General features: G+C 70.2%; 54 protein-coding genes and 1 tRNA gene (2 of these 55 cut by a window edge). 19 read left to right on the plus strand and 36 right to left on the minus strand.

What is annotated here, in order from left to right; all coding sequences use genetic code 11:
* A protein-coding gene (locus ACF1CT_RS30940) for an MFS transporter (RefSeq protein ID WP_391787296.1) crosses the window boundary here: on the minus strand, window positions 1–711 show its 5' portion. It extends 420 nt beyond the left edge of the window; 711 of the gene's 1,131 nt are visible here — the first part of the coding sequence; its start codon is at window positions 709–711; the stop codon falls past the left edge of the window.
* 123 nt (window positions 712–834) lie between these two features.
* Here ACF1CT_RS30940 and ACF1CT_RS30945 point away from each other — a divergent pair, with 123 nt between their 5' ends.
* From ACF1CT_RS30945 to ACF1CT_RS30955, 3 genes are all read left to right on the plus strand, one after another.
* On the plus strand, window positions 835–1,995 hold the full coding sequence (locus tag ACF1CT_RS30945) for a low temperature requirement protein A (protein ID WP_391787297.1): 1,161 nt from the start codon (window positions 835–837) through the stop codon (window positions 1,993–1,995).
* A 137-nt stretch (window positions 1,996–2,132) separates the two neighbouring features.
* Window positions 2,133–3,434: a P1 family peptidase gene (locus ACF1CT_RS30950; RefSeq protein ID WP_391787298.1), complete on the plus strand. Its 1,302-nt coding sequence runs from the start codon at window positions 2,133–2,135 to the stop codon at window positions 3,432–3,434.
* 137 nt (window positions 3,435–3,571) lie between these two features.
* Complete coding sequence (locus ACF1CT_RS30955) at window positions 3,572–4,342, plus strand: DUF6227 family protein (protein ID WP_391787299.1); 771 nt, start codon at window positions 3,572–3,574, stop codon at window positions 4,340–4,342.
* Between the two features lie 196 nt (window positions 4,343–4,538).
* Here ACF1CT_RS30955 and ACF1CT_RS30960 read toward each other — a convergent pair whose 3' ends face one another.
* A complete protein-coding gene (locus ACF1CT_RS30960; RefSeq protein WP_391787300.1) occupies window positions 4,539–6,329 on the minus strand; it encodes an MFS transporter in 1,791 nt (596 codons plus the stop codon).
* 258 nt (window positions 6,330–6,587) lie between these two features.
* On the opposite strand from ACF1CT_RS30960, the gene ACF1CT_RS30965 reads away from it, so the two are divergent.
* Window positions 6,588–7,550 (plus strand): helix-turn-helix transcriptional regulator, encoded by a 963-nt coding sequence (locus tag ACF1CT_RS30965; protein WP_391787301.1) that lies wholly within the window; start codon window positions 6,588–6,590, stop codon window positions 7,548–7,550.
* Between the two features lie 146 nt (window positions 7,551–7,696).
* On the opposite strand, the gene ACF1CT_RS30970 is transcribed toward ACF1CT_RS30965, so the two are convergent.
* Window positions 7,697–8,695, minus strand: a complete 999-nt coding sequence (locus ACF1CT_RS30970; RefSeq protein ID WP_391787302.1) for an RNA polymerase sigma factor RpoD/SigA — start codon at window positions 8,693–8,695, stop codon at window positions 7,697–7,699.
* 450 nt (window positions 8,696–9,145) lie between these two features.
* Here ACF1CT_RS30970 and ACF1CT_RS30975 point away from each other — a divergent pair, with 450 nt between their 5' ends.
* Window positions 9,146–10,294, plus strand: coding sequence for a questin oxidase family protein (locus ACF1CT_RS30975; protein WP_391787303.1), 1,149 nt, complete (start codon window positions 9,146–9,148; stop codon window positions 10,292–10,294).
* A gap of 182 nt (window positions 10,295–10,476) precedes the next feature.
* Here ACF1CT_RS30975 and ACF1CT_RS30980 read toward each other — a convergent pair whose 3' ends face one another.
* Window positions 10,477–11,259, minus strand: coding sequence for a dioxygenase (locus ACF1CT_RS30980; protein ID WP_391787304.1), 783 nt, complete (start codon window positions 11,257–11,259; stop codon window positions 10,477–10,479).
* 136 nt (window positions 11,260–11,395) lie between these two features.
* On the opposite strand from ACF1CT_RS30980, the gene ACF1CT_RS30985 reads away from it, so the two are divergent.
* Window positions 11,396–11,911, plus strand: a complete 516-nt coding sequence (locus tag ACF1CT_RS30985) for a MarR family winged helix-turn-helix transcriptional regulator (protein ID WP_391787305.1) — start codon at window positions 11,396–11,398, stop codon at window positions 11,909–11,911.
* Between the two features lie 262 nt (window positions 11,912–12,173).
* Here ACF1CT_RS30985 and ACF1CT_RS30990 read toward each other — a convergent pair whose 3' ends face one another.
* Together ACF1CT_RS30990 and ACF1CT_RS30995 are read right to left on the minus strand one after the other, a co-directional pair.
* A complete protein-coding gene (locus ACF1CT_RS30990) occupies window positions 12,174–13,715 on the minus strand; it encodes an MFS transporter (protein ID WP_391787306.1) in 1,542 nt (513 codons plus the stop codon).
* A 216-nt stretch (window positions 13,716–13,931) separates the two neighbouring features.
* Complete coding sequence (locus tag ACF1CT_RS30995; RefSeq protein ID WP_391787307.1) at window positions 13,932–14,594, minus strand: TetR/AcrR family transcriptional regulator; 663 nt, start codon at window positions 14,592–14,594, stop codon at window positions 13,932–13,934.
* A gap of 332 nt (window positions 14,595–14,926) precedes the next feature.
* Here ACF1CT_RS30995 and ACF1CT_RS31000 point away from each other — a divergent pair, with 332 nt between their 5' ends.
* Entirely contained in the window at window positions 14,927–16,204 is a 1,278-nt protein-coding gene (locus ACF1CT_RS31000) for a M6 family metalloprotease domain-containing protein (protein ID WP_391787308.1), read from the plus strand.
* Between the two features lie 223 nt (window positions 16,205–16,427).
* Here ACF1CT_RS31000 and ACF1CT_RS31005 read toward each other — a convergent pair whose 3' ends face one another.
* Together ACF1CT_RS31005 and ACF1CT_RS31010 are read right to left on the minus strand one after the other, a co-directional pair.
* Window positions 16,428–17,228, minus strand: a complete 801-nt coding sequence (locus ACF1CT_RS31005) for a M23 family metallopeptidase (RefSeq protein WP_391787309.1) — start codon at window positions 17,226–17,228, stop codon at window positions 16,428–16,430.
* Between the two features lie 232 nt (window positions 17,229–17,460).
* Window positions 17,461–18,354, minus strand: coding sequence for a hypothetical protein (locus tag ACF1CT_RS31010; RefSeq protein ID WP_391787310.1), 894 nt, complete (start codon window positions 18,352–18,354; stop codon window positions 17,461–17,463).
* Between the two features lie 233 nt (window positions 18,355–18,587).
* On the opposite strand from ACF1CT_RS31010, the gene ACF1CT_RS31015 reads away from it, so the two are divergent.
* The 3 genes from ACF1CT_RS31015 to ACF1CT_RS31025 all read left to right on the plus strand — a co-directional run bounded on the left by ACF1CT_RS31015 (window position 18,588) and on the right by ACF1CT_RS31025 (window position 20,869).
* Entirely contained in the window at window positions 18,588–19,958 is a 1,371-nt protein-coding gene (locus ACF1CT_RS31015) for a hypothetical protein (RefSeq protein WP_391787311.1), read from the plus strand.
* 57 nt (window positions 19,959–20,015) lie between these two features.
* Entirely contained in the window at window positions 20,016–20,570 is a 555-nt protein-coding gene (locus ACF1CT_RS31020; protein WP_391787312.1) for a Sec-independent protein translocase subunit TatB, read from the plus strand.
* A 62-nt stretch (window positions 20,571–20,632) separates the two neighbouring features.
* Window positions 20,633–20,869, plus strand: coding sequence for a hypothetical protein (locus ACF1CT_RS31025; protein ID WP_391787313.1), 237 nt, complete (start codon window positions 20,633–20,635; stop codon window positions 20,867–20,869).
* A gap of 107 nt (window positions 20,870–20,976) precedes the next feature.
* Here ACF1CT_RS31025 and ACF1CT_RS31030 read toward each other — a convergent pair whose 3' ends face one another.
* The 3 genes from ACF1CT_RS31030 to ACF1CT_RS31040 form a co-directional block, all read right to left on the minus strand.
* A complete protein-coding gene (locus tag ACF1CT_RS31030; protein ID WP_391787314.1) occupies window positions 20,977–21,720 on the minus strand; it encodes a lytic transglycosylase domain-containing protein in 744 nt (247 codons plus the stop codon).
* A 69-nt stretch (window positions 21,721–21,789) separates the two neighbouring features.
* Window positions 21,790–24,609, minus strand: coding sequence for a magnesium-translocating P-type ATPase (mgtA, locus tag ACF1CT_RS31035; protein ID WP_391787315.1), 2,820 nt, complete (start codon window positions 24,607–24,609; stop codon window positions 21,790–21,792).
* Window positions 24,563–24,925 carry an ArsR/SmtB family transcription factor gene (locus ACF1CT_RS31040; protein ID WP_391787316.1) on the minus strand — a complete coding sequence of 121 codons (363 nt, stop codon included), beginning with the start codon at window positions 24,923–24,925 and terminating at the stop codon, window positions 24,563–24,565. The genes mgtA and ACF1CT_RS31040 overlap by 47 nt, the downstream gene beginning before the upstream one ends.
* Before the next feature lie 460 nt (window positions 24,926–25,385).
* Between ACF1CT_RS31040 and ACF1CT_RS31045 the strand changes: the two genes are divergently transcribed.
* Window positions 25,386–25,652 (plus strand): GlsB/YeaQ/YmgE family stress response membrane protein, encoded by a 267-nt coding sequence (locus tag ACF1CT_RS31045; RefSeq protein ID WP_391787317.1) that lies wholly within the window; start codon window positions 25,386–25,388, stop codon window positions 25,650–25,652.
* 170 nt (window positions 25,653–25,822) lie between these two features.
* Here the strand turns inward: ACF1CT_RS31045 and ACF1CT_RS31050 are convergent, their stop codons facing one another.
* The 3 genes from ACF1CT_RS31050 to ACF1CT_RS31060 all read right to left on the minus strand — a co-directional run bounded on the left by ACF1CT_RS31050 (window position 25,823) and on the right by ACF1CT_RS31060 (window position 29,017).
* Window positions 25,823–26,758, minus strand: a complete 936-nt coding sequence (locus ACF1CT_RS31050; RefSeq protein WP_391787318.1) for a M56 family metallopeptidase — start codon at window positions 26,756–26,758, stop codon at window positions 25,823–25,825.
* 3 nt (window positions 26,759–26,761) lie between these two features.
* On the minus strand, window positions 26,762–27,292 hold the full coding sequence (locus ACF1CT_RS31055; RefSeq protein WP_391787319.1) for a BlaI/MecI/CopY family transcriptional regulator: 531 nt from the start codon (window positions 27,290–27,292) through the stop codon (window positions 26,762–26,764).
* A gap of 351 nt (window positions 27,293–27,643) precedes the next feature.
* Window positions 27,644–29,017, minus strand: a complete 1,374-nt coding sequence (locus ACF1CT_RS31060) for an alkaline phosphatase (RefSeq protein ID WP_391787320.1) — start codon at window positions 29,015–29,017, stop codon at window positions 27,644–27,646.
* Window positions 29,018–29,423: 406 nt separating this feature from the next.
* Between ACF1CT_RS31060 and ACF1CT_RS31065 the strand changes: the two genes are divergently transcribed.
* Entirely contained in the window at window positions 29,424–31,247 is a 1,824-nt protein-coding gene (locus ACF1CT_RS31065; protein WP_391787321.1) for a choice-of-anchor A family protein, read from the plus strand.
* Window positions 31,248–31,483: 236 nt separating this feature from the next.
* Window positions 31,484–32,182: a L,D-transpeptidase gene (locus ACF1CT_RS31070; protein WP_391787322.1), complete on the plus strand. Its 699-nt coding sequence runs from the start codon at window positions 31,484–31,486 to the stop codon at window positions 32,180–32,182.
* 45 nt (window positions 32,183–32,227) lie between these two features.
* On the opposite strand, the gene ACF1CT_RS31075 is transcribed toward ACF1CT_RS31070, so the two are convergent.
* The 10 genes from ACF1CT_RS31075 to ACF1CT_RS31120 form a co-directional block, all read right to left on the minus strand.
* Window positions 32,228–33,691, minus strand: coding sequence for an MFS transporter (locus tag ACF1CT_RS31075; RefSeq protein ID WP_391787368.1), 1,464 nt, complete (start codon window positions 33,689–33,691; stop codon window positions 32,228–32,230).
* 487 nt (window positions 33,692–34,178) lie between these two features.
* Entirely contained in the window at window positions 34,179–36,353 is a 2,175-nt protein-coding gene (locus ACF1CT_RS31080; protein WP_391787323.1) for a prolyl oligopeptidase family protein, read from the minus strand.
* Window positions 36,350–37,291 (minus strand): hypothetical protein, encoded by a 942-nt coding sequence (locus ACF1CT_RS31085; RefSeq protein WP_391787324.1) that lies wholly within the window; start codon window positions 37,289–37,291, stop codon window positions 36,350–36,352. The genes ACF1CT_RS31080 and ACF1CT_RS31085 overlap by 4 nt, the downstream gene beginning before the upstream one ends.
* Window positions 37,288–37,917: a flavoprotein gene (locus tag ACF1CT_RS31090; RefSeq protein WP_391787325.1), complete on the minus strand. Its 630-nt coding sequence runs from the start codon at window positions 37,915–37,917 to the stop codon at window positions 37,288–37,290. Before ACF1CT_RS31090 ends, ACF1CT_RS31085 begins: the two co-directional genes overlap by 4 nt.
* The gene (locus ACF1CT_RS31095; RefSeq protein WP_391787326.1) at window positions 37,914–38,852 is read right to left on the minus strand and encodes an LLM class flavin-dependent oxidoreductase; all 939 of its coding nucleotides are present in this window, start codon (window positions 38,850–38,852) and stop codon (window positions 37,914–37,916) included. The genes ACF1CT_RS31090 and ACF1CT_RS31095 overlap by 4 nt, the downstream gene beginning before the upstream one ends.
* A 129-nt stretch (window positions 38,853–38,981) precedes the next feature.
* Window positions 38,982–39,125 (minus strand): hypothetical protein, encoded by a 144-nt coding sequence (locus tag ACF1CT_RS31100; protein WP_391787327.1) that lies wholly within the window; start codon window positions 39,123–39,125, stop codon window positions 38,982–38,984.
* A 174-nt stretch (window positions 39,126–39,299) separates the two neighbouring features.
* Window positions 39,300–40,400 (minus strand): T3SS effector HopA1 family protein, encoded by a 1,101-nt coding sequence (locus tag ACF1CT_RS31105; RefSeq protein WP_391787328.1) that lies wholly within the window; start codon window positions 40,398–40,400, stop codon window positions 39,300–39,302.
* The gene (gene lxmK / locus ACF1CT_RS31110; protein WP_391787329.1) at window positions 40,397–41,488 is read right to left on the minus strand and encodes a class V lanthionine synthetase subunit LxmK; all 1,092 of its coding nucleotides are present in this window, start codon (window positions 41,486–41,488) and stop codon (window positions 40,397–40,399) included. The genes ACF1CT_RS31105 and lxmK overlap by 4 nt, the downstream gene beginning before the upstream one ends.
* Complete coding sequence (locus ACF1CT_RS31115; RefSeq protein ID WP_391787330.1) at window positions 41,485–42,132, minus strand: hypothetical protein; 648 nt, start codon at window positions 42,130–42,132, stop codon at window positions 41,485–41,487. The genes lxmK and ACF1CT_RS31115 overlap by 4 nt, the downstream gene beginning before the upstream one ends.
* Window positions 42,125–42,670 carry a helix-turn-helix domain-containing protein gene (locus ACF1CT_RS31120; protein ID WP_391787369.1) on the minus strand — a complete coding sequence of 182 codons (546 nt, stop codon included), beginning with the start codon at window positions 42,668–42,670 and terminating at the stop codon, window positions 42,125–42,127. The genes ACF1CT_RS31115 and ACF1CT_RS31120 overlap by 8 nt, the downstream gene beginning before the upstream one ends.
* A 1,040-nt stretch (window positions 42,671–43,710) precedes the next feature.
* On the opposite strand from ACF1CT_RS31120, the gene ACF1CT_RS31125 reads away from it, so the two are divergent.
* Complete coding sequence (locus ACF1CT_RS31125) at window positions 43,711–44,181, plus strand: XRE family transcriptional regulator (protein ID WP_391787331.1); 471 nt, start codon at window positions 43,711–43,713, stop codon at window positions 44,179–44,181.
* Window positions 44,182–44,907: 726 nt separating this feature from the next.
* A tRNA-Arg gene (locus ACF1CT_RS31130) sits at window positions 44,908–44,983 on the plus strand.
* Window positions 44,984–45,059: 76 nt separating this feature from the next.
* Here the strand turns inward: ACF1CT_RS31130 and ACF1CT_RS31135 are convergent.
* From ACF1CT_RS31135 to ACF1CT_RS31185, 11 genes are all read right to left on the minus strand, one after another.
* The gene (locus tag ACF1CT_RS31135) at window positions 45,060–46,211 is read right to left on the minus strand and encodes a tyrosine-type recombinase/integrase (protein ID WP_391787332.1); all 1,152 of its coding nucleotides are present in this window, start codon (window positions 46,209–46,211) and stop codon (window positions 45,060–45,062) included.
* On the minus strand, window positions 46,211–46,402 hold the full coding sequence (locus ACF1CT_RS31140; protein ID WP_391787333.1) for a helix-turn-helix domain-containing protein: 192 nt from the start codon (window positions 46,400–46,402) through the stop codon (window positions 46,211–46,213). Before ACF1CT_RS31140 ends, ACF1CT_RS31135 begins: the two co-directional genes overlap by 1 nt.
* A complete protein-coding gene (repSA, locus tag ACF1CT_RS31145; RefSeq protein ID WP_391787370.1) occupies window positions 46,399–47,778 on the minus strand; it encodes a replication initiator protein RepSA in 1,380 nt (459 codons plus the stop codon). The genes ACF1CT_RS31140 and repSA overlap by 4 nt, the downstream gene beginning before the upstream one ends.
* Before the next feature lie 110 nt (window positions 47,779–47,888).
* Window positions 47,889–48,206, minus strand: coding sequence for a SpdD-like protein (locus ACF1CT_RS31150; protein ID WP_391787334.1), 318 nt, complete (start codon window positions 48,204–48,206; stop codon window positions 47,889–47,891).
* Between the two features lie 23 nt (window positions 48,207–48,229).
* Complete coding sequence (locus ACF1CT_RS31155; RefSeq protein WP_266690365.1) at window positions 48,230–48,385, minus strand: hypothetical protein; 156 nt, start codon at window positions 48,383–48,385, stop codon at window positions 48,230–48,232.
* A 13-nt stretch (window positions 48,386–48,398) separates the two neighbouring features.
* On the minus strand, window positions 48,399–48,590 hold the full coding sequence (locus tag ACF1CT_RS31160; protein WP_391787335.1) for a mobile element transfer protein: 192 nt from the start codon (window positions 48,588–48,590) through the stop codon (window positions 48,399–48,401).
* A 1-nt stretch (window position 48,591) separates the two neighbouring features.
* Entirely contained in the window at window positions 48,592–48,786 is a 195-nt protein-coding gene (locus tag ACF1CT_RS31165; protein ID WP_391787336.1) for a hypothetical protein, read from the minus strand.
* A gap of 19 nt (window positions 48,787–48,805) precedes the next feature.
* Window positions 48,806–49,471, minus strand: a complete 666-nt coding sequence (locus ACF1CT_RS31170) for a DUF2637 domain-containing protein (protein ID WP_391787337.1) — start codon at window positions 49,469–49,471, stop codon at window positions 48,806–48,808.
* Window positions 49,472–49,555: 84 nt separating this feature from the next.
* Window positions 49,556–50,911: an FtsK/SpoIIIE domain-containing protein gene (locus ACF1CT_RS31175; protein WP_391787338.1), complete on the minus strand. Its 1,356-nt coding sequence runs from the start codon at window positions 50,909–50,911 to the stop codon at window positions 49,556–49,558.
* 3 nt (window positions 50,912–50,914) lie between these two features.
* Window positions 50,915–51,271, minus strand: a complete 357-nt coding sequence (locus ACF1CT_RS31180) for a hypothetical protein (RefSeq protein WP_384221436.1) — start codon at window positions 51,269–51,271, stop codon at window positions 50,915–50,917.
* Between the two features lie 139 nt (window positions 51,272–51,410).
* Window positions 51,411–52,190: a GntR family transcriptional regulator gene (locus ACF1CT_RS31185; RefSeq protein WP_351837354.1), complete on the minus strand. Its 780-nt coding sequence runs from the start codon at window positions 52,188–52,190 to the stop codon at window positions 51,411–51,413.
* An 18-nt stretch (window positions 52,191–52,208) separates the two neighbouring features.
* Between ACF1CT_RS31185 and ACF1CT_RS31190 the strand changes: the two genes are divergently transcribed.
* The 3 genes from ACF1CT_RS31190 to ACF1CT_RS31200 all read left to right on the plus strand — a co-directional run bounded on the left by ACF1CT_RS31190 (window position 52,209) and on the right by ACF1CT_RS31200 (window position 54,736).
* Window positions 52,209–52,673, plus strand: a complete 465-nt coding sequence (locus ACF1CT_RS31190) for an NUDIX hydrolase (protein ID WP_391787371.1) — start codon at window positions 52,209–52,211, stop codon at window positions 52,671–52,673.
* Between the two features lie 550 nt (window positions 52,674–53,223).
* A complete protein-coding gene (locus ACF1CT_RS31195; RefSeq protein ID WP_391787339.1) occupies window positions 53,224–54,234 on the plus strand; it encodes a hypothetical protein in 1,011 nt (336 codons plus the stop codon).
* Window positions 54,215–54,736 (plus strand): hypothetical protein, encoded by a 522-nt coding sequence (locus ACF1CT_RS31200; RefSeq protein ID WP_391787340.1) that lies wholly within the window; start codon window positions 54,215–54,217, stop codon window positions 54,734–54,736. The genes ACF1CT_RS31195 and ACF1CT_RS31200 overlap by 20 nt, the downstream gene beginning before the upstream one ends.
* 552 nt (window positions 54,737–55,288) lie before the next feature.
* Here ACF1CT_RS31200 and ACF1CT_RS31205 read toward each other — a convergent pair.
* Entirely contained in the window at window positions 55,289–55,528 is a 240-nt protein-coding gene (locus tag ACF1CT_RS31205) for a hypothetical protein (protein WP_391787341.1), read from the minus strand.
* A gap of 188 nt (window positions 55,529–55,716) precedes the next feature.
* On the opposite strand from ACF1CT_RS31205, the gene ACF1CT_RS31210 reads away from it, so the two are divergent.
* On the plus strand, window positions 55,717–55,976 hold the 5' portion of the coding sequence (locus tag ACF1CT_RS31210; RefSeq protein ID WP_391787342.1) for a restriction endonuclease. 679 nt of this gene lie beyond the right edge of the window; 260 of the gene's 939 nt are visible here — the first part of the coding sequence; the start codon lies at window positions 55,717–55,719; its stop codon lies off the right edge, out of view.

Genomic DNA, 55,976 nt, shown 5'->3' on the forward strand with positions numbered 1-55,976 from the left:
GCGCTGGCCGGTGACGGCACCGCGGTCCCGCATCCGGCGCCAGAGGAAGTACGAGGCACCGGGGATCACGAGCACGGCGGCGATGTCCAGGCCGTGGAACATCAGCCAGCCCAGGAAGTCCAGGGAGTCGAACCCGATGATCTTGAAGCCCCAGACGCGCATCTCGTAGCCGGGACCCGAGCCGGTGTTCGAGGTGAAGGTGAACCAGCCCCAGGTCAGCGGAAAGGTGATCAGGGCGGCGAGGACGCAGCCCCAGAAGATCAGTTGGTGGGCCGCCCAGCGGGCGTGGGAACGGGCGCCGAGGAACTTCTGGAATCCCAGGTACGTGGCGATCATCCGGGGCAGGGCGGTGGGCGCCCTGCGGAAGTTGGCCACGGAGAAGAGGCTCCGCCAGCCCTGCTTGAACAGGCGCCTCGCGCCGGGCGCCGAAACCCAGACCGTGTAGCGATGGGCGACGCCGAAGGCGAGGAAGACGGTCGCCACGGCGTACGGAAGGAGGGCGGAGTCGAAGTTCCGCAGAAACCTGCTGCCGAACACGATCGCCAGGACCAGCAGGGCGGAGACGGCGGCACCGGCCGCGGTCGCACGGGCGGTGACGGAACGGGGCCCTGCGCCCCCGGCCGCACCGGTCGGTGCCGAACCGGTGGGTCCCGCGTGTGCGCCGAGGGAGGGCCGGTCGGTGACGGCAGGGGATTCTGACGGTTCGGTCACCTCGTCACCGTAGAGCCATACATCCGGATTACTCCTGTTTTGCGGCTCGGCGGAGTGACCGCGCTCCCCCATACGGGGCGCGCCCGTACGGCGCGGCTCACCCCGTCTGATGTGCTGGCTCCCATGCCCGTGATGACGGCTCGCAGCCGTATGGAGAAGCACCGCGCGTCAACCCCGCTGGAACTCTTCTTCGACCTGTGCTTCGTCGTCGCGGTGGCCCAGGCGGGCACGCGTCTGGTGCACGCCGTCGCCGAGGGGCACCCCTTCACCGGAGTCGGCGGTTACGCGGCCGTCTTCTTCGCGATCTGGTGGGCGTGGGTCAACTTCAGCTGGTTCGCCTCGGCCTACGACACCGACGACCCGCTGTACCGCGTGGTCACGCTCGTCCAGATCACCGGTGTGCTCATCCTCGCCGCCGGGGTCCCACGTGCCTTCGACGCGGGTGACTGGACGGTCGTCGTCATCGGCTACGTGGTGATGCGGATCGCGCTGACCAGTCAGTGGCTGCGCGCCGCGCACTGCACCCGGGGGGCCGAGCGGCGCGTAGCACTGCGCTACACCGTCGGTATCGCGGTGGTGCAGCTGGGCTGGGTCGCCATGCTTCTGCTGCCCGATGGCACGTCGGGCGCAGCCCGCGCCGCCGTCTTCGTCGTGCTGGCGCTCGCGGAGATGTCCGTTCCGGCGATCGCCGAACGCGACCGCCCGACGAGCTGGCATCCGCACCACATCGGCGAGCGGTACGGGCTGTTCACGATCATCGTGCTGGGCGAGACCATCGCCTCGGCCACGGTCGCGGTCCAGGAGGCGCTGGACGAGCACGAGGCGCTCGGCGAGCTGCTGCCGATCGCCGCGGGCGGGCTGCTGATCGTCTTCTCCGCCTGGTGGATCTACTTCGCCGTGCCGATCCACGACTATCTGCGCGGCAGCAGGGAAGCGTTCATCTGGGGATACGGGCATTACCTGGTCTTCGGTTCCGCGGCCGCGATCGGTGCGGGCATCGAGGTCGCGGTGGAGGAGGCCGTGGGCAAGGCGCACGTCTCGACCGGGGCGGCCGCCGCCGCGGTGACCGTGCCCTCCGCTCTCTTCCTGCTGACGGTGTGGGCGCTGCACGCACGGCACTTCAAGCGCGATCTCGCGGAACAACTGCCCCTGCCCATGGCCGCTCTGGCGATCCTGGGCTGCACGTCCGCCGGGGCCTGGGCGGTCTTCGTGGCCGGCCTGGTGGCGGCGGCTGCCGTGGCCGCGGGGGTACTGCTCTCCCGACGGCCGGTCCCGGTGGGATGAGGGGGCGCACGGGCGGCACGGGTGACGGCGACGGGCGAACGGGGATCCCGGGCGGACGCTGGACGACGGGTGCGGTCGGGGCGTCTGATGGGCGATGGGGCCGCCGAGTACGGGCGGGTCGAGGAACAGGAGTCGCGATGGCGAAAAGAGCGACGGGCGAAGCGGTGAACGAACCGGCGGAAGAAGCAACGGGCGAAGCAACGGAAGAAACGTCGGGGGCGGCGGACGAACCGGCAGAGGAAGCAGCCGCCGAACCTGCGGCAGGGGCGGCGGACGAACCGGTGGCGGCGCTTCGGCAACGGCAGGGGGCCTCGTACCTCTCCGGCGGAACCGCCGGGCCGCTCGACGCGCTGACCGACGTCGCCGGGCTCCGCGTGGGGCACGCGCGAGTGGCGGGGGCGGGTGCGCTGAGCGGCACCACCGTCGTCCTCGCCCCCGAGGGCGGCGCGGTCGCGGCCGTCGACGTGCGCGGCGGCGGCCCCGGAACGCGGGAGACGGACGCGCTCGATCCACGCAATCTGGTCCAGCGCATCGACGCCGTCGTCCTGACGGGCGGCAGTGCGTACGGGCTGGACGCGGCGTCCGGCGTGATGGCCTGGCTGGAGGAGCGCGGGCGCGGGGTGCGGGTCGGCCCCGACCCTGCGCAGGTGGTGCCGGTGGTCCCGGCGGCCTGCGTCTTCGACCTGGGGCGGGGCGGCGACTGGCGGGCCCGCCCGAACGCCGCGACCGGCCGGGCCGCGGCGGAGGACGCGGCGGGCACGGCTCCGGGGGCACCGGTCGCCGAGGGGAACGTCGGCGCGGGCACGGGCGCGGTCGCCGGTGGGCTGAAGGGCGGGGTGGGCACGGCGAGTGTGCTGCTCCCGTCCGGAATCACGGTGGGCGCACTGGTCGTGGTGAACGCGGCGGGCTCGGTGATCGACCCGTACACGGGGGTGCTGTACGGGGAGTACGGCACCGCCGAACCACCCACTGTCCCAACGCCCGAAGTCCACCGCGCCGCACGACGCCGACTGGCCGAGGCGCGGGAGGCCGGTCCGGGCCATCCGCTCAACACCACGCTCGCGGTCGTCGCCACGGACGCCGACCTCACCCGGGCCCAGGCGCAGAAGCTCGCGGGCACGGCGCACGACGGCCTGGCACGCGCCGTCCGTCCCGTGCACCTGCTGACCGACGGGGACACCGTCTTCGCGCTGGCCACCGGTGCCCGGCCACTCGATCCACGGAACCCGATCGCGCTCAACGACGTACTGGCGGCCGTTGCGGACTGTCTGACCCGTGCCGTCGTGAAGGCCATCCGGGCGGCCCGGGAGGTCGAGGCCCGGCACGGCGGCACCCACCTGCTCTCGTACAGCGATCTCTACGGCACGACTCCGCCCCCGACACGGCCGGCCGGGACCACGTCGGCGCGCCCCCGCCCCGCCCCCGACTCGCCTGTGTGACAGGGAAGTTCGGACGAAACGTCAGGAACCATCCGTGCGCGCCAATCGTTTTTCTGAACCCCGGTCACGATGTCGGACCCAGGGACTACGTTAAGCACGCAGCAAGTAACACGCGGCAACGGCCTGGAGACAGCACCTTGAGCGATCCGTACGAGACAACCGAGCAACACCTCGAGCGACTCCTGCGACGGGCACTCAATTCTTTCGACCTGCCCGACAGCACGGTCGAAAGACTCGGTACCGCGCTCGCCCACAGCAGTTCCCTGCACTCCTCGCACCACAGTTCCGTTCTCCACCGCGAGACCTACCGTCACACGTACCTGCTGTCCGACGGCGCCGCCCTGACGCTGTGGGAGCTGGTGCACAGCGGTCCGCGGGAGGCGACGGACCCGAGGGCCCGGACGGAACCCGAATTCCGGCACCACGAGGTGTACGACGACGAGACCGACGCCCAGGTCGCCGCCGCGCGGCTGGACGGCAGGCTCGGGGAGGTCCCGGTGTTCGGGGACGACGGGCCACAGGCCGACCTGGAGACGCTCACGCTCCTGATGGCGGCGCCGTCGGCCCCGCTGCCCCGGACGTACGCCCCGGACAACTCGGCCGACCACGCCCGCCGCGTGCTGCGCCGCGCGGAGAACGGCGACGGTCCCGGCGAGGAGACGGCCCGGCTGCTGCGCGCCGCCTTCGCCCATCACATCACCCAGGTCTTCGGCCGCCAGTGCCAGGTGGACGGGCGGGACGCCGGATTCACGTTGTACGAACACGCCTTCCTGCTCCTGGACGGCAGTGAGACGAGCCTGTGGGAGGTCGAGCACACGGCCACGCCCGACGGCCGTCACATGTGCGAGGTGTACGCCGACGAGAACGCCGCACGCGGCGCGATGGAGAGCCGTACCCGCATCTGCTGATCCGGGGGCCGTGAACGGGCCCGGTCCGGCCCACGCGTGCGTCGGTGCCCGTACCCCGAAGGGCGCGGGCACCGACCCGTGAACGGCCCGCGTGAGGAGCGAGCGACCTCCCGGGGCCCCTGGAAGTCGTCCCGGGCTCGGGAGAACCCCCTGGAAGACCTACGGGAAGGCTTCCGGAAAGATCTCCGGAGAGACCTCACGGCGTCGGCACGGGCGCCCTGTCCGACGCGGCATCGGCATCGGCATCGGCATCGGCGACCGAGCGGGGCCGGATTCCGGTTCCGGATGCGTTTCCCGTTCCCGATGCGCTTTTCGGTCCGGATGTGGTTCCGGTTCCCGGTGCGGATTCGGTTCCCGCTGCGGATTCGGTGCCGATCGCGCCGCCGTGACCAGTGGGACGGCTCCGCACCGGACCGCTGCTGTCGGGGCCGTCGGCCACGGCATCGCCGCCGCTCTCCAGGTGCTGCCGCGACCGCGCGGGCAGCGCGAACATCACCAGGAAGATCACCGCGAGCACCCCGGCCACCCACCACAGCGAGTGCCGGAACGCCTCGGCGAAGGCCGGGCCCGCCTGCTGCGGCGCCAACCGGTCATCGATCGACCCGAAGAAGACCACCGCGACCAGCCCGAGACCGAGCGCGTTGCCCATCTGCTGCACGGTGTTGATGAGGCCCGAGGCCGACCCCGCGTGTTCCTTCGGCACCTCGGACAGCACCGCGTCCGTCAGCGGGGCGACGATCAGGCCCATGCCCAGCCCCATGACCACCAGCGGGGGCGCCATCTGCCAGGAGGTGATGGCCATGCCGTACCGATCTGCCTCCACCGTGTAGAGCAGCAGACCGGCGATCATCAGCAGCGCGCCCGTCTGGAGAACCTTGCGCCCGAACCGGGGCACCAGCTTCTGCACGGAGATCCCGGCGGCGGCCGAGACGGCGATCGAGAACGGGACACCCGTCAGGCCCGCCCGCAGCGCACTCCAGCCGAGCCCCATCTGCATGTAGAGCGTCCAGACCAGAAAGAAGATGCCGAGCCCGATACCGAAGGTCAGCTGCACCGCGATACCCGCCGCGAAGCTCTTGACCTGGAACAGCGACAGCTCGACCAACGGCGAACCGTCCTTGCGCGCCTTCGCCCGCTCGAACAGCACAAGCACCAGGAACACCAGCAGACTGCCGGCCATCGACAGATGGCCCCAGAGCGGCCAGCCCAGCTCGCGCCCGCGGGTCAGCGGGTAGATCAGCATCAGCAGGCCCAGCGTCACCAGGACGACGCCGACCAGATCGAGCCGCAGCGCCCTCGGTGCCTTGGACTCGGTGATGAACCTGCTGCCCAGGATCAGCCCCGCGATACCGACCGGCAGGTTGATCAGGAAGATCGGGCGCCATTCGAGACCGGCGATGTTCCACTCGGTGAGCAGCGCGCCCAGCAGCGGCCCCATGACCGCGCCGAGACCGACGATCGCGCCGAAGAGACCGAAGACCTTGCCCCGCTCATGCGCCGGGAAGGTGGCATGCACGATCGACAGGACCTGCGGAACCATGAGCGCGGCAGTACCGCCCTGAAGGATGCGGGACGCGACCAGCATCTCCGGGTTCACGGCGAAACCGCAGAGCGCGGAGGCCAGCGTGAATCCGCCGATGCCGATGAGGAACAGCCGCTTGCGGCCGTGGATGTCTCCGAGCCGCCCCCCGGTGATCAGTCCGGCCGCGAAGGCAAGGGCGTACCCGGCGGTGATCCACTGGATCGAGGTGAACGAAGCGCCGGTGTCCTTCTGGATGCTCGGAATGGCGACGTTGACGATCGTGACGTCGACGAGATCCATGAAGGCCGCGGTCATCACGATGGCGAGCGCGAACCAGCGTCGCCGGTCCGAAACGGGTGGAGCAGGTGGGGCGACCGGGGCGGTGGAGGCCGCCGGGACGGCTTGGGCAGTCTCGGTGGCCGAGGACCCGGCCGCCGGAGGCTGCGGAGTTGCGGAAGAAAGCATGGGAGGACATTAGATATTCATTAGGTCAGTTCATGACCCAATGAGCGCGCATCCTTGGTGCGGTGACCGACCGCACAGAAGCACCCCGCACAAGCACCCCGTGCACCACCGCACGGGCCTCGGAGGCTGTCGGCACCGCACGAGCCGGCTGTCACGCCGTCGGCACGGCACGGGAGGCCGTTGCTCCGGTACGGCCTCCCGTACGGCCTCACGCGCGACCTCCGAGTACGACGTCCGCTCCGACACGAGGGTGAGCCCATGGCCGACACTCCGGCACGACTGCTGAATCTGCTGTCGCTCCTCCAGACACCGCGCGAGTGGCCGGGCAGCGAACTCGCCGAGCGGCTGGACGTCAGCCCGCGCACCATCCGCCGGGACATCGACCGGCTCCGCGATCTCGGCTATCCGGTCGAGGCCACGCGGGGTTCGGTCGGCGGTTACCGCCTGGTCGCGGGCACCGCCATGCCGCCGCTGCTGCTGGACGACGAGGAGGCCGTGGCCATCGCGGTGGGCCTGCGCGCGGGTGCGGGGCACGCCATCGAGGGGGTCGACGAGGCATCCGTACGAGCGCTGGCGAAGCTGGAGCAGGTACTGCCGTCACGGCTGCGGCACCGGGTCTCGACCCTGCAGAACGCAACGATTCCGCTGACTCGGGGCGACGGCTCGACGATCGACCCGCACACGCTGACGGTGATGGCTTCGGCGGTCACCGGGCGGGAGCGGCTGCGATTCACCTACCGGGCGGGGGACGGCGCCGAGACGAAGCGCGAGGGCGAACCGTATCGGCTGGTGAGCGCGGGGTGGCGCTGGTACCTGGTCGCATACGACCTGGGGCGCGAGGACTGGCGCACGTTCCGGGTGGACCGGGTGAGTGAGCCGTTCGCGACCGGGGCCCGGTTCACCCCGCGCGCGCTTCCCACGGGGGACGCGGCGAAGTTCCTCAGCAGCTCCATCGCCCGGCGGCGGCCGGAGCTGCTGGTCGAGGTCTCCTTCGCCGCCCCGGCCGACTTCGTGTCCGCCCGGCTGCCCGCCTCGTTCGGCCCGCTGGAACCGGTTGCCGCGAACAGGTGCCGGATGCGGGCGGAGCTGTCGGACTCACTGGAATGGGTGGCCCTCCGGCTGGCTCTGGTGGACTGCGAGTTCACCGTCCACGGGCCCGCACAGCTGGTGGAGTACCTGAGAGATCTGGGCGCCCGGCTGAACCGCGCCACGGAGCACTGACGGAAAAGGATGAGCCCCGGCGCCAGGGGGGGTGGGCGCCGGGACTCAGCTCGGGGCGCCGCACGGAGCGGCGCTCAAGGCATCGCACCAGGCGATGCTCGGGGGTCACGCGAGGCGACCCATTTCGGAGGTTACTGGACAACAGCTCACGCCGCGGCGTCAAAACCCGTGTCGTGGGCCATTCGCTTCAGTTCGAGCAGTGCGTGCTTCTCTATCTGGCGAATCCGCTCACGGGTCAGGCCGTGCTGCTTGCCCACCTCGGTGAGGGTCCGTTCGCGGCCGTCCTCGATGCCGTACCGCATGCGGATGATGGACGCGGTGCGGTTGTCGAGCTTGCCGATCAGGTCCTCCAGCTCCTCGCTGCGCAGCAGCGTCATCACCGACTGCTCGGGCGACACCGCGGAGGTGTCCTCCAGCAGATCGCCGAACTGGGTCTCGCCCTCGTCGTCCACGGACATGTTGAGACTGACCGGGTCACGGGCCCAGTCCAGGACATCGCCCACGCGTTCCGGCGTGGAGTCCAGCTCGGCGGCTATCTCCGTGTGCTCCGGCTCGCGGCCGTGCTCACGGTTGAACTCGCGCTGGACCCGACGAATCCGGCCGAGCTCCTCCACCAGGTGAACGGGGAGCCGGATCGTACGGGACTGGTCGGCTATGGAACGGGTGATGGCCTGGCGAATCCACCACGTCGCGTACGTGGAGAACTTGAAGCCCTTGGCGTAGTCGAACTTCTCGACCGCGCGCACCAGGCCCGCGTTCCCCTCCTGGATCAGGTCGAGCAGGGGCAGCCCGGCCCGCGGATAGCGGCGGGCGACGGCAACGACGAGCCGAAGGTTGGAACGGATGAATATGTCCTTGGCGCGCTCGCCCTCGGCGACCAGCGCCTCCAGCTCCTCGCGCGTCGCTCCGCCGGCTTCGCTGTCCACCGCGCCGTCGAGTATCTGCCGGGCGTAGACACCGGCTTCAACGGTCTGCGACAGCTCGACCTCCCTGGCGGCGTCGAGCAGCGGCGTACGCGCGATCTCGTCCAGGTACATGCCGACCAGGTCGCGATCGGCGATCTCTCCGCCCGCTGCGCGAACACTGCTTGCCCGGTTGGTCCCGCCGGTGGCGGACGAACGACGGGCGACGGCACGGGTTGCCATGCGAGCTCCCTTGCTGAGTAGGTCGCGACACCCTCTCGGGTGCCCTGCATCCGATGGAAACAACGACTGGAATCCGGACAGAATTCCCATGCCCGGCACTCAATTTCGCGATCATGCAGTACCCTGTCGGGCCGCATCGCGGCGCACAGGCCGGACGGTCGGGCAGAAGCGCAGGTCAGGCGGGGCGTCGGGAGCTGCTCGGGACCACGCTCGAACCCCTGCGGAACCGCCTCGCGTGAGACCGCCGTCACGTTCGACGCCCTCTCTCAGACTCGAACGGCGGCGGGCCCGGCTTCGTTCCCGTCCCGGCGGAGAAGGCGGAGAAGGCGGACGGTGGGGAGGAGGCGGAGACGAGGGCGGAGGGGAACAAAGTCCTAGGTGCATTGCCCCGCGGAATCTACGTCCCCGGCCCGTTACGCGGCCCGGTCCGCTTCCCTACCGTGCTTTCGCATGAATGAAGTCACAAGGGATGACGCCACAAGGAATGACATCACGCACGGCGACCTCGCGAGGGACGATGTCGCGCACGACGACCGCACGGGCACGCTCGACGAGGCGCTGGAACGGCTCCATGCGACGGGCCCCGAACGGGACGGCTGGCTGAGCAACCACGCCCCGATGGCCGTCGAGGCGCTGGTACGGCACGGCCAGGCACCGACCGTCCACCGATGGCTCGACCACTACCGGAACAATCTGGAGGACATGCCCGGCACCTCGTCGGCCGTGACGGCGGAGAACTGGCACGAGGCCCTGGGCGATCCGCGCCGCATCGCGGACTGGACGGTGTACTTCGAGCGCGAGACGGCCGAGCGCCCCTGGCGGGACGTCCTCGCCGAGTGGTGGCCCCGGTTGCTGCCCGGCATCGCCGCGGGCGCCACCCATCCGGCGATCCGGGTAGGGCATGCGGTACGCACCCTGCTCACGGGCACGGCGAGCGCGCCCCGGATCACCGAACTGGCGCACGGCCTCGGCTACTGGGCCGCCCGCCACCAGCCGCTGCCGCCGCTGATCCCGCTGCCGCCCGCGTCCAGCGCCGCGGCGGCCCTGGACGCCGTGCCCCGGGTGTCCGAACAGAGCGGCGGCGCCCGGGACCGCCTGGCTCGACTCACCGGTTTCCCGGTGTGGCCGCAGCACTCCCCCGTCGACCCGGACGAGGCACGGACCCGCCTGGCGGAACTGGTGCGGGCCGCGACCCACCGCTACCTCACGCACGGGTACGGCGAACCAATCATGCTGGTGCACGCGGCGACCGCGCCCAATGCCGTCCTGCGCGTGCTGCCCGCGCTTCCCCGCGCACTGTGGGCGCCGAGTCTGGACGCCGCCTGGGCGGCGAGTGCCGCGGTCACCGCCGCGTACGCCCCGGCCGAACCGGCCCCGTACCCGCACGCGTCCCCGTTCACATCCGCGTCCGTGTCTCCGTCCGCATCTGCGTCCGAGTCCGTGACCGTCTCCATGACCGCCGAGGAGGTCTTCGCGCGGGCGGCGGCGCACGGCGACGATCACACCATCAAGTTCACCGACACCGCGTGGGACGTCGGCGACGCCACGGCCCTCGCCGCCGCGCTCCGCGCGATCGAGCTGAACCCGCCCGTGCGCTGAGGCGCGCCCGCGCCCCTCAGAGCCTGTCGGGTGACCTCTGACCGGGCGGCAACGTCGCGGCACGCACGCTTCCGGCGTTGCCGGCACGACTGAGCAGCTCCGCCACCGGGCCCTCCCGGCGCCTTGGAATCGCACGCACCATGCCCTGCTCGCTTTCCGGTCAGAGGTCGCCCGACAGACTCTCAGCCGAACTGCACCGAGCGCTTCGCGAGCCCCATCCAGAAGCCGTCGATGACGCTGCGGCCCCGGTCCAGCTCGCCCTCCGCGGCGCCGAGCGTCACGAAGAGAGGGGCGAAGTGCTCGGTGCGCGGATGGGCCAGTCGACCGGCCGGGGACTTGTGCTCGAAGTCCAGCAGCGTGTCGATGTCCTGCGCGAGAAGCGCCCGGTTCCCCCAGTCGTCGAACTCCGCCGACCATCCGGGGACACCGCCGCCCGTGTGCCGCAGCGCCGCGAGGTTGTGGGTGAAGAAGCCGCTGCCGACGATCAGGACGCCCTCGTCGCGCAGCGGCGCGAGCTTGCGTCCGATGTCCATCAGCTTCCGCGGGTCCAGCGTCGGCATGGAGATCTGGAGCACGGGGATGTCGGCGTCCGGGAACATCTCCACCAGCGGAACGTACGCCCCGTGGTCGAGCCCGCGGTCCGGGATGTCCTGCACCGGCGTACCGGCGCCGCGCAGCAGCTTCCGTACGTTCTCCGCCAGCTCCGGAGCGCCCGGGGCGGCGTACCGCACCCGGTAGTAGTGCTCGGGGAATCCCCAGAAGTCGTACACGAGCGGCACGGTGTCCGTCGCGCCGAGGGCGAGCGGCGCCTCCTCCCAGTGCGCGGAGACCATCAGGATCGCGCGGGGGCGGGCCAGACCTGCGGACCAGGCGGCCAGTTCGCCGGGCCAGACCGGGTCGTCGGCCAGCGGCGGCGCGCCGTGGGAGAGGTAGAGGGCGGGCATGCGCTCCGCGGTGACAGTCATGGCACTCCCCATCCGCTGCTGCTCACGGTATGTCTTCTACTGGTCTCTTTTGAGAAGGGAGGATTCTTTAATATTCAAGTTCCCACCTCCGGAGACCTTAGCTCTATCTAGTTAAACTTTCAAGAAAAGGTCTACAGTGGAGTACATGACCACGGCAGCCCCCTCCGGCGAACCGCGCTGGCTATCCGACGACGAGCAGAGAGCCTGGAGCGCGTATCTCCACGCCACCACGCTCCTGGAGGACCATCTCGATCGCCAGTTGCAACGCGACGCGGGCATGCCGCACATCTATTACGGACTGCTGGTGCAGCTCTCCCGGGCGCCACGCCGCCGGAAGCGGATGACCGAACTGGCCAAGGACGCCAAGATCACCCGCTCCCGCCTCTCGCACGCCGTCGCACGGCTGGAGAAGAGCGGCTGGGTACGCCGCGAGAACTGCCCGTCGGACAAGCGCGGCCAGAACGCGGTCCTCACCGACGAGGGCTTCGAGATGCTGCGCCGTTCCGCGCCGGGCCATGTCAGGGCCGTGCGCCAGGCGATGTTCGACCGGCTCACACCCGAGCAGATGCGTTCGCTCGGCGAGATCATGCAGGTCATCGCCACCGGGTTGCAGCCGGAGGGCACGGACGCGGATCTTCCCTGGCTGCGGTGACCGTCGGCCCCGTCGCGAGGGGCGCCGACCCGGGATGCGACAGGTGCGGGTCGCTCCGGGCCCGCCGACGGGCGCGGGCCCGGAGCGGTTCCGCCCCGGTTCCGTCGTGCGGAACCGGGGCGGAACCGTGTGCACCCCACAAACAGCGCGCCACCGAACAGCACGCCGCTGGACAGCACCCCACCGGACGACGTGCTGCCGGACAGCACCCCACCGGACGACGCTGCCGGACGGCGCGCCACCGTGCGCCGTCCGGCCCGTGTCAGTGGGCGACGACCGGAATCCTGACCTCGTCCTCGGTGCCCTCGGCACCCTCGGCACCGCCCGGTCCGGACGTCCGGGCCGTCGTGCTCGCCATGGGGCGACCGGCGTTGACGAAGGTCACCGCGATCGCGGAGGCGAGCACCAGGATGCCGACGGCCCACCAGATGGCGGCGGTGAAGCCGTGGACCATCGACTGGAGCTTCAGCACTTCCGGATCGGCGGCGCCGAGCGCGGCGTGCGAGGTCGCGTAGGCCGTCGCGGCCGACGCGGCGACGGTGTTCAGCAGCGCCGTACCGATCGCACCACCCACCTGCTGCGAGGTGTTGACCATCGCGGACGCGACGCCCGAGTCCCTCGGCTCGACCCCGTGCGTGGCCAGCGACATGGCGGGCATGAACGCCGTGCCCATGCCCAGTCCGAGCAGGAGCTGCGCCGGCAGGACGACCCCGGTATAGGAGGAACCGACCTCCAGACGCGTCAACAGCAGCATGCCGACGGCCGCCACCAGGAAGCCGGGGCCCATGAGCGCCCGCGCCGGAACCCTGGTCATCAGCCGGGCGCCGATCTGTGTGGAACCGGTGATCATGCCCGCGATCATCGGGAGGAAGGCGAAGCCCGTCCTGATCGGCGAATAGCCCTTCACGATCTGCAGGTAGTAGGTCAGGAAGAGGAACAGCCCGAACATCGCGATGACGGCCATCCCCAGCGAGAGGTAGACACCGCCGCGGTTTCGGTCCAGCAGGACACGGAGTGGCAGCAGCGGCGCCCCGGTCCGGGCCTCGGTCACGACGAACGCCAGGAGCAGTACCGCGGACGCGACGAACGAGCCGATGGTCAGCCCGTCCGACCAGCCGGCGGACTCGGCACGGGTGAACCCGTACACCAGCGAGACCAGCCCCAGCGCGGACAGGACGACACCCGGTATGTCGAGCGACGAGCGGTTGCGGCTGCCGGCCGGTTCGCGGATCACGAAGTACGCGCCGGCGGCGGCGAGCACCGCGAACGGAATGTTGACGAAGAAGGTCCAGCGCCAGTTCAGCGCCTGGGTGAGGAAGCCACCGAGGATCAGGCCGACGGCCCCGCCGCCACCGGCGATCGCGCCGTAGATGCCGAACGCCTTGGCGCGTTCCCTGGTGTCGGTGAACATCACGGCGAGCAGCGAGAGCGCGGCCGGGGCGAGCAGTGCGCCGAAGACGCCCTGCAGCGCGCGGGAACCGAAGAGCATCCCCTGGTTCTGCGCCGCGCCACCGAGCGCGGAGGCCAGTGCGAAGCCGATCAGGCCGACGACGAAGGTCCGCTTGCGGCCCCAGAGGTCGGCGATCCTGCCGCCGAAGAGCAGCAGCCCGCCGAACGCGAGGGCATAAGCGGTGATGACCCACTGCTTGTTGGCGTCGGAAATACCCAGGGCCGGCTGGGCGTGCGGAAGAGCGATGTTCACGATCGTGGCATCGAGCACCACCATCAGTTGCGCGAGGGAGATGAACGCCAGCGCTTTCCAGCGGCTGGGGTCCGGGAGTCGGAGGTCGCCTGTTTTCGGCATGGAGGTATCCACCTGGGGACATGTGAGGGCGCGCGGGCGCGCGAGAGCGTGAACCGGGATTCCGGCGTGAGGACGGGTGTCGGAGGAAGGACAGGTGTCGAAGGAGGGACGGGCGTCGGAAGAAAGAAAGAAAGGACGGGCGTCGGAAGAAGGAGGGGAAGAAGCAAGAAGGACGGGTGTCGGGAGAAGGACGGGCTCAGCGCCCGGGCACGGGCGTCAGCCCCGGTGTCGCAGGCCCTCCAGGGTCGCCGCCGTTCCGGGGAGCCGGGACCGGGCCGGGGCCTCCAGGCCGTCCAGGAACAGCTGCAGATGGCGATGGGCGAAGCGGTCGATGGCCGGACATCCGGTGCCGGGCAGCGGCCGGGTGAGCTGGGAGAGGGCGACCATGACGTCACCGACCTCGATGTCGGTGCGCAGGCGCCCCGCGGACATGGCCCGCGCCACGAGCCCCCCGACGGCCTCTTCGAGGCGTCGGCGCTCGGCGAGCAGTTCCGGGTGGTCCTTGTCGAAGCCGCCGGAGAGCATCGGGCACAGCGCCCCGATGCGTTCATCGGCCGCGGCGTGTACGAAGCGGCTGAGCGCGGCGAAGGGATCGGCCTCCTCGGCCGCCGCCTCCTCCGCCCGGTCGGTGGTACGGGAGGTGACCGCGAGCACGACCTCGTGGATCAGCGCGGCCCGATCGGGGAAGTTCCGGTAGAGCGTGGCGTTGCCGACCCCGGCACGCCGGGCGACCTCGTCGAGCGGCGCGTCCGACCCGAACTCCACGAACATCTCGCGCGCGGCCATCACGATCCGTTCCCGGTTGCGCAGCGCGTCGGCCCGCGGGCGGGTGGCCCGGGGCCGCGCCCCTCCGGTCGCGTTACGGGGAACGCTCTCCATGACGTCCGCTCCTTCTCTCCCTGCGGCCTTCCGGCTTCCCGCCCCGCGGGCCCGCCGACTCCGGTCGCACCGATCACCGACACCGGACTTGCCGGTATCTCGTGGCAGCCCCCGTCACAACCGGGGAAAGCCTCCCCGTTTCACGAGGACACCGGTGCAAACGGGGAAACCGTCCCCGGTTATTTCTCAGCACGCTGTGACCCGAAACACACCTCGGGAAGAGGAAACCAACCGATCGGCGCACCCAACGAGCGGTGCCGCACCACCCGTCACAGGCTGATCGGCAGAGAGCAGTCGGGGTCGGCCGGCTGCGCGGACCCCGAGGCACCTCCATGCGAACGTCCCGCCGCCGAATACGCAAGCACCGCAGTCCGATCGCACTCGCCTCGGCAACGGCCCTGGTCATCGCCACCATGGCCTCGGCCAGCAGCACGCTTCCGATATCCAGCCGGGCCACGGCCGGGCCGGTGGCCACGTCCCGTTCGGCGGGCACGGCCTCGTGCCGGATACCGGCGACCATGGGCGTGCAGATGTCGGAGGGCATACCGACACCGGCGGGCTACGCCCGCTCCACGGGCCGAATCCACGCCCTCAACCTGATGATCGATTTTCCCGACGCCCCGGGCACCGAGTCGGCGACGGAGCGGTACGCCGAATTCTTCCCGCAGACCTCCGACTGGTTCCGGACCGGTTCGTACGGGCGACTCGTCTACATCCCCGACGCACCGGTGAAATCCTGGCTGCGGATGCCGTTGCCGTTCTCGGAGTACGGAATAGACCGGGGTTCACCGTACGAGCCGGGCTACCGCCACCTCGTCCAGGACGTCGTCGCAGCCGCCGACCCGAAGGTCGACTTCAGCGTGTACGACCTGGTCAACATCCTGGTCACACCGAACGCCGGTCCCCCCGCCCTGGACACCGTGCTGTCCGTGACCTTCTCCGGCAACGACGAGGCCCCGCACGCGGACGGTGTCCCGCTCGCCAACACGTCCTTCATCTACAGCCGCCAGGACGACGGCTCGGGAGCGTTCGAGCAGACCGGATACCGCGTCCTGCCGCACGAGAACGGCCACATCTTCGGCCTCCCCGACCTGTACACCATGGAGGGCGGCGGGGCGGTCGGGCACTGGGACATCATGTCCGAGGACTGGGGGGCCAACAACGATCTACTGGGCTGGCACAAGTGGAAGCTCGGCTGGCTGGACAACAGCCAGATCAGCTGTGCCGCCGACAGCGGCACCAGTGACCACGTCCTCGAACCGCTGGCCACCCGGGGCGGCACGAAGCTGGCGTTCGTACCGCTGAGCGCGGAGTCCGGCTACGCGGTGGAGGTGCGGACCCGGGCGGGCAACGACCAGGAGGTCTGCCGGCCCGGCGTGCTGATCTACAAGGTGAGCTCGAACATCGACACCGGCCAGGGGCCCGTCTCCGTCATGGACAGCACCAAGAACAGCGGCGGCTGCACCCACCTGCCCAATGTGCACGCCGAACTCTCCGACGCCACCTTCCGGCCCGGGCAGACCTTCACCGACCGTGTCGCCGGGATACGCATATCCGTGGTCGACAAAAACGACGACGGGAACTACCGGGTCCGGATAACTCGGCCCTGACCGATCGCACCCGAGTCCGCACCCCGATGCCCCGCACCGGCACCGGCACCGGTACCGGCACCCCAATGCTCCACACCTCACACCTCACACCTCACACCCGGCACCCGACACCCGGCACCCGGCACCCGGCAAACCGCACCTGATGCCCACTGTCCGCCCTCTGCCACCCGCCACCTGCCCGCCGCCCGCCGCCCGCCGCCCGCCGCCCGCCGCCCGCGGAGGATCAGCCCCCGGCCGCAGCGCCGCACGGCGCTCCCCGGTCGGTGACGACGTGCGCGAAGTCCTCGGGCACCCCGGTCCGCCGCACCCCGTCGTCGTCGAGGTAGTCCCATGCGAACGGCAGACCACGCGCGGTCATGACATCGGGTCCGTCCATCAGCTGGAAGTGCAGGTGCGGCTCGGAGGAATTGCCGGAGTTCCCGCATTCGGCGATCTCCTGACCGGCCGTCACCCGGTCTCCCACCGCCACCCGGAGGGAGCCGCGACGCAGATGGGCGCAGACCGCGTACACGCCGTTGCCGAGGTCCAGCACGATGTAGTTCCCGAGGAGATGACGGGTCAGGCCCAGACTGCGGACGAATCCCTCCAGGTAGAGGTAGGCCAGGCCGGGCAGGGACGTCCGGGACAGGTGGTCGCGCTGCCCGCTCGCGGTCGCGACGACCACCCCGTCGGCCACCGCCCGCAGAGGCACCCCGAAAGAGGGGTAGCGCCGCGGACTCCGGCCGAACGGCAGGAACCAGCCGAACGGCGGCGCCCCAGCCGCGTCCGCACCGGCCGCCGAGGGCGACGGGTCGAGCTTCAGGTCGACGGCATAGGTCTGCGCGAGGCTGTGCACATGACTGGGAACCTTCGTGGCGGGCCCGTTGAGCACCATCCAGCGGCCGGCCACCGGCATCCCGACCGGCACCGGGGACCGCTCACGGGGCGGGCGCTGCCGCCGCACCAGGGTCCAGCGCATGAGCCCGCCGACAGCGAGCAGCGCGACACCGGAGTACCAGAGAGGGCCCAGCCCCTTCCCGTTCACGAGGACGCACAACGCCCCCACTCCGAAGACCGGACCGTGCAACTTCCACAAGCACTCCGGAAAACTCGACAACGCTCCCCCGTCCGCACGTCGCCCACCGGGCGGTCCGGTCGGGAGTCGGCACGGAACGACAGACCGACGCAACCGGCCCCCGCACGGCGGCTCCTGTCACACCCTCACGTCTTTACCTTCTATTGACCATCACTTTACACATCGAGGGGTGAAGGGGGAATCAGTCCGTTCCGGGAAGCGCGGGCCCCCGGTAGTCGGGGCCCGAGAAGTCCGGTCCGGAGAAATCGGGAGCGGAGAAATCGGGGCTGGAGAAGTCGGGGGCGCTGAAGCCAGGCCCCTTCCTCGACCGCGGAACACCGGCCGCGCCGGTCACCCCCGCCGTCGCGCCACCGGCCGTCGCGCCGTCTGCGGTCGCGTCACCCGCCGCCGGGCCGACCGCACCCGCCCCGGCCGTCGCCGCCGCCCCGGCCGTCACATCCGGGCGGGCGGCAGCACCGGATTCCGTCGCCCCGATCGCGTCGACCAGGAAGGGCAGCATCCCGCGTTCGAGCAGCGCCCCCCGCCATGCCTCTCGCGCACGGTCCACCTCGGCATCCGCATCGTTCGGCGCCGAGCGATTGCGTGCCGCCGTCACGAGCAGCCCGACGAGACCGGCAAGCAGTGTCACCACCGCCACCCCGACCGCGACCGCTCCGGCGCCGAGCATGACCTCCGCGAGTTCCGAGTGCCGGTCGACGGCCCGGAAGCCGAAACCGATCAGCCCGAAGACGACGGCGGCCGTGCCGGACAGGCCGGGCACCAGCACCGCCACCGCGTACAGCGCGCTGCCCCGGACCGCCGCACCGGTGCCGGACTCGCGCCGGACGCCGCCTCGCCCCGCGCCCGGCCGGGCCGGGGCGTCGAGCAGTTGACGGTAAGTGCGGTACTCGGGCGCGGCCGAGGCCGAAATGGCGGCACGCGCCTCCAGCGCCCGGGTGCGCAACTGCTCGCCGTTGAGGGCCCCCGGGGTGCGGCGCCGCACCTCCTGGACCGCCGGCGCGTTCAACGCCCGGTCCAGGAGGTGCTCGAAAGCGGGCAGATCCTCTGCCCGCAGGAGATCCGAATGGTCGTCCACGCGTCTTCCTCGATCGATGAAATCCACACAGCCGCACAGCCGTACGGCCGGGCCCGGCGCTCTCGCGCCACTTCCCTGATACTTCCCGGCTTGCGCAACCCCTAAAGCATGAATCGGCGCCCGTCGGGACGGGCCGAGCGCCCTTCCTCACGATACTTGCTACATTACGCAACTGAGCAATCGTTGGCTACGGAACGACCGCGGCTGCGCCCGCCGCACGAGGAGGACCTCCCATGCCTGCCGCCCGTCGGGTTCTGCCACGGCCCGTCCCGTTCGCTCGCATCGCCCTGGCCGTCCTGGCCCTCGCGATGTGCACGGTGTTCGCCACCGCCCCCGCGCATGCGGCGGACACCGGACTCGACAGCGTGGCCGAGGCTCTCCGAAAGAGCCCCGTGTACGTCGATCCACGCGCTCGGGACAAGCTCTCCGAGGCCGACGCCGACCAGCTCGCGAAGAAGATCGAGGACGCGGACAGGCCGGTGTTCGTCGCGGTGCTTCCCGAAGGCTCCGAGTTCCCGCCCAGAACCCTGATGCGGGACCTGCGCACCCTGGTCGGCGTCAGCGGCGTGTACGCCGTGCGCCTGGGCGACGGATTCGACGCCAAGGCGGACTCCCCGGTGATGTCCCGTGCCGCGGTCGGCAACCTCACCGGAGCCGTCAAGCGCTCCCACTCCGGCGATACCGCGGGGATGTTGACCGCGTTCGTGGACCGGGCCATCGCACAGGCCCAGGGGCGGGCCCCGGACACCTGGGGCGACTCCGGGAGCGAGGAGGGCGGCGGCGGGGCCGGGGCGCTGCTCGCCGTCGGCGCGGTGGCGGTGGCCGGCGGCGGGGCCTACGCCCTCTACCGGAGGTCCCGGAAGAAGCGTGAGGCCGCCGAACTGGACGCGCTGCGCGTCGTCGTCGACGAGGACATCACCGCGTTCGGCGAGGAACTGGACCGGCTGGACTTCCGTCCCTCCGCGCCCGGCACCGACGACGCCATGCGACAGGACTACGCCCGCGCCCTGGACGCTTACGACAGGGCCAAGGAACTGATGGCCGCCGCCTCCGCGCCGCAGGACGTCCGGCCGGTGACCGAGACCCTGGCGGACGGCCGGTTCGCACTCGCCACCCTGGCCGCGCGCCGCGCCGGCGCCCCGTTGCCCGAGCACCGCGCTCCCTGCTTCTTCGACCCCCGTCACGGCCCCTCGGTCAGGGACCTGCCGTGGGCCCCGCCCGGCGGCACGCCGCGCGATGTGCCCGCGTGCCAGGTGGACGCCGAACTTCTGGCATCGGGGCAGGAGCCGGCAGCCCGTCAGGTGCACACCGCGGACGGCCCCCAGCCCTACTGGAATGCCGGTCCCGCCTACGCGCCCTGGGCGGGCGGCTACTTCGGCGGCGCCGGAGGCGTCCTCGGCGGACTGCTCGTGGGCACGATGCTGGGCTCGGCGCTCAGCGCCCCCGCCGCCTTCGCCGACGCCCCGTCCGCCGACGGTGTTTCCGGCAGCGCTCCAGACGGCGGTGAGTTCACCGGCGCGGACTTCGCCCCGGGGGACTTCGGCGGATTCGACGGCGGCAGCCTCGACGGCGGCGGCGGTGACTTCGGCGGCGGTGACTGGTGATCCGGCGGGTGAGGGTGACGGCCGGGGCGACGGCGAGGGCGATTCAAGGGGCGAGCGGTGTTCTCTGACGTGGGTCCGCTGGAACTGATCACCATCGCCGTTCTCGGCATGCTCCTCTTCGGCCCGGACAAATTGCCGGAGCTCATCCGGAACGCGGCGGACCTCGCCGCCCGCTTCCGGCAGTTCTCGGAGCACGCGAAGCAGGAGATCAGGTCCGAACTCGGCCCGGATTTCCAGGACTTCGAGTTCGAGGACCTGCACCCCAAGACGCTTGTGCGCAAGCACGTGCTGAGCGGCGACGGACTCGGACTGGACGAGATCCGCGATGCCCTCGACCCCCGGAAGGAACTTGCCGAGGCCGCCGAGGCCGTACGCGGCACGACCGGGAGCGAGAGCGGGAGCGGGAGTGACGCGACGGGAAGCGGCTCGGCGGGAAGGGGGAACGGCGCGGCGGACGAACTTCCGGACGGCCCCGCCCCGACGGGCGGAACACCGAGCCGGGTCCCGCTCGGAAAGGACCGGGTCTCGTTCGCGAAGGACCGGGTCTCGTTCGAGAAGGGCGGAGACGAGTCGACGCACCTCCGCGTGCCGTTCGACACCGAGGCGACCTGAAACCGCGACCGACCTCACTCCGACGCATCACCAAAATTCAAAGATTGCGCAATAATTGAACTATGAAGACGGATACGAACGGCATGGAGGGGTGGGAGAACGCGGTCCTCGACGGCGGCCCCGCCGACGGACTGCGCATGCGGGTCACCGACCGTCCGGGGGTGCTCCAGGTGACGTACCCCTGCCAGGTCGAGACCGCACCGGGTGGCATACAGGTGGAGGCGCTCTACGTCTACCGCCGGGATCCGCGCGTACGGAGCGAACCGCTGCGGTACGGCTTCGACGGAGCCAGCCCCTGAGAGGCTGTCGGGGGACCTCCGACCGCCCGGTCAGAGGCCGCCCGACAGGCTCTGGGGCCACCGCCGCCCGGGAGGCTGCTCCTTCGGGCCGCCGGCGACGCCCGTCTCTACGGCCGGCCGGAGACCGCCTTCCCGGCCGCGACCCAGTTGGCGCGCAGCCGGTCCAGGTAGGACTGTGCCTGGCTGCCCGGGTGCGCGCCGCGGGCGAACGCCAGCATGTTGCCCGAGCCCGTGTTGTAGCCCAGCGCCAGCAGTTCGTCCTTCGTGTACGTCGCCGACCGCTGGGCGGGTAGCCGCGCGGCCAGGTCGTGCAGGTGCCAGGCCGCGGCCTCGACTGCCAGGTCGCGGTCGTCGGGCAGCTCCTCCCACCGGCGGTCCGCGAAACCGTGCCGCCGTTTCGTCTCGTCGAAGGCGGCACGGTGCATGTTCGCGACGCCGAAGGAGGCATCCGGCTTGTACCGCTGCCAGGCCCGCTCCCAGTCCGGATCGTGCGGCTTGTACGCCTCGTTGTAGAGGATCGCCATCAGCAGTCGCGGATCGACTCCGGCCCGGACCGCGTGGGTACGCACCTGTGGCGCGAGATCCGCGGGATCGTAGGCCCCGGCCGACGGCGTGTGCGGGCCGCCGCTCCCGCCGGACGCCGGAGCACTCGGCGGGGCGCCCGAGGCATCGGGGCCGGTCGGCCCGTCCGACGCGGACGCGGACTCGGACGCCGCCGACGGGACGCCGGACGGAGCGGCCCGTGGCCCGTCCGGCGGATCGGCCCCCTGCCCGCCACGCACCAGCAGCCATACCGCCAGTATGAGCACCGGCACCACGTACCACCGTCGTCGTACCCCGGAGTCCGCCATCGTCCCGCCTCCTCCGCCGCGCCTGCCGCGTGCCCCCACCCTACGGAGTCCGGCGCCGCACACGAGGTGTCACATCACGGCGCGCACGTCACGGTCGGGGGCTCGGGTCTCGTGGCGGTTGCGGGCGATCACGAGGGCCGTCGCGTACAGCGCGAGCACGACCACGAGCAGCAGGTAGAAGAGACCGGGCAGGGTCATCATGCCCAGCGGCGGGCCGAGCGGGGAGAGCGGCAGCAGCAGGCCGGTGACGGCGAGCGCGGCGGCGGCCCTGCCGACCGGACTGGTCCCGCGGTTCTCGGCGGTGCGCCGGCCGGTACGCAGGAGCACCATCACCAGGGCCTGGGTGAGCAGGTTCTCGGTGAACCAGCCGGCGTGGAACACCGCCTCGTAGTTCGTGCCCCCGGGGCCGCGCAGGGCGAGTGCGAGCACCGCGAAGGTCGCCAGGTCGGCGGCGGCGTTGATCGCCCCGAAGGCGGTGATGAAGCGGAGGAAGTCGCGCGGTCTCAGCATGGTGGGCCGCTTGAGCGCGGCCGGGGCGGGCCGGTCGTAGGAGAAGGTGAGCTGGGCGGCGTCGAAGCACAGGTTCTGGACGAGGGCCTGGGCCGGGAGCATCGGCAGGAACGGCAGCAGGAGACCGGCGGCGAGCATGGCGATGACGTTGCCGAGGTTCGAGGACAGGGTGATGCGCAGGTACGTCGCGATGGTGACGCTGCTGTGCCGGCCCGCAGTGATCGCGTGGTCGATCGCGGTCAGGTCCTTCCCGTGGTCGGCGAGCACCACTCCGGCGCTCTCCCGGGCCACGTCGACGGCGTCGCGCGGGCAGATCCCGACATCGGCGGCGTGCAGTGCGGGCAGATCGTTGACGCCGTCCCCGAGGAAGCCGGTGGTGTGGCCCGCGGCGCGCAGCGTGGTGACGATGCGCGCCTTGTGCTCGGGGGTGCAGCGGGCGAACACGGTGGTCCGGTCCGCGAGTGCGGCGAGCTCCGGCTCGGTGAGCCCGTCGATGGCGTCAGCGGTGCGCACCTCGCCCGGGTCCAGGCCCAGATCGCGGCAGGCGCGGGCCACCGTGCCCGGGTGGTCGCCGGTGAGCACCTTCACCGTGATGCCGCGGTCGGCGAGGACGCGCAGGGCACCGGACGCGGACGGGACCAGTTCCTCGCGCAGGGCGACGAAGCCGACGAAGTCCAGGCCGCGTTCGTCGGCGGGCGTGTACGCGCGCCGACGCGCTGCGCGCTCGGCGGTGGCGACCGCCAGGAGGCGCAGTCCGTCGTCCGCCCGGGCCGCCGCGAGTGCGAGCAGCCGCCGCCGTTCGGCGTCGTCGAGCGCACACCGTTCCAGCACGTTCTCGACGGCCCCCTTGACGACGAGGGTGTCGACGCCGAGGCGACCGGGAACACGCACGACGGCGGTCGACAGGCGCCGCGCCGGGTCGAAGGGCACTGCCGCGACCCCGTCGTGGCGCAGCGCGTCGTCCTCGTCGGCCGCGTCGAGGATCGCCTCGTCCAGTGTGTCGGGGACGGGCAGGTCGGCGAGCTGAAGCGTCCACCACGCGTTCACGGCCGCCCAGCGCAGCGCCTCGGGGTCGTCCCTGCCGTCGGCGTCCATCGCCCGCACCACGACCGGCCGGTCCTGCGTGAGCGTCCCCGTCTTGTCCAGGCACAGCACGTCGACCGCGCCCAGGTCGTGCAGCGCGGGCAGCCTCCGGACGATCACACCGTGGGCGCGGGCGAGGAGCGAGGCGCCGCGCGCCAGACTCGTCGTGACGATGACCGGCAGCATCTCGGGAGTGAGCCCCACCGCCACCGCCACGGCGAACGGCAGCGTCTCCAGGCCCCGGCCGCGCAGAGCCGCGTTCGCCATCAGCACCAGCGGCGGCGTCAGCAGCATGAACCGGATCAGGATCCAGGAGATCCCGTGCACCGAGCGGTCGAAGGCGCTCCGGCCGCGCGGCGGCACGGAGTCGTGCCCGGCGGCGAACCGGGTGTGCGCCCCGGTCGCGACGACCACCGCGGTGCCGCTGCCCGACATGACGCTGCTGCCCTGGAAGCACAGTTGCGGCTCCCCGAAGGGACCGTCCCCCGCGGCCCCGGCCCCCGTGGTTCCGGTCCCCGGCGCCTCCTTGGTGATCTCCGTCCCCGTAATCCCCGTCGCCGCGGTCCCCGTCCTCGCGGTTCCGCTCCCCGTCACCCCTTCCACCGGTCGGCCCGGGGCGTCGACGGGGTGCTTGGGAACCGGGGCCGACTCCCCGGTGAGCGCCGCCTGGTTCACGCTCAGGCTGTTCGCACGCAGCAGCCGTACGTCTGCCGGTACCAGGTCCCCGGGCCCGAGACGGACCACATCGCCCGGCACCAGTTCGTCGACCGGGATCTCGCGGGCCTCCGGCAACGCTTCGCCGTCGGTGCGACGCAGCACCGTCGCGGTGGTCGCCACCAGGTCCCGCAGCCCGGCCATCGACCGGTCCGCGCGATGTTCCCCGGCCGACCGCAGCACGCAGCTCACCACCACGAGCACGGTGATCACGCAGGCGGTGCCCCAGGCCGCGACGGCCGCGGACACCACGCCGAGGCAGAGCAGCACGGCGGTGAACGGGTCACGGAGGCTGCGCAGGAAGCGCCCGGGCCACGACACGGCGCGGCGGGCGGGCAGCGTGTTCTCGCCGAACCTGGTGAGGCGCTCCGCGGCGTCCTCGTCCGTCAGCCCGCGGGGGCCGCTCTCCAGGGTGCGCAGCACCTGGAGCGAGGTGAGTTGCCGCAGGGCCCCACCCCCCGTGACGGCTCCGCCCGGCGCCGGAGGGGCCGGCGGGCCGGGTGACACGAGACCTGACTCCTCGGTCTCGGAGGTCTCAGCCACCGGTCCCGCGAAGCGCGCGCACCGGCGCGGACACGACATCGGCACGCGCGGTCAGCTGACCGACCATCAGCCGCACCACGGTCACGACATCGGAATCGTCCACGAAATACACCATGCGCCGGCCCTCGCGACGGGAACGCACGAGGCCCGCGAGCTTCAGCTTCGTCAGGTGCTGACTGACGGCGGGCAGCGCACCGCCCACCCGCTCCGCGAGTCCGGTGACATCGCTCTCGCCCTGGGCCAGTGCCCATACGATGTGCAGCCGCGCCGAGGACGCCAGCAGTCCGAAGGCCGCAGCGGCCTCCGCGAGCACCTCGGCAGGCGGGTCCTCGAAGCCGTCGACGCCTGTCGCCACCGTCGTCCCTCCGTTTCCGCGGGGTCGCTTGCGAACCTCCCCAGTCTAACGAGCCGGGGAGCAGGAGAGGGGTGGAGCGGTGAGCGGCGCCCCGCGGCCCCGGATCCGTGGCGCAGAGGGGGAGGGCGCATGGGGCCTTCGCTGTTCGAGCGGGGCCGGGAACGTGGGGGACCTCGCGACCGACGACAACGCGGGAGGCGGGGTCGCAGGGCGTCGCGAGCCCGCTCCTCTCCTGCTCCCCGGCTCGTGAGGGCCGCCCCGTCAAGGTCCCCGGCCGTGTGCGTTCCGTACGGGTCCGGCCCGTACGGAACGGCCCGGTGTCACCGGCCCTCACCGCGCAACCAGCACCGTCCCGGCTGCGTCCTCATCATCGTCTGTACAGTTGCGCAACCACGCAACGCACTGCCGTCGACCGGGTCCTGCCTCCGCCCCGGTGCGGCCCGACGAGGGGAACAAGAACGTGGGCATCGTCAGCTGGATCATTCTCGGGCTTGTCGCCGGGGTCATCGCCAAGGTGCTGCTTCCGGGCCGTGATCCGGGCGGCCTGATCGGCACCACTCTCATAGGCATCGCGGGCGCCTTCGTCGGCGGCTGGCTCTCGGCACAGTTCCTCGACCGGCCGGTGGCGAAGGACTTCTTCGACCTGACGACGTGGGGCGCGGCGATCGGCGGCTCCCTCGTCCTGCTCATCGTCTACCGCCTGCTCTTCGGCAACTCGCGGGACTGACGGAGCGAACCGGCCCGGACGGACGGGGGCCGCACGCGTCGGCCGGCCCGTGGGGCACCCGGTGGGGCCGGCCCCGGCCCCTACGGAACGTCCTCGCACACGGAACGTCCTCGCACACGGAACACCCGGAGCACGCGGAACACCCGGAGCCGGCCGGGGTTCCGCCGGGTCTACAGCGGTGTGGCCGTGCGCAGTATCACGATCATCGTGACCGCGGAGTTCGCCGACGACATGGCGGACAGGGCCGTGCCGGCCACGGCGGACCAGGCGGCGGCACCGACCGCGGTGAACGTGGGCGGCCAGGTGCGGGCGACCGGGGCCGGCCCCAGCAGCGCCGCGACCCGGCGCGGTACCGGTCCCGGAGCGGCGAAGGCCGCCAGGGTCGACGCGGGCGGACCGGGCGAGATCAGCGCGGCCTTGCCCACCGCACGAGCGGTCACCCGCCGGTCGCCGACCGCACGGGCCGCTTCCTCGTCCGCCCAGCGCTCGACGGTGTACGCCACGGACGTACGCAACGGTCGCAGAAACGGATTGGCCCGCGCCGCCAGCCCCGCCACCACGAGGAAGCGGTGGTGGCGGCCGTCGAGGTGCGCGCGCTCATGGGCGAACAGGGCGCGGCGCTCCCGGGAGCCCAGACCGGCCAGCATCCCGGTGGAGACCAGGATCCGGCCCGCGCCCCTGCCACCGGGCAGCGCGTGGGCGAAGGGGGTCGGGTCCCGCAGCACGGCGACCCGGGTGGCGGGCAGCCCCCGCAACGCCCGTTCGGCACGGCGTCGCACCCGTTGGTGGTGGAGCAGAAGCGTCGTACAGGCAACGGCCACGAGCGCGAGCGCACCGATGGCGGCCTTCCCGACGAGTTCATGGTGCGGCACCGCCGCCCGTACCTCGGCGTCGGACCAGCCGTCGGGCAGGGGATTGCCCGGGAGCTGCGCGGTGCCGACGATCGCGAGCAGGGCCAGGCAGAGGGTGCTGCACACTCCGAGCACGGCACTGGCCGCTGACAGGAGCCTGGTGGCGGCCCTCGGGTGGAGGTGGTGTTCGGCCAGGCGGGCGATCGGCCAGGCGGTCAGGGGCAGGACGAGCGGCAGGAAGACGAAGACGCCCATGGTTCAGTTCTCCCGGCCGTCCCGGTCCTCGGCATGGTCGTCCGGTCTCCCACCGCGGTTGCCGAAACCGTAGCCGCGACCGGTACCGCCGCCCCCGGTCCCGCCACCGCTCCCGTCACCATCACTGGTACCGACCCCGTCACCGCCGACGTCGTTGAGGAGCGAGCGGAGCAGTTCCTCGTCCCGCGCGGAGAGCCCCGACACGAAACTCATCAGAACGGCCTCGCGGTCGGTCTCGTTGTCCAGCACCCGCCGCATGCGGTGGGCGGCGAGCCCCGCCTCGTCGGCGGCCGCCGTCCACAGGAACGCGCGGCCGGACCGTTCCCGGGTGACCGCGCTCTTCGCGTGCAACCGGGTCAGGATCGTCATCACCGTCGTGTAGGCGAGTGTGCCGCCCAGGTGCTCCCGGACCCAGGCCGCCGTCTGCGGTCCGGGCGCGGCCCGCAGCGCGGACAGCACCTGCGCCTCCAGTTCGCCCTGTCCGCGGCGGCGGGCACGCGTGCCCCATTCCCCACCGTCGCCGTGGTCCGCCATGCCGTCTCCCCTGCCCGTCCCCCTCCCGGCCGGAGGGGCACCCCATCGTAATGAGGCGGGCGACAAACGGCACCGACGCAGACGGGGGCGAAAGCAGGGACGGAAGAACAGAAGGACACGGAGGACACGGAGGACACGGAACAGGGGCCGGAACGCGGATACCGGGAACGGAAACCGCGAGGGGCCGGCCGGCTCCCCGGTCGGCCCCTCGCGGCACACACGTGTCACACGCGGCGCTTGCAATCACGCACCACACTCACGTCATACACAGTGCACGTATCACGTGTCGCACAGAGCGCATGCACCACTCAACACACACGGCGCACGCGATGCGGTGTCATGTCAGCGCTGTCAGCGCAGTCGGAGTGCCTCGCGCACGGTGGTGAACAGATCAGTCTGGTCGGTGACACCCAGAACCCGGTAGGCCTGCGGCCCCTCCGCGGCGATCCGGACCTGGACGCCGGTGTGCTCCTGCGACTGACCGGGCGTGTTGGTCGAGTAGTTGACCTTCAGCTTCTGGCCCTCGTTGGTGATCAGCGTGGAGGTCAGGCCGGGCGGCTGGGCCTCCAGCGGCACGATCTGGCTGGTGTGACCGTGGTCGGCGGTGGTGACCACCAGGGTGTCGGGGTGCTTGGCGGCGTAGGCGCGGGCCACCTTCACAGCGCGGTCGAACGCGGCAGTCTCGCCGATCTGGCCGCACGGGTCGGCGGAGTGGTCCTGCTTGTCGATCGAGGCGCCCTCGACCTGCAGGAAGAAGCCCTTCTTGTTGCCGTGCTGCCGCTTCTGCTTCGCCTCAAGGAGCTGGATGGCCTTGGTGGTCTGGTCGGCGAGGTTCGGAGTACCGGAGGGGCGGGCCGGGTTGCTGGTGACGCAGCGCTGCGGGTCGGTGCCGCCGAGCGCGGCGGGCTTGCCGGTCCACTCGGTGGGCACGTTGCCCGGCGCGAAGAGGCCCAGCACGGGCTTGTCGCCCTTGGCCGCCTTCAGGGACCGGTCGTCGGTGACGACCTGGTAGCCCAGCTTCTTCGCCTGCTCGGTGACGGTCAGCCCCTTGTACCTGCCGTCGGTCACCTTCTGGTCGAAGCGCTGCTTGCCGCCGCCGAGGAGGACGTCGACCTTGTGGTTGACGCTCTGCTCGGCGATCGAGCCGGGGCCGCCCTTGGCGATGGTGTCGGTCGGGCACTTGGCCATGTCGGCGGGGCCCTGGCAGGAGCGGTCGGTGGTGTGCGAGGCGAGGACCGCCGGGGTGGCGTCGGTCAGCTCGGCGGTGCTCACCGAACCGGTCGCGTACCCGCCCTTCTGGGCCAGCTCCAGAATGGTCGGCACTGCCTTGTCGGTGCCCGGCGTCTTCGAGATCCGCCCGTTGACCGTCTTCACCCCGGTCGCCCAGCCGGTGCCGCTGGCCGCGGAGTCGGTGACGTAGTCCGGAGTGCCGTCGGCGTGCACGGCGTACGTCGTGTAGGCGCCGGTCAGCGGGAACTTGTCCATGTTCAGACGACCGGCCGCGCCCACGGTGTAGTCACGGGCCAGGGTGATCTCCGAGTCCCCCATGCCGTCGCCGATCAGCAGGATGACGTTCTTCGCCTTCCCGTCCTTGATGGCGTGCTGGGCGTGCTGCTTCGGGCCGAACGCACCCGCCGTCGTGCTGACGGCGATGACGGCCGTGCTGGCGACGACGACGGCGCCGACGGCCATCAGACGGCTGCGGGACAGACGCGGTCGAGGCATGGATGTCTCCTTTGAAACAGGTCGGTACAGTCGCGGAGGGGAAGCCGGTCGGTACGGGACGCCGACATCGACGAGTCCATCAGCGCCGCGTTAACGACAGGCGGCATCGAGGTGCCCGCCGTTCTGCCACGACATGACACACCGGCTGCGGTCGGCCCTCCCGGGCACGCGACGGACGACGCACCGTCCGGGCACGCGACGAACGCCGCATCGCCACGGCGCCCCATCCCGCAGTACCCAGCATCGCCCAGTACTGCCCAGTACCGCCCAGTACCGCCCAGTACCGCCCCACGCTGCTCAGCAGTGCCCCACAGTGCTCCGTTCGCATGAGAAAGGTCGCGAGATCCGACCACCGGCACGTGTCATGCGGACGGTTTGCACGAGGGGGACGTCAACCATTCCCCTCATGAGACGCATCTCCCAGCACCTCGGCGCGCTGCGTGCCCGCGCCGCCGCCACCGGAACGGCCTGGGCCGTCGCCGCGGCGACCGTGCCCGCCCTCTCGCTCGGCCTCGGGGCGGCGCCCGCCTACGCGGCACCGCTCCCCGGCGGTCTCGGCCCCTGTATCCCGGGTTCCTGCCCCGACCCGTTCCCCGGCATCAACAACGGGCCGATCGCCGGCCGCGACAACGCGGTCAACATCTTCGTCGGCAACGACTTCCTGGTGCGCGGCCGGGCGGCGGAGGCCGAGGGTCGCGTGGTGGTGCTCGACAACTTCGACCAGCGGAAGTCCGCGGGCGACGGCGGCCTGTACAACCTCGGGATCGTCGGCGTCGGCTCACGCGTGCCTCCGCCGAACGGGGCGGACTTCCTGACCACCGGCGGGAACGTGACGATCGCGAGCGGCCAGCGCCTCGACACCACCGGCGGGCTGATCGGCGAGGAGGGCATCGTACGGTACGCGGGCACGGAATCCGGCACGGTCGCCGGACGACTCGTCCACGACCCGAACGCCGCCCAGCCGTACACGGGGCTGCGGGACCAGTTGACCACGGCAAGCCGCTGCTACGCCCGCGTCGACGGACGCCCCCGGCAGGCCACGGGCACCGCGGTCAACGAGGGCACCCAGACGGTCTTCCGCGGTGACGGAACGTCCTCGCTCCAGGTCTTCAACGTCGATTTCGACCTGACCGCACCGGGCGGCGGCCAGCAGGGAATCGTCTTCCAGAACATCCCGGCCGACGCCACGGTCCTGGTCAACATCCTCGGCGCCGACCGCACCATCAACACCTACTCCGGTGGCATCGACGACAGCACCGACCCGCTCAACGCCTACCGCGAGCGGCTGCTGTGGAACATCCCCGATGCCGCCTCGGTGAACCTGAACGGCACCGGACAGATGCAGGGGAGCTTCCTGATGGGCGAGCAGTCGTCCATGACCACCGTCACCCTGCCCGGCATCAACGGCCGCTTCTTCACCACGGGTTCGCTGACCCACACCAGCAACCAGACGGGGGGCGGCGGCCAGGAGTTCCACGCCTACCCCTTCAACGGCGACCTGCCCGACTGCTCCGGGACGACTCCCGTCACCGGTGAGGTGCGGGTGCACAAGACCGACGCCGACACCGGGCGTCCGCTCCCCGGCGCCGACTTCGAACTCTGGCGCGAGACCAACGACGTCCCCGGCCTCCAGACCACCGGCGCCAACCCCGACACCCGCGTCACCACCTGCACCACCGCCGCCGACGGCCGCTGCGACGTGACCACCACCACCGGCACCTACTACTGGCGCGAAACCGCGGCCCCCGACGGCTACGACCTCCCCGACCCCAACCTCTTCGGCCCCCTCACCCTCACCGACGCCAACGCCGCCGAAGGCGTCGAGGCAGTCGCCCGCGACACCATGACCACGGCACCGCATACGCACGGCGCGCTCCACCTGACCAAGACCGACCGGAAGAACGGCCGTCCCCTGGCGGGAGCCGTGTTCGAGATCTGGCGGGAGACCAACGGCATCCCGGGCCTCCAGACCACGGGCATCAACCCCGACGTCCGGGTCGGCCCCGGCTGTTCGACCGACGCCGCCGGGCGGTGCGACTTCATCAACCTGCCGCTGGGTGACTACTACCTGCGCGAGACCGCCGTGCCCGAGGGCTACGTCCTGTCCGGGAACCCGGTCTCCGGCCCCTACACGCTCACCCCGGCCAACAGTGGTGGCGGCGGCGGGGTGAACATCACGCTCTCCAACAAGCGCGGCGAGCCGTGCAAGGGCAAGCACTGCAAGAAATGACCACGGACGACAACCAACAACCAGGAACGACCAGGAACAACCGCGAACAATCACGGCACGCATGACGGCGCATGACCGCGCATGACCGCCTGGCGCCGCGGCCCCGGCCCCTGGGGTGTCTTCCGGGGGCCGGGGCCGCGGCCGTTCACCGGTTCGGCCGCTCACACCTGGGCGGCCGGACCGGCACGCTGATTCACTGGCAGGGATCTTCTCCCCCCGCACGCCAGGAGGTACCGGTGCGCCCTGCCCTCGTATCCGCCGTCGTGGCCGTTTCCACGGCAGCGGCCCTCGCGTCCGCGACGGTCACCGCCCCGGGCGCCGCGGCCGCCCCGGCCCGTGCCGGCTGCACCGCACCGACCGGCCCCTACCAGCGGCCGATGGAGCAGTACCTCGGCAGGCCCGTGGACGGGGTCCAGTCCGAGGCGGACTGCGAAGCCGTCCGCTCCTTCCAGACGAAGCACGAGGTGTCGCGCACCGACGGCTACGCGGACCTGGCCACCTACCGTTACATGCTCGCGGCGCAGGCCCACGACGACCCGAACGCCGCCGAGCACTGCCCGGTCAAGACCTACCGGGTCACCTGCGTCGACATGGACCGCCAACTGCTGTGGGTGCAGACCGGCAAGCGGATCGACTTCCGCCCGGTACCGATCCGCACCGGCCGCCAGGCCCAGGAGACCCGGCCCGGCTGGCACGCCGTCTACTGGCGCGACAAGGACCATGTCTCCACCATCTACGACAACGCCCCCATGCCGTACTCGCAGTTCTTCGACGGCGGGCAGGCCCTGCACGGGCACCCCGGAGATCTCTACGACGGCGGCGGCTCCGCCGGCTGCGTCAACCTCACCGTCCGCGACGCCGAGACCCTGTGGAACCTGCTCCGCATCGACGACGCCGTCTACGTGTGGGGGACGAAGCCCGGCACGGGGGCCTGATCGTTCGGCCCGGCACGGGCGCCGGGCCCACGGAGGCGGGGGCCCTCAGTCGCTCCGGGCACGGACGGCCAGGAGGGCGACCATGAGGACCGGCACGAGCAGGAGCGCGAAGGCGGTCGCGTAACCGCCGGGCGAACCGGCCCCGGCGGCCAGGCAGGCGTTGAGGACGGCGGTGGTGAGCGCCAGGACGACGACCTGCCCGAGGTTCATGTTGGTCTGCATCGCGCTGGTGGTGTGCCCCTGCCGGTCCGGGGCACTGTGCGAGAGCGAGAGCACCGTGACACAGGGGTCGAGCAGCCCCATCCCGATCGCCGCCAGCGGCATGGCCACCAGCGCGACGAACGGCGGCAGGGCCGAGAAGCTTCCCGCCACCGCGAACACGACGGAGGCCGCCATGATCAGGGCACCGACCACGACGAGACGGTGCCGGGCGACGTGCTGGAGCAGTTTGCCCTGCACCCAGGAGGCACCGGCCCACAGCACCGCGGCGGCGGTGAACGCCACACCGACCGCCACCGCGGCGACCCGTCGCTCGGTGATCAGCATCAGCGGCACCATGGCCTCGACGGTGAAGTACGTGCCGGAGGTCAGCCCGCGCAACAGCACCGCGGTCGGCAGGCCGCGGGCGCTGCGCCACGTCCCCTCCGGCAGCAGCCGGGGCGCGAAGACCACCAGAAGCGCGATCCCGGCGACGACGAACAGGAGGTGGCGCACGTCCCACTCCGACACCCCGTACTGGCCGAGCGCCGCGCCGAGACTGAGCAGCGCCGCGATCAGCAGGGGCGGGCGGGCCGCTCGTTCCTCCGCGGGCGGCACATCGGCCGGCACCGCACCTCCGCCTCCCGCGCCTCCCGCACTGCCCGGGCCTCCCGCTCCCTTCGCGTCGCCCGCGCCCCTCGCGTCGCCCACCGGGGCCCGGCGCAGCACGGCCACCAGGGCGACGGCGGGCAGCGCGGTCAGGGCGGCAAGACCGTAGAAGACCGCACGCCAGGACCACAGTTCGGCGACCACACCCGCCAGTGGCGGACCGACCAGCGACGGGATGACCCAACTCGTGCTCATCATCGCGAGCATCCGGGGCCGCAGATGGTCGGGGTACGACTGCCCGATCGCCGTGGTCACCGACACGGCGGCCATCCCCGCCGCCATGCCGTCCACGAGCCGGCCGAGCGCAAGCTGCCAGATCGACGCACTGGACGCCGACACCAGCAGCGTCACCACCGAGAGGACCATGCCCAGGGCCAGTGGGCGGCGGGCCCCGGACCGGTCGGCCCAGTGCCCGCCCAGCACCCCGCCGAGCAGGCTGGCGGCCACGAAACAGCCCGCCACCATCGGGAACAGGGACACCCCGTCCAGATCCCGGGCCGCCGTCGGCAACGTGGGCACCACCGCCAGCGCGGCGAAACCGGTGAAGAACATCACCACGGTGAACGTCGTGGTGACGGCCGCGTACTGCCGGGAGAAGATGCCCGGCCCCGTGTTCCCCGGCCCTATGACGCCCGGCCCCATGGCACCCGATTGCGGGAGCGTCCGTTGTTCCCCGGTCATGTCTGCTGCCCCTAGGTCATGTGTGTCCCGACGCCGACGCGCGGGACGAATCCGTGTGGCGCGCAACGGAGCGGAAGGCGTCGACGGGAGATGTCGGAAGCCCCGTTCAAATGGTCTAGACCTGCAACAGGGCAGAAACCTATGAGAAGCCCCACCCGGGGTCAAGGATCACCAACCCCGGGGATCTCTTCAATTTCTTTTGCGTCGCCCGGAGTTGGACCGGCCCCGGGCCCGGCCGTCGAGAACAGCCGGTCACCGGGCGACGCGGAGGAACGGACCGGACGACGTGGGGACACGAACCGGACGACGCGGGGACATCGACCGGACGACGAGGGGACGCCGACCGGTCTCCGTCGGGACGCGACGCGTCCACGCGCGGCCGTGACCGGGGCGGGCGCCGAGGCCGCCGTGCGGTCCGACCCGACGCACTCCGGGCGGAGCCCTCCCGTCAGGCCGGGGCCGGACCGTCGGAAGGAGGGGGCCCGTCGACGGTCAGCCCCGACTGCCAGGCCGCGAAGGACAAGTGGTCCACGATGCGCTCGACGCTGTTGCTCATGGCGCTCGCGCCGTGGCCGACACCGGGCTCGACACGCAGAACGGTCAGTCCTCCTCCGTCTGCGGCGGGCGAGGGACCCGCGGCGTGCTGGAGAGCCGCGCACATCTTGCGCGCATGCATCGGGTCCACCACGGCGTCCCCTGCCGAGACCGTCAGGAGCACCGCCGGGTAGTCGGTCCCCGCGTCGACGTGGTGGTAGGGGGAATAGCTGAGGAGCCGGCCCAGTTCCTCCCGCACCGTCGCCGAGCCGTACTCCTTGGTCCACGACGCACCGAGGCCGAAGTGCTCGTAGCGCACCATGTCCAGAACCGGCGCCGCGCTCACGGCCGCCCGGCAGAACTCGGGGCGCTGGGTCAGTGCGGCTCCGACCAGGAGACCACCGTTCGAGTCCCCGGTGATGACGAGCCGGGACGGGGTGGTCCAGCCTTCCCGGCAGAGGGCTTCCCCGGCCGCGTGGAAGTCGTCGACGGACCTCTGCTTGCCCGCTCCGGTGGCCGAACGGTGCCAGTCGGCTCCTCCCTCGCCGCCGCCTCGCACATGAGCCACCGCGAAGACGCCGCCGGCCTCGACCCAGGCGACCGCCTCGGGGTTGTACAGGGGGGCGTAGGACAGGCCGAATCCGCCGTAGCCGTAGAGGAGCGCCGGGCGCGGCCGTCGCTTCCCGCCGTGCGTGTCCTCGTCGTGCGGCGCGAGGACCGTGATCCGTACCGGGGTGCCGTCCGGTGACACACACGTGGTCTGGAGCATCGTGCCGACGGTCCGGTGGTTCCGCGCGCGTCGACGCCCCGGTGGGGCCGTCCCTACCGTCGTCGTACGGTCCGTGGCGTCCCAGCAAAAGACGGTGACGGGAGTGAACGGGTCGGTGTACGTGAACCATGCCTCATGGCCCCTGCCCCGGATCTCCCCGACGAATCCGGGCCCCGGCGTCTGTACGGACCCCAGTCGCGTACCGGTCTCCAGGTCGTGCACGTCGATCTCGCTGACGGTGTGGCTGCTCCGGACGGTCAGCAGCAGCGCCCGGTCCAGTTCCGGGCCGTCCAGGACGGTGAAGTGGTCCAGCCGGGCCCGTGGATCCTCGGGAAGGAGGTCCTTCCACGTGTCGGGCGACGGCACGCCCGGGGCGTCGAGGCCCTCGACGTCGACGACCGCCAGCCTTCCCCGCGGCGCGTCGAGGTCGGTGTGCAGGTACAGGCGTCCGCCCCGGCCCACGACCACGTTCGTGTGGGCGTCGATGCCCGTCTGCACCGGGACGAACACCGACGGCTCGGCACCGTGGGCCGCGAGGTCGGCGATCCAGACGTCGTTGCGGCGCACCGCGCCGACGGCGCGCGTCACGGTGAGCCAGCGTCCGTCCGCGCTGACACTCACCGTGTACGAGGCCGTCCGGGGGCCGTCGTGCCCGAAGACGAGCCGATCATCGGTGTCCGGGTCCGAGCCCACACGGTGCAGGTGGACACGCCGGTGGTAGCGCTCCTCGCCGGGGGGAACCTCGTGGGCGGGCAGGCGCCGTACGTAGTAGAAGCGTTCTCCTCCGGGCAGCCAGGCGACGGAGGACTGCCGGCAGCGGGATATCGGCCCGTCGAGCAAGGCACCCGAGTCGATGTCCAGGACGTACAGCAGACTGCCGTCGTCCCCTCCGGCCGACACCTGGTACACGAGTCGGCGGCCCTCCCGATCGGGCTGCCAGGCGTCCAGCGTGGTGCGTCCGGTCGGGTCGAGGGCGATGGGGTCGAGCAGGACCCGTTCGGCCCCGTCGGGTTCCACGACGTGCAGGACGGCGTGCTCCTGTCCGTGGCGACGCCGCATGAAGAACCGTCGCGCGCCCCGCCACACCGGAGGACCGGTCACCTCCGGGGACAGCAGTGCCTCCACCCGTTCGCGCAGTCGGTCGCGCCCCGGCAGGTGGTCGAGGACGGTATGGCGCAAGGCGTCCTGCGCGGCCAGCCAGTCCCGGGTCTCGGCGCTCTCCGCCTGTTCCAGCCAGCGGTACGGGTCGGCGATCCGGTACTCGAAGAGGTGATCCACCGTGTCCTGGCGGCGCGCGGCCGGGTGCTGCCAACCGGTCATGGGGTGCCCTCCTCCTCGGCCATGAAGTGTGTGATCAGCGTCGCGTACCGGCGGACCTCCGCCGCGTCCCAGGCGACGAAGGCGCAGAAGTCATGAAGGTGCAACAGCGAGCGCAACACGACGCAGCACCGCACCAGAGGGTCTTCGGGCCGCCCGTACCCGTCGACGAAGGCCTGCTCCAGCCGGTCCCACGCGACCCCGGGGGAGTGCAGCCGAGCCGCGAAGAAGCGCAGTTCCCGCAGCTCGGCGAGCACCCAGCCGACGTCCCACTGCCAGGGTGCGACGGCGACGTCCTCGCCGGTGATCAATCCATGAGGGACATCAGGTCCTTCGGCGGGCACCAGCAGCGCGAGTCTGGGAGCGCCGTGGACGAGCACACCGGGCCCGGACGCCGGCAACTCGCGCAGCCATCGCTCGACACGGTGCCAGCAGGAGGTTCCGAGCAGTTCCCGCAGAAGGCGGTGGAGTTGTTGTCCGACACCGTCGGCGGTCGGCGTGCCGATCCATGAACGCAGTGTGTGCCACGCGGCAGGCTGCGCACGCACCCCGTCCTTCCCCGCCGCTGTCGGCGAAGCCGCGTGCAGCGCCCTGAGCAGAAGGCCGAAGTCGTACAGCACGTCCTCCGCACCCGCCAGGTCACGAGACGCCTCCGCGATGCCGTCGGACAACAGCAACTCGGCAAGGGAGCTACGTCCGGGCAGCTCATAACGCAGTTCGGCACCGTGCGCGCCGGGCAGTGCGCAACGGGCTCCGGGACCGCGGCCGGACGGTGACGGGGTGCACGCCTCCAGGGCGAGCCGGAGCGCCCCGCTCGGTGCTTCCAGGGGATCGGACCGAGGCGCCTCGGGGCTGCGGATCCAGGTGAATCCGCCCGCTTGTCCCCCCGTCAGCACCTTGGTGCGCACGAGCCCGCTGACGTACTCGGTCACGACGGTCATCGCGGCTGCGCCTCCTCGCTCTCGCCCCGCTCGGCGGCAAGCCTCGCGTGGCACTCCTCGATGAGCGCGAGGAGCGTCGGCAGAGCGGCGGCCGTTGACCGTTCGACACGTCCCGTGGACACGCTGCGTCCCAGCTCGGGCTCGGCAACGACCACGTGGGGACGGGCACGCAGCGCGGCCAGGTGGGAACGGAAGGCGTGGCTCTGGTACCCACCCGGCGGGAGGGCCGGCGCGAGACCGACCGGGGCGCCGGTGCACTGGAGCGCCAGCATCACGGGGGTGTCCGCGAGCCCGAGCGCCAGTCGGCTGACGAAGTGGAAGGTGGCGGGGAAGACGGCCACCGCGTCCGGCCACTCGGCGAGTTCCACGTGGGGGACGGTGACCTGCGGTTCCGTGGGCCACACATCGTGGAGCAGGGGCTCGCCCCCGATCGCGGTGAGCGCGGCGGGCGCGACGAACGTGGTGGCCCGGCGGGTGAGCACCACTCTCGTCTCGATGTCCGGGTGGCTCTCGCGCAGCCAGCCGAGCCATCCCGGAAGCGAGGAGACGCCGAGCGCCCCCGTCCCCACCAGGAGCAGGCGGCGGAAGGAGTAGTCGGGAGGCGCCGTGCGGCTGTCCTGGGTCATCTCGTGCTCCTCCGCGCCGCGGTGAGGGTGTCCAGCGCCTCCAGCGAGGCGCGCGTTCCGTCGAGGGTCTGAATGCCGATCGTGCTGAGCACCACCTCATCGGCCCCGGCCTCGTGGTACGCGTCGACGGCACGGAGCACCTCGTCGGCACCGCCCACCGCCACCGTGCCGCTGCCGATGAGCCGGCCTGCGGCCTTCGCAAGGTCGTGAGGGTCCGTGTCGATGCCGGCGCGGCGGAGCATGTCGGCGTAGTGCGGGGCCTGGAGATGGGCGTGCGTGGCGGCGAGCACGGTCCGCTCGTGGTCGCGGCCCGGAGCGTCGGTGGAGACATGGACGACGGCGGCCACGCGTGGCCGCGGACGGCCCGCGCGCTCCGCTCCCCCGGCCAGCGCCGGGACGATCACTTCGGCGAGGTAGTCCGGGGGCGCCAGCCAGGTGATGGCGACGTCCGCGAGCTCTCCGGCCAGCTCGGCCATCCGGGGTCTGAGGACCCCCAGTCCCAGTTCAACGGGCGGGGTGTCCATGGCCACGAGGGCTCCCCCCATCGCGTGGTACTCGCCGACGAGGTCGACGACCTTCCCTGCCAGCAGATCCCGGACGATCCCGGCGTATTCGCGTACCGCGGTGAGCGGACTCGCGTACCTCTGCCCGCGCAGTGACACGACGAAGGGCTCCGGTCCGGTACCGAGCCCGGCCACGAACGGCTGACCGGTCAGGGCGGCGAGGGAGCGTGCCTGGAGGGCTGCCTGGAACGGGTGGCGCAGCGGCATCAGGGTCACACCGGTACCCATGGGGATCCGGGCACCGGCACCGGCGGCGTGGGCGAGCGCGGCGTGCGGCTCGACCAGGAGCGACTGCCCCGTCCACAGCCGCTCGGCGTCTCCCCTCCTGACGATGTCGGCGAACGGAAGCAATTGTTCGCCGGATACCGGCATGAAAGGAAGAAGAATTGACACACCCATTCCCCTGTCCCACCCCCTGATTTCTGATGTTTGGACTGAAAGGCCGTGCGGCCGACGACAATGCCGTCGACCGCACGGAACAATCAATTGACCGGACGTTCCTCAGCAGCCCCACTTGATGGTGGCGACAACGCTCAGGGAGACGATGGTCTGCGGCGAGGGAGCCTCGTCCGGAGTCACCTCGTTCGCCATCTCGTCGATGTCCGCGTAGGTGTCGAATCCGGCAGCCAGCTCGATGTCGTTCATAACGTTTACCCCTTACCCATTGATGAAATTCGATCGGATCACGGAGATGGGCAGAATTCCTTGCGGCATCCCCGCGATATCCATGAACCTAGATCGACACCGAACGGGCGGACAAGCGAATCTTGTTGAAAGGTTGTCCGGAAGATCGCCGGACACACAACGCCGCCGTGTATGTCAGGGAACGGTTTTGAAAGGCGGCGAAAAAAGATTGCGCGCCGGTTCCGACGGGTCAATACCGGCGTCCAGCAGAGCCTGCCGTACAACCGCCGACCGGGTCCGGTCCGGGAGGTCGGCTTCGGTGGCGTACCGGATCAGGCCCGTGGCGAGCGCCCGTGACCTGTGCTCCCCAAAACTGGTGTTGCGCATGCCCGGCCTCGAATCGTCCGGCTCCCAGGCAACGGCGATGCCGGGGGCCAGTGACCGGGTGTAGGGGGAGCAGTCCGCACCGAGAGCGGCTTCGCCGACCGCCCCCACCAGATCCGGAAGCACATGGTGGCCGCTGCCCTCCAGATAGATCACCACACCGTCACGCCGGGGCAGGGCATCGGTGGACGAGATGGCCTTGGCCCGATAGGGAACGCCGGCCTCCTCCAGGCACCGCAGCGATCTGCCCCATGCGTCGACGGCCGCGTCCGGGGATGTGACGTGCAGGTACACCCGGAGGACCGCGCCCCGGCCGGTCAGCGGCAGCGAGCCGTCCACCAGGAAGAACCCCGGGGAGAGCGCCGGACGGGCCGCGGCCACGAACACGTCCGCCGTCTCTTCCCCGGAACTCGTCGGCTCCCGCGCGCCGACATCGACGGAGGCACCGGCGGAGGCACCGGCAGAGGTACCAGCGGCAGCGGCAGAGGCGGCGGCAGAGGCAGAGGTACCAGCGGCAGCGGTGGCGGCAGCGGCGTGCGGGGCGGCGATCCGTTCACGCGGGACGCGAACGCGCACCCCCGAGAGGCCGACAATCCGCCCCTCGTCCCCCCGGTCGCTCAGAACGGGCCCCCGGTATCGGGTGCGCTCGTGCGGGACTTCCCGAGCGAGCCCGGCTTCCAGATCGCGGACGATGTCCGGGGCGTTCCGTGTCTCCTCCGGCTGCACCGCCGGCCGGCCGACGTGGACCACTTCGTAGAGAGCGGTGGCCAGCCGGCCGACGAGGGTTCGCGGCGAGTCCGCGGTCACCGTTCTCCCGCCCACCGACGCGGACAGGCCGTCAGGCCTCACGACCACCTCGGAGAGCACCGCCACGAGCCGGGCGGACAGAACGTCTTCGGTGCGATCGCTCATCCCCGGGCCTCCGTAAGTCCGAAACTCGCAAGGAAATTCTCCGGAGTGAGCAGGGCCTTCCTCCCGATGCCCGCCACCGCGCGCGGAAGGGCGGCGAGCCGGGGCGCCGTACGCGCGCCGGCCAGCATCCGGTCCAGCAGATGCCAGCCCGCGAAGGCCGTGACCCGTTCGGCCAACTTGCCGTCGTCGCTCGGTCTGGTATCGCGGTAGCCGTCCCAGAAGGCAGTGATCCGCGGCCGGGCCGCCCGGATTCCGTCCGCCAGATGACCCAGCATGCGCTCACGGGACGGAGGGTCCGAGGCCGCCCCGTCGCTCACGGCCGCGTCCAGCAGGGCCCGGTGCAGGAGATCTCCGACCACACCGCCGAGGTCACGAGCGGCGTCGGCGGCCTGGAACTCCTCGAAGTCGGTGAGATACACCGCGTCGTCGGCGACGAGGAACTGGTCGAGCCGCAGATCGCAGTGGGCGGCCACCCTGGGCGCCGACCGATCCAGTTCGAGGAGGTGGCGCAGGGCGGTCCCCAGATCAGCGTCGCCCTGGAGGAGGGCCCACGTCTGGAGTTCCGCCGCGGAGGACGCCTCGAACAGGGGCAGAGGAAGGGCGTCGAGCAGTTCCATGGAAGGGAGGAGGGGGCTGGCCTCCTCCTCCCGCAGCAGTTCTTCGACCGGCAGATGGTGCAACAACCCGACCGTGCGCCCCAGGGAATACACCAGCTCGGGCAGGAGCCGGTCCTCGCGAATCAGATCCGCGGCGGTGTGCGCTTCGTCGACACAGGCGAAGACCAGTACGTTCGCCTCGGCGTCCACGGCGAGCAATCGAGGGGAGAACAGCTCGGCGGACTCGCTCTGTCCCAGCATCCTGTCGAAGGCGAGGCACTGCCGGATCCGCGCAGCCGACGCTTCGGCCGGTCCCTCCAGCTTCTTGATGAAGAGACGCTCCCCGGTGTCGGTGGTGACGGTCCAGTTGTGGTTGCGGCCCGGCAGCCTCCGGATGTCCGGCCGCCCCGCCAGGGAGCCGAGCCCCGTGCGCAGGAGGAGACTCCGTACTTCCGATTGGCCGTGGAGGATGTCAGTGGTCCCGGTGGTCACGACTGCGCCCCCCGGGTGGCCGCGCGATTGATCAGGCCGGCCGCCTCGGACGGCTTGTCGGCGTGGGCGTAGATCCGTCGCGCGAGCACCGGTCCTCCCTTTCGCACCCGAACCGACAGCGGCTCGTCGAGATCGATCACAAGGTTGGTCGTACGGCCGACACTGCACGCCACCGCGTCGTTCTCCACCGTCTCGACCCTGCGCAGCCCGTATCCGTTGGTGAGGCCGTGTGCGACGCGTGCGGTTGCGAGTGCCGTCACCGGAATCGTCAGCTCACGGAAAGGCCCTGTGCGCAGGCGCAGGTTCGCGCTGTGGAGCAGGTGCGGGCTGCGTGCGGTCATCGCGCAGAACCCCAGCGAGAGGCCGAGGGAGAGCACGACCCAGAGAAGGTGGATGGCCCGTCCGACCGGCGGAAGCATCGCGTCGATGATGAGCCCGGTCACCAGGTCGGTGCCGGCGAAGGCCCAGACGATTATGCGGGCATCGGAGGAGTGCGGGATCGGCTGCTGTCCCTCCGGCAGCGTCATCGGCCTGCGACCCGCCCAGTTCCTCAGATCGCGCAGCATGGTGCCCGTCCACTGACTCGCCGACCTGGTGGGCGTCGTTTTCGCGCCGAAGGATTCGGAAGCGGTGTGGTCATGCATCTTTCAGGTTCCTTCCCAGCCAGAAAGCGGAAACCACGCAGGTCCCAGCCACAAAGGTGAGCGCCGTCGCCCCCGGCCTGCGGCCGACCAGGCCGGCCGCGCCCGCGACCCCGGCGATTCCTGCGAGTGCGGGAAGGGCCGTCCTGAGCAGGTTCGGTCCACAGATGCCGCGCCCGACGGGCGGGAAGGCTCCCACGGGCCGGAACCGCGCACCCCGCGCCACCGGTTCGGAAAGGGCCTCGGAGGCCTGGAAATCAGAAGTGTCGTCGGCGCGTAACGCGGCGTCGGTCTCCGTCCAGAGCCTCTGCCATAACCCGACGTCTCCCTTGCATGCCTTGACGTAGGCCAACGTCACCTCAAGGCTCGGGAGACTGACGCCCCGGGCCGCCTCGGACAGGGTCGTCCCCGAGTAGTTGGCCCGGCTCGCGAGTTCTCGGTAGGAAGGATTTCCCGCTGATCTCCGGAGCGTTCTGAGCTCGTACGCGAAGCTCTGCAGTGGCCCCTCGGAAGGATCTATGCACGTCTCTGGTCGTCCCATCTGGGTCACATCACCTTTCCTGGCTCAGTTGCCAACCCTGTTCCGCCGGGGCGCCTCGTGAGTCGGCCGCTTCGCTCGCGGCTGCCCGAGGCGCGACGACGGAGGCCGCTGACAAGCGCGGCCTGTCGGTCCTGAAGGCGCTCCCCCGTTCCGGAGCCACCCCCGTGTCGATCGCACATCCCTGTATCGATCGCACCTGTATCGATCGCACATCCCTGTATCGATCACGTATCCCTGCACCGATCACGCACCCCCAAAGGGGGCATCACTGCACAATCGGGTCCGGCAACACATCCGACGACATCGCCCGCCGCCCCGGCCCGGCCCTCACCCACCCCGCGAGGTACACCGAAGACCGCATGGCGAACCGCCGGTCTCCCTCTCACCGGGCAACGCCCCGGCCCCATGCCGATACGCGACCGAGCGGCCCACACGGGCGCCCCCGCGCGAGGAGAGCACAGAGGAGAGCACATTCGATCGGACGCAACTGACGCGGGGGCCGCACAGCGGGCCCTTCTTCCTCCCCGCGTCTTCTCTCGCCGCCCGGAGGAAGGCATGCCGAGACTCCGCGCGTTGCTCTGCCGGCCGGGAGCGAGGAACAACCAGGTCGAACCGCTCGCCGTCGGCCGACACGGGTGCGAACCATCCCACCAGGACAGGACCGGCAGCCTCACGTACCGAGGACCGGACCGGGCCCCGAGACCCGCCGAGCGCCGTCACCAGGGCCCCGGACTCGCGACGAACACAGGTCCGGCACGAGTCGGAACTGCTGTTCCGCACCTCCGCATCGCACGCGTGGCCTCGACCGCGCCTCGGCGCGCGGGACCGGTCGAGCAGTGCGAGCGGTACGGAAGATCGTCGTCACGTGCTGGTCCATCCCGTCGAGAGACGTCCTGTTCGATGATTCGTCAACTCGCCGCTTCACCCGGCCTGTTCCCGTCGACACGATCTCATCAATCTCAGTTGCCAGACTTGGGGGACGCTACGACTTCGACTGCTTCACAGTCAACAGGAATTAATGACAGTGGCAGAATGCGCCCATGGCCGAGAGAGCACCGACACACGATCAGAACGCCTACCCACCACCCGAGGACAAGGCGCTGGCAGCCCAACTCAACCGGCTGTTCCTGACCATCCGGGCCCCGGGCTCGGAGCGCTACAGCAACGACGAAGTCGCGTCCCGGCTCGAATCCAGGGGCGGCCCCACCATCTCGGGTACGTATCTGTGGCAGTTGAGGACAGGCCGACGCGACAACCCCACCAAGCGGCACCTCGAAGCCATCGCCGCCTTCTTCGGTGTACCCGCCTCGTACTTCTTCGACGATGAGGTCGCGGCCCAGCTCAATGTCGAGCTCACCACGATCAGGAAGCTGTGCAGCGCCGGTGTGCAGAACATCGCCCTGCGCGCCGTCGGCCTCTCGCCACGCAGCCTGGACAGGCTGAGCGATCTGGTCGACTACGCTCGCGAGATGGAAGGGCTTCCCTCCGAACCGGACCCGGACGAGCGGTAACGCCTCGGGGGACCCGACCACTTCCCGCGAAACGGAAAGACGAACACACAGAGCTGATCACGCGGAGACGAACACGCGGAGATGATCGTGCGGAGCCGTGGAGGCGACCGGACTCCCGCATTGTCCGAGTCGAGTCAGAAGTTCATCGAGAGCCTCGAAGCCGACAGCGACCTCGCCTGCCCCGTTCGCCCGACCGGCACATCAACCTGCCCGGCCCACATCACGACCGTCCGGGCGACTACCGGATCGGCATCCGGCCCGACGCCCCCACTGCCGCGTCGACACCCCCACCCGCACCCTTGTGAACCGGGTGAGGCCCGCCCGATCGGCCACCGGGTTCGCGGCCGGTCATCCAGCACCCGCGCCGACGTGGTCCGGGGGTCGAGGGGCCCTGCCGGAAGAAGAACGGGCCGAGGCAGAACGTGCCGACACCGACCGGTCAGTCCCTACCAGAAGGTGCGATGCCCCCTCGGCGACGCACGGCGCGGCATCGCAGGCGAGCCCATCCCCCAGCCGGCCACCATCTCCATTCCCGCAGAGCTGTCCCCGATCCGGAAACCCCTCATCGGCGCGCATCCGCTACGCTGTCCCTGGTCGGTCGTCGGTGCACCCCTGTCTGCCCGAGCAAGATGGCAGAAAGCGTCGCACCTCGTCCGGCCAGCGGGCTTGGCTTCCTCGCCGAAGATCCACTCGTTGGATTTTCTCCAAGGCTTCCTCCAAGCCCCTGCCTTCGTAGCTCAGGGGATAGAGCACCGCTCTCCTAAAGCGGGTGTCGCAGGTTCGAATCCTGCCGGGGGCACCAGTTCAGAAGGGGTCCACCTCCGGATTTTCGGAGGTGGACCCCTTCTGACATCTAGATCTGACATCAACGGCGGCGGTCACTGACGACCGGGACGCCTCCTGAGCAGCCGGTCCATGTGGCTCATGGCCTCGCGCTGCGTGTCCTGGACGACGTGTGTGTAGACGTCCATGGTGATGCTGATCTGGGAATGCCCAAGGATCTCCATCACCACGCGAGGCGCGACTCCGGCCGCCGTGAGAAGGGTGGCCGTGCCGTGCCGAGCGTCATGCAGCCGGATCACGCGGAGGCCGGCGGACTCGGCGACGCGGGTGAAGGAGCGGTAGACGTTCCGCGGCTCGACCTGGCGGCCGGTGCGGGTGGTGAAGACGTAGCCGGACTCCTGCCACCGCTCCCCCGCCTTGGCGCGAGCAGCTGCCTGCCGCATCCGGTGCCAGCGCAGGGGCGCGATGCAGAGGGCGGGCAGCGGGACGACCCGACGACGACGGCTCTTGGGATCGTCGTCGTAGAGGACGCCCCGACGGCGCTGGGTCTGCTGGCGGACGTGGAGGACGCGGTTGTCCAGGTCGAGGTCCGACCAGCGCAGCCCGACGATCTCACCCCGGCGAAGCCCCATGCCGATGGCGAGCACGAAGGCCGCGTACAGCGGGTCCTTGCGGGAGGCCGCCAGAAAGTCGAGCGTCTCGTCGAGGGTCCAGGGCCTCAGTTCACGGTTGTCGGTACGCGGCGGCTCGACGAGCTTGGCCACGTTGCGCGTGATCAGTTCCTCCCGGCAGGCGGAGGACAGCGCCGACCTCAGGACGCGGTGAGACTCCTTGGCGGTCGCCGCGGTGGTCTCCTTCTCCAGGCGAACGAGGAAGCGGCGTACGTCGGCGACGCCGAGGGATTCGAGCCGCTTGGCGCCGATCAACGGCACCAGGTACAGCCGGACATGCGCCTCATACTTGTCGTACGTACTGAGCTTCCGCCGAGGCTTGATGACGTTGTCCAGCCAGTACGGCAGCCACTCGGAAAGCTTGGCCGAGCGGGTGGGTACGGGCACGCCTTGGTCGACCTTGTCGAGCAGTTCCCGGCGCTTGGCGTCGCACTCGGCCCAGGTCTTGCCGTAGGCGAACTTGCGAGCGCGGGTGCCGTCCGGCTGGAGGACGTACACGGCGCACTGGTAACGGCCGTCCTTGCGCTTGGTGATGGTGCCGGCGCCGTTGGGATTGCGCTTGCGGGGACCGGCCATCAGGCAGCCTCCTCGATCTGGCCGAGGACGAAGTCACGAACGGCGACGTCGGGGATACGACGAGACCCGTCGATCTTGATCGAGACGAGACGGCGCGAGCGGATCAGGTCGTAGACCTTCGAGCGTCCGACCTTGAGACGCGCCATGACTTCCGGCACGGTCAGCAGTTCGGCGGTGACAGCGGTGGTCATGCTGCGGCTCCTTCCAGGGCGAGTTGGTCTTGCAGCGCTTCGCGTGCCGTCTCGCGGTTGAGCTGAAGGTCTCGGGCGATTGAGGCGGCGAGGGCGGATTCACCGGGGGTGTGGCCGTGGCCGGCGTACTGCCAGTCGGTGAGGACGAGGACGGTGTCCGGTTCGCGGGCGTCCAGGCTCAGGGCAGCGGCCTCTTGGGCAGCCCGGTAGTCGGCGCGGGCCTGGCGGAGGGCGCCGAGGGTGGTGGAGTAGCGGCGGGACTTGGAGGAGAAGTGGCCGCGGAAACCGAGCATGTGCGCCCAGGCCCAGAGGCGCCGGTCCGGGTAGAGGCTGTCCAGGTCGCGGCATGCGGTGATCAGGCGGCGGGTGTGGTCCGGGACCTGGTGGCGGTCGAGTTCGGCGAGTTCCCCGATGCGGCGGTCAAGCGTGCCGGTGTTCTCGGCTGCCTTGGTGGAGTACTTGGCGACGTAGGAGGCAACGGCCTGTTCGGTGATGTCGGAGCCGTCACCGAAGGCCTTCACCGGGCGGACGTCGATCTGTGTTCCCCAGCGGAAGGACCGGGCCAGTTGGTCCCCGGCGGACGGGACGGAGACGGACGTGTAGGAGTGCGCCGCGGCTGCGTGTATCGCGTCGGCGAGCAGGTCGACCGTTGCCCAGGCAGGTGGCGGCGTTCCGGGCCCCTCCGGGCCGTCGAGCCGGATCACCGCGTGGAAGTGCAGGGCGCCACGCTTCTGGAATTCGGCGACCTTGCCGTAGGAGACGCGGAGGCGGTCGGCGAGTTCTCGGCGGGTAAGGCCGGCGCGGGCGGCGAGTTCGCGACGCAGGCGTGTGGTGAAGCGCTGCCAGAGCTGTCCGGCGTGGTTGTTGAACAGGACGGCGCCCGCGTAGTCGTACGTGGCGGGGTCGAGGGCGGTGCCTATTTCCGGTGCTTCTGGGGCGTGTTGGGTGCCGCAGCGGCAGACGCCGCGGTCGGGCCGGTTGTGGACCGGGCCGAAGGAAGGGGCGGTGAGGGTGGCGAAGACGCGGGGGTGGTCCCTGACGGTGATGGGGACGTCCCGGCAGTCGTCACCGGCCAGGCCCGCACGGATGAGGTGGTAGGTGTCGCCCGCGTAGGTCCAGGCGCAGGACGGGCAGCGAGAGGCGCGGCGGTTGCCGCAGGCGAGGCGGAGGCGTCCGCCGGGTTCGTCGGCGGTGGTGTAGTGGTGCAGGGTCTCGCCGGTGGTCTTGTCCTTGTGGAGGGTCCAGCCGGTCAGGTGGATGGGGTCGGAGCAGCCGCCGGTACGGCGGATCTGGTCCTCCCAGCGCGTGTAGTCGGGAGCCGAGGCCACCCGCAGGAGGTCACCGAGGGTGGTCGGGTCGAGCAGCGGGGCAGGCACGGGCGAGGCGCGATGCGCCATGCTGGGTGCTTCCTTCCGGTTGTGAGATCGGACAGGGACGGCGCCCGGGCGGCGGATGCTTGGCGGTATCGAGGCCGCCCGGGGGCCGGTCAGCGTCGCTTGGCGTCGGCGTTGGCGAGGGAGCGGATCACCAGGGCGCAGACGGCGACCGAGGCGCCGGTAACGGCGACCGCGAGGAGCATGGAGACCAGGACAGCGCCGACGACCAGGACCACGGCCGTACCGCCGCCAACGAGGGCGAGGGCAGTGCCGAGGGTGAGCTGCACCGTGGGCCGTGACGGCGCCGAGGCGACCGGAGCAGGCGGCGGAACCTGCGCACTCGGCACGACGGTGGTCGGCTCCACCAACACAGGCGGCATGACGCGACCGGTGGGCATGGGATTGGTCGGGATCTTCGGGCGAAGCATCAGGGTTCTCCCTTCGGTTCGTGCTACTTGACGAAGCCGTTGACGACGGGGGCGAGCACGCTGTCGGCGAGGAGGAAGCCGCCGAGGAGGAGCACGGCGATGAGCCACCAGGGCGGGCGGATGAGCTTGACGCCGAGGTAGCCGACGGTGAGCAGCGCGAGCCAGAGCGGAACATCCATCGGGGTCGGCCTCCTAGCTGACGCGGCAGCGGTGGGTGCGGGCGGCGAGCTGCGCGGCAGACTGGCTGGAGTAGTCGGCGGACCAGCCGCACCGGTCGTTGGTGCACACGGCGGCGTGTTTGGTCCGGCCGCGGCGGTCGCGATGGGTGCCGATCTGTACGGGCCCGATCCGCATCACCGTGTGGAAGAAGTCGCGAGCGGGCATGTCAGTCGGTTTCCTCTCGGGTGGTGGTCGGGTCGGGGAAGGTGGCGCGGATGCCGGCGGCGGTGGCCGGGTCGGTGGTGCGCTGGGCGGCTTCCTCGGCGAGCAGGTGAGCGAGGTAGGGCCGGTTGACGGCGGTCATCTCGCGGGCGCCGTCGAGGTAGTCGGCGGCGGTCAGGTCGGCCGGGTCACGGGTCACGGCTTGTCTCCCTTCTGGATCAAGCGAGTTGGGCGGCGATGGCGTCGGCGAGATGGGGCGGGACGCCGAGGCGGGCGCGGAGAGTGTCGGTGTCGATCCGGACGCCGGTGCGGGCGTGGTGGTCGTCGGCGATCTTGCGGGCGTGGGCGACCAGCGCGGCCGCGACCGGCACACCTGTGGGCAGGGCCGGGGCTTCCTCGGCCTCCGGGGCGGCGACGGGTTCGGGCACCCGGCTCGACTCGGCACCGGCGGGGTCGTGATCCGTCTCGGGCGATGGGTCCGGAGCCGGGGCGGAAGGTGCCGGAGGAGTCGGGGCGGGGTCCGCGGATGAGTGGGCGAGGAGGGTGCCGCCCATGAACGCCAGGGCGGGCCAGGCGGCGACGAGGATGCGCAGCCAGGCCGGGACGCCGTTCAGGTTGAGCAGTCCGGCGGTGGCGACATTGGCGCCGAGGGAGGCGACCAGGGCGATGAGGAACCAGCACCAGGCCAGCCGGGACGACCCATCGGCGCGCAACCGACGCCAGGCGGCGACCAGGAGCAGGTCCACCGAGACCGGGTAGGCCCAGGCCTTCCAGCCGGTCTGCCCGGCAGCGGCGGCAAGGTCGTGCATGTGGGCGAAGGACAGTGCCCCGGCGATGACGGCCTGGACGAGTACGGCGTCGATGCGGAGAGCGGGGCGGGCCATCACGGCTCCTTCCTGTGATCAGGCATGGCGGGGTGGGGAACCGGCGCGAAGGGCGGTCGCGCCGACCGTGAGAGGGGTGGTGGATCAGGCGGTGGCGGGGGCTGCCTTCGACAGCGGTACGCGGGCCGAGTGCAGCGGGGCGACCGCGGGCCGGAAGGGCGCGAGGGCGGGCACCTCGGGGGCGCGGTCGGCGTGCTTGTTGCAGACGTTCACGGCCTGGCGCAGCGATATGTGCGGGGCGCGGATGCGGTGCCAGCCGCCGGTGGAGTCCCCGGCGATGGCAATGCCGCGCGTCTCAGCAGGAATCTGGATGGCAGCGAGTACGGCGTCCGGCGCCATGTCGCCGAAGGCCATGTTCGCGGACGTCTCGTCGTTGACGCGGTGCGCGGTGCGGCCGGTGAGCTGTGCGCGGAGCATCGTGATGCCCTTGCCCAGTTCGGAGCCGAAGCGTTGGCCGCAGATCTCCAGGTAGACGCCGGCCGCGCGGCCGAGCTGGGCGAGACGGACCAGAGCGGTGATGATCCGGTCCCGCCGTTTCTCTTCCTCCTTGTTGGCGAAGAGGGCGAGTTCGGCGACCTCGTCGACCAGGACGACGACCGGAACCGGCCGTAGATCCTCGGGCAGGTCCCAGATGTCGGCGGCGATCTCCGCGTCCGGCACGGCGACGCTGACCCGCTGCTCGGCGCGGATGAGTTGATACACCTCCTGCATGTGGGATACCAGCGCCTCCAGCAACTCCAATGCGGTGTCGGGGTTGTCGGCGAGCGCGGAGAAACGGCGTGCCAGCGGGAACAACTCGACCCCTTGCTTGCAGTCGATGCCGACCAACGCGACGTTGTGTGGGGCGAGCCCGGCGACGAGGTTGCGCTGATAGACGGACTTGCCGGACTCCGTGGCGCCGAGGGTCAGACCGTGCGGGACAGCGCGATAGTCCCGGTAGTGGACCGAGCCGTCCTCTCGCAGCGCGACAGGGATACGCATCGGTCGGGTGTCAGTCATGGCCGGCATCTGCACCCGCTTGAGTACGTCGTAGCCGGTCATCCCGATCTCGACCACACCCGACCGCAGCTCACGGGAGGTTACGCCGTACATCCCGAAGGAGTGGCGTAGCCGGTCCGAGGCGGCGGCGACATCGAAGGCGTCCTGTCCCGGGCGGAGTTTGAGCCTGAGGACCAGGCCTGTGTGGGTGGGCCTCAGCCACAGGATGCGTGGTGCGCGGGATTCCGGCGCCGGTCGGTTGGCTATCCGGGCCAGCATCAGTCGCCAGCGCAAAGGCGGAACCGTCAGCCCGCAGGCCTCCATGACGGAGGCGTAGCGGACCAGGACGCGCACGACAGCGAGGGTGACCCCGAAGGTCAGCCAGTACCAGGCGGGACGCCGCCACCGCAGGAGACCCGCAGCGGCGACGATCACCAGCAGTAAGACCGTCGGCCATGTCATGGCTCAGGCCACCTTCGAGCCCGTGCCTGTGGCTACCAACGAGGTGACGGCGACGGCGCGGAAGGCGATGCCGTGCCGCTTCTGGCCGTTGAACTCGTTCTCCCACGGCCGGGCGATCAGCCCCGTGAGGGCGGCCGGGGTGCCCATGGTCAGGTCGCCGGAGATGCCGGTCTCCGGAACGGTGATGGACAGGATCTCGACTTCGTCGTTGGCCGCGAACATCACGTCCACGGTCATCAACTGCGCGCCGGTCTCGGCGTCGGTGGCGATCTCGCCGGTACGGCGGTCCTTCACCTTCGGCTGCGGGGTCTTGGCGACCATCACGGTCGCGGCGGAGGTGTCGACGGGGATCTGACGCACAGCGAATCACTCCTCTATAGATGCCGAACTCCGTCACTCATGTATATGAGTGACATGAAGAAGAGTGCATCACTCCTGTACATGAGTCAACCCGCCGCGACATCAAAGTCACGACGGGTCGCAGGGAGTTGAGCGGGCGTCAGTCGTCAGCAGGGATCCGGTACTCGAAAACGAACTGGTCAGCAGCCATGAGCGTGTCGCAGACCTCAACCACGAGGCCGGTTGTCGTACGGGCCTCCCGGATGAGGTGAACCACCGGCGCACCCGGACTAAGCGCCAGCTCGGTGGCTTCCGCCTTGGAGGCCGGCCGGGCTTGCAGCGTCTCGACGAACTCGGCGAACTCATGCCCGTGGTCTTCGAGTCGGGCGTAGATGCCACCGCCGCCGGGGTTCTCGGCGAACAGCTCCGGGATCTCCTTCACGACATCCCACGGGAGATACGAGGAGGCGGTCTCGACCGGGGTGCCGTTGCGGAAGTAGAGACGCCGACGGGCGAGCACCTGAGTGCCGGCGGGGACGCCCAGTCGCTGAGCGGCATCCGCGGGGGCCTCCATGGGCCCGATATAGAGGACGCTCACCTTGGCAGTGGCGCCGGACTGCGCGGATTCCGCGAGGTACGCGGCCTTGCCGCCCTGCCGGAGCGAGCGCCGGAAGCGATCGGAGGAACGGTGCCGTACCGGCGGCCGGTCCTTCACGATCGAGCCCTTGCCGTGCCGGGTCTCGACGAGCCCGCTCGCCCGCACCTCGACCATGGCCTTGCGGATCGTGCCGCCAGACACGCCGTAGCGGTCCACCAGCTCAGACTCACTCGGCACCATGTCGCCAGGCTTGAGCACACCAGCCCTGATCTGCTGCACGATCTCGTCCGCGATCTGCACGTACCGAGGCCCGGACCTGCCCCCCTCTACCGCAGTTCCCATAGTCCTTCCATGCCTCCTATGCTCCTGTACATGAGTCAATCACAGGAAGCAACGTCGCCGCCGCTGCACTCCGTATCCGTAGCCGGAGTCGTGGTGCGCGAGGACGGGCGCCTCCTGGCGATCCGCCGAGCCGACAACGGCACCTGGGAGCTCCCCGGCGGCGTACTCGAACTCAACGAGGCCCCGGAGGCCGGCGTATCCCGCGAAGTCTGGGAAGAGACAGGCATCCACGTCGAGGTCGACGAACTCACCGGCGTCTACAAGAACACGACCCGAGGCATCGTCGCCCTGGTCTTCCGCTGCAAGCCCGCCGGCGGAACCGAGCGCACATCAAGCGAGTCAACAGCCGTCTCCTGGCTCACGCCCGACGAGGTCAGCGAGCGGATGTCCAAGGTCTACGCAGTCCGACTCCTGGACGCCCTGGACGGCAACGGCCCCCACGTACGAAGCCACGACGGCAAGCACCTCACCCCAGAGGGATAAGACTTTCCCTACTTCATCAAGGCACCCGGCTGCGCTCCGCTCCGCCGGGCGCGCTTCCCGGCTCTGGCTGCGCCCGCGCTCCTGCCTTCGGCCCGCTCGGCGCTGCCGCCGCCGACGCGCGCCCACAACTGGATAGGCCCGAGGGGCATGAGACGAGAACCAAGCCCGCGGCTTCAAGAGATGCCTCCGGCGGGGGCGCTCAGACTCCGGGATGGACGGGGCACCGTTCGCGAGTGCCGGCCGGAGCGTGGCGAGCGTCGTGGAGCTCCCATCCCGACCACCTTCGACCCAGGCAGAGCCGAGCAGTCGCGGCCCAGGGCGTCAAGGTCGTTCGTACAGTGGCGCGCTCCACCTTGACGCCCTGAACCACGACCGCTCCACAGTGTGTGGGTCGAAGGCGGACGGGATGGGAGATGGGGTGAGTGGTGGGAGAAGGTTCGGTGGTGATCTACCGCGGAGTACGTTTTGAGCAAATTTCCCCATTGCCGACTAACTGCCACCCTCAGCGCATACCATGTGTTCCCAACAGCGACCACAGAGGGGGGAGTTCATGGCTGAGCATTCCATCGCCGCCTACAAGATCACCGTACATAGGCGCCAGAAGAAGGATCCTCTCAAATTCGACAACTTCGACGATAATGGCTCCGACCTCCTTAAGGCGCTTCACGGGTATCTGAAATTCCTGGAAGAGGATGGATTCGATAACCCTGACAACAAGCAGATAATTAAAGCCCCAGAGATCTCCCATAGCAACCGACACATTCAGGCAACCTTGGGTCTTGGCGAATATGGCGTCACATCGGTATTTGAGGAGCGCGGTAGCGGGGCACCTCGCTTCAATCGCGAGCAAACCGACGTGGAGGTTTTGCACTATCGAAACCTTTTGATCCTACCCAAGGAAAGGGAAGTTGGCCTTTTCCTCACCGAGCGCGTTCACAATCGTGGCGTTTTTAGCATGTTTTCTAGCGGCTTGCGAAGGGCCTTCCGCAAGCGGTTTCCTGAATACGTTCTAGATATAAATAACCTCTCGCCAGAAGCAGCCGTTTCTCGAGTTCTCAATAGCGGGCACGTGAAAAAAATTCGACTCGTTCGAAATAGCGTACCTAGCGACATTGCTGATCGTTACGAGCTTAGTCAACACGAAACAGACCTTGGCACCATGGAAACGGTAATTTCTTCGCCCCGTCGCAGCAGCCTCGGTAAGAAAGTCATCGAGAGAGTAGTCCGCGGGGAAGCCGATGTGTCTCGGCTCCTCGAGTGGCAAGGCGTCGACTACAGCGACCTGCGGGTAGAGGTACGGGTGGGCCGTACGACTCGGACAGTGTCAGTGGCGTCTGGTAAGACTCCTGTAGTCACCTTCGAGATTGACGAGGGGCTCCTCGACGATGAGGGCTCCCTCTCGGACGAAGTCTTCTACCAGGAGGCGATTAAGGTTGCGCTTGACCTTGCGGAGGACATCAGCCTAACCCGTCCTTCGGTAGCGGAACAGCAGTTCACGTGGCCAGAAAACTGGAATGACTACCGGCTGGAGGTACCACCAAGTGAGGATGCTGAACCTTAAGCCAGTCTTCGTTGATCACTTCCAAACGCTTCGCACCGGAGATGGAGGGCGGGAAAGTGTATCCAAGTCAGACATCCTCACTCTCTACGCGCTTCCCGCAGCACTTCCCGCATCTGTGGCACTGACACACTGGAGGATTGGGGGAATCGGGGATCTCCTAACGGCACTCTCACTGATGTCCGGACTACTGTTCAATCTCCTGGTCTTGTCATTCGATGTTGCACTGAGGGCTGCCGCTCAAGTGCGCAGTTCCCAAGTCGAAAGCCTAGACACCAGCGTTAAGATTAAGCTAATTCGCCAACTGCAAGCCAACGCAACATATGGGCTAGTCATAGCCCTCACGGCAACGGTCATTCTCGCAGTCGGCGCGTCCCTAGATCTCAAGGATTTCAATCCCTGGATAACGGGAGTATTGACGTACCTCTTGGCTCATTTCGTTCTCGTTTTGATGGTCATCTTGAAGAGGATCCGCTCCATCTTCAGGAACGAACTCATCCCTTAAAGGACCTTACGGTTGAACGTGAATACTAAATGAGTGGGCGGCACGAGAAATGGCCCCTTGGCGCATTCAAACTTCCAGGGGGCCTTTGCCGAGTTGCCCGAATTAGAATCGCGTGATCAGGGTGCACTTGGTCGCCGTGCCGTACCTAGTGGACGAGCCCTGGCTGTACGTCAAGGGGAATCGACCTGCGCGATGCCCTGAAGCGGTCCTACTGGCCGGCGTGCAGCGGCTCGTGATGATGCCAGATGAGGTAACGGTCCTCTCGGCGTAGCTCCGCGGCACCCCACTCCAACGGCATCACTCCACGGCCCATAGAGCAGGCGTAGGCAACGAGGATCAAGCCGATTTCTGGGGGTAGCTGACCGAGGTCCCGGTGGGCTTCTTGCTCTTCAAGTTCTTCGAGCCCTAGGTCTAGTTCTCCTTGCATGGATTCCGGCCCGTGACGCCGAATCAGGTCTGCGCGCAAGCCAGTGGCTCGCCGGAGTCGTGCCGCGGTGACAGGCACGTCCGTCTTGGCATAACGGATCGGGTAGATCACGTTGTCGGCAACGATCACGACGGTTCGGGCTTGGAGACGGACCGCAGTTGCGCCGGGGAGATGTTCGAGGCGGCTGCGAGTTCCTCGTACTGCACGGCGTGGAGGCCGTGTCCGTACGCCTCCAGCGTTTGGGTATGCACGCCTTGGTGGCCGTTTCGCGCCCGCTCGTGGGCCCGCGTCAGGCACGCGGGGATGGCATCAGCCAGCGCACCCGCCACCTCGCCGAAGGTCTCCTTGGCCCACGGAATCACCACGCCCACCGTCCCGGCCCGAACCCCCGACACGCTAGTGCGCATTGGGGCGCATTCATGCATAGAGCCGGCGCACGGGGCGATCATAGATCGAAATCGGATGCCGAAATTTGACATCCGATTCCCATGTGTGAATGATGCTTACGGTCGCGCCTTGCGCTGTGAGGTGCGGCATCTCTCGAAGGAGGCCCATGAGCGAGACGGCATCGGACGTCGTGGAGTGGCAGCTCAAGCCCGGCGACCAGATCGAACGCAAGGCGCTGCACAGCAAGTTCGGAGGACGGACGCAGGGAGGTATCGGGCCGTCAGCCAAGACGCCCAACGTCTTCATCTTCACGGACCCTGTCGCCGGCGAGAAGCATGGCTACTACGACGACTGGATGCCGGACGGTCGCTTCCACTACAGCGGAGAAGGCCAGTACGGCGATCAGCGGATGATCTCCGGCAACGC

This window comes from Streptomyces sp. NPDC014734, from assembly GCF_043083325.1.
Taxonomy (GTDB): domain Bacteria; phylum Actinomycetota; class Actinomycetes; order Streptomycetales; family Streptomycetaceae; genus Streptomyces.

Bases quoted from the DNA above. Each gene is read 5' to 3' on its own strand.
- ACF1CT_RS30965 (WP_391787301.1), top strand. From the start codon at position 6,588: ATGGCCGACACTCCGGCACGACTGCTGAATCTGCTGTCGCTCCTCCAG.
- ACF1CT_RS30960 (WP_391787300.1), bottom strand. From the start codon at position 6,329: ATGCTTTCTTCCGCAACTCCGCAGCCTCCGGCGGCCGGGTCCTCGGCC.
- ACF1CT_RS31185 (WP_351837354.1), bottom strand. From the start codon at position 52,190: ATGGGAACTGCGGTAGAGGGGGGCAGGTCCGGGCCTCGGTACGTGCAG.
- ACF1CT_RS31090 (WP_391787325.1), bottom strand. From the start codon at position 37,917: ATGACCCAGGACAGCCGCACGGCGCCTCCCGACTACTCCTTCCGCCGC.
- ACF1CT_RS31080 (WP_391787323.1), bottom strand. From the start codon at position 36,353: ATGACCGGTTGGCAGCACCCGGCCGCGCGCCGCCAGGACACGGTGGAT.
- ACF1CT_RS31085 (WP_391787324.1), bottom strand. From the start codon at position 37,291: ATGACCGTCGTGACCGAGTACGTCAGCGGGCTCGTGCGCACCAAGGTG.
- ACF1CT_RS30945 (WP_391787297.1), top strand. From the start codon at position 835: ATGCCCGTGATGACGGCTCGCAGCCGTATGGAGAAGCACCGCGCGTCA.
- mgtA (WP_391787315.1), bottom strand. From the start codon at position 24,609: ATGTCGTGTCCGCGCCGGTGCGCGCGCTTCGCGGGACCGGTGGCTGAG.
- ACF1CT_RS31075 (WP_391787368.1), bottom strand. From the start codon at position 33,691: ATGGGGCCGGGCGTCATAGGGCCGGGGAACACGGGGCCGGGCATCTTC.
- ACF1CT_RS31115 (WP_391787330.1), bottom strand. From the start codon at position 42,132: ATGCATGACCACACCGCTTCCGAATCCTTCGGCGCGAAAACGACGCCC.
- ACF1CT_RS31160 (WP_391787335.1), bottom strand. From the start codon at position 48,590: ATGCCCGCTCGCGACTTCTTCCACACGGTGATGCGGATCGGGCCCGTA.
- ACF1CT_RS31170 (WP_391787337.1), bottom strand. From the start codon at position 49,471: ATGGCCCGCCCCGCTCTCCGCATCGACGCCGTACTCGTCCAGGCCGTC.
- ACF1CT_RS31055 (WP_391787319.1), bottom strand. From the start codon at position 27,292: ATGGCGGACCACGGCGACGGTGGGGAATGGGGCACGCGTGCCCGCCGC.
- ACF1CT_RS31125 (WP_391787331.1), top strand. From the start codon at position 43,711: ATGGCCGAGAGAGCACCGACACACGATCAGAACGCCTACCCACCACCC.
- ACF1CT_RS31195 (WP_391787339.1), top strand. From the start codon at position 53,224: ATGGCTGAGCATTCCATCGCCGCCTACAAGATCACCGTACATAGGCGC.
- ACF1CT_RS30970 (WP_391787302.1), bottom strand. From the start codon at position 8,695: ATGGCAACCCGTGCCGTCGCCCGTCGTTCGTCCGCCACCGGCGGGACC.
- ACF1CT_RS31100 (WP_391787327.1), bottom strand. From the start codon at position 39,125: ATGAACGACATCGAGCTGGCTGCCGGATTCGACACCTACGCGGACATC.
- ACF1CT_RS30980 (WP_391787304.1), bottom strand. From the start codon at position 11,259: ATGACTGTCACCGCGGAGCGCATGCCCGCCCTCTACCTCTCCCACGGC.
- ACF1CT_RS31190 (WP_391787371.1), top strand. From the start codon at position 52,209: ATGCTCCTGTACATGAGTCAATCACAGGAAGCAACGTCGCCGCCGCTG.
- ACF1CT_RS30950 (WP_391787298.1), top strand. From the start codon at position 2,133: ATGGCGAAAAGAGCGACGGGCGAAGCGGTGAACGAACCGGCGGAAGAA.
- ACF1CT_RS31000 (WP_391787308.1), top strand. From the start codon at position 14,927: ATGCGAACGTCCCGCCGCCGAATACGCAAGCACCGCAGTCCGATCGCA.
- ACF1CT_RS30995 (WP_391787307.1), bottom strand. From the start codon at position 14,594: ATGGAGAGCGTTCCCCGTAACGCGACCGGAGGGGCGCGGCCCCGGGCC.
- ACF1CT_RS31150 (WP_391787334.1), bottom strand. From the start codon at position 48,206: ATGCTTCGCCCGAAGATCCCGACCAATCCCATGCCCACCGGTCGCGTC.
- ACF1CT_RS31140 (WP_391787333.1), bottom strand. From the start codon at position 46,402: ATGACCACCGCTGTCACCGCCGAACTGCTGACCGTGCCGGAAGTCATG.
- ACF1CT_RS31095 (WP_391787326.1), bottom strand. From the start codon at position 38,852: ATGCCGGTATCCGGCGAACAATTGCTTCCGTTCGCCGACATCGTCAGG.
- ACF1CT_RS31155 (WP_266690365.1), bottom strand. From the start codon at position 48,385: ATGGATGTTCCGCTCTGGCTCGCGCTGCTCACCGTCGGCTACCTCGGC.
- ACF1CT_RS31135 (WP_391787332.1), bottom strand. From the start codon at position 46,211: ATGGCCGGTCCCCGCAAGCGCAATCCCAACGGCGCCGGCACCATCACC.
- ACF1CT_RS31015 (WP_391787311.1), top strand. From the start codon at position 18,588: ATGCCTGCCGCCCGTCGGGTTCTGCCACGGCCCGTCCCGTTCGCTCGC.
- ACF1CT_RS31060 (WP_391787320.1), bottom strand. From the start codon at position 29,017: ATGCCTCGACCGCGTCTGTCCCGCAGCCGTCTGATGGCCGTCGGCGCC.
- ACF1CT_RS31065 (WP_391787321.1), top strand. From the start codon at position 29,424: ATGAGACGCATCTCCCAGCACCTCGGCGCGCTGCGTGCCCGCGCCGCC.
- ACF1CT_RS31105 (WP_391787328.1), bottom strand. From the start codon at position 40,400: ATGAGCGATCGCACCGAAGACGTTCTGTCCGCCCGGCTCGTGGCGGTG.
- ACF1CT_RS31025 (WP_391787313.1), top strand. From the start codon at position 20,633: ATGAAGACGGATACGAACGGCATGGAGGGGTGGGAGAACGCGGTCCTC.
- ACF1CT_RS31030 (WP_391787314.1), bottom strand. From the start codon at position 21,720: ATGGCGGACTCCGGGGTACGACGACGGTGGTACGTGGTGCCGGTGCTC.
- ACF1CT_RS31175 (WP_391787338.1), bottom strand. From the start codon at position 50,911: ATGACATGGCCGACGGTCTTACTGCTGGTGATCGTCGCCGCTGCGGGT.
- ACF1CT_RS31050 (WP_391787318.1), bottom strand. From the start codon at position 26,758: ATGGGCGTCTTCGTCTTCCTGCCGCTCGTCCTGCCCCTGACCGCCTGG.
- ACF1CT_RS30990 (WP_391787306.1), bottom strand. From the start codon at position 13,715: ATGCCGAAAACAGGCGACCTCCGACTCCCGGACCCCAGCCGCTGGAAA.
- ACF1CT_RS31120 (WP_391787369.1), bottom strand. From the start codon at position 42,670: ATGGGACGACCAGAGACGTGCATAGATCCTTCCGAGGGGCCACTGCAG.
- ACF1CT_RS30975 (WP_391787303.1), top strand. From the start codon at position 9,146: ATGAATGAAGTCACAAGGGATGACGCCACAAGGAATGACATCACGCAC.